Genomic DNA, 42,183 nt, shown 5'->3' with positions numbered 1-42,183 from the left:
GTATAAAATTTTAGTTAGCGTTCATTAATAAGTAGAATTGGAACATAAAAAAGTGCTTTTTTGAATTACTTGGGACAAATGGACGCTGGAGTCGCCCCTACAAAAACGATTTTCTTGGTGGTTTGGCTGGACATAAATACTGACTATGCAACAGCCCTGTAGAGCATTACGCGGGGCTTGACTTGCGCTGAGAAACAGGCATATAATTGTGACGAAAACAACAAGTGAATATCATGTTGCGCCCTGACCTTCAGGGTATGGTGAGGCTGGTTTGTAACCTGCCAATTCCTAATCGGCGGTATAGCCCGCGAGCCGGTAGCGCATAAGCGTGAAAGCATGAACCGGAGAGACTCCGGTGCCGACGGTATAGTCCGGATGAAAGAAGGTTCGGCGCCTGACATGCCTGCAATTGACTTACGGGTTTGTGCCTTTTTATATTTTGGCGCAACTTCTTAGGACTATTTTTGGGGCGTGAAGGCTTGCCAACCTTCACGTCCTTTTTATTTTGGTGAAAAATTCGATGAATTATAACTTTACCGAAGTTGACATAACACATATGAAGCATGCCCTCGAACTGGGGCGAATGGGGCGGGGGCGCACTTCTCCCAATCCGGCGGTTGGCGCAGTTATAGTGGATGAAGCCGGAAACAGGGTTGGTGAAGGTTTTACAATGCCACCGGGACAGGCACACGCCGAAGTTGTGGCTTTGGGTAGGGCGGGCGAACGGGCGCGGGGCGGTACGCTCTATGTGACTTTAGAGCCGTGTGCATCCTACGGGCGAACTCCCCCTTGTACGAAGGCGATAATCGAAGCTGGTATTCGGCGCGTCTTTTACGCGGCAGCCGACCCAAACCCTAAGATGCAAGGTGGGGCGGACGTGCTGCATAATGCCGGAATAGAGTCACATTTTGGTTTGCTTCAGGAAGAAGCTATTGAGGCGCATGCCCCTTTCTTCCACTGGCTCAAAACGCGCCGTCCTTATGTCATCGCTAAGTATGCCATGACGCTGGACGGCAAAATAGCCACTGTTACGGGGGATGGTCGTTGGGTATCGGGCGAAGCAGCACGGCTAGAAGTGCATCAATTGCGGAACGAGTGCGATTCTATCATGGTTGGAGCTAGAACCGTACTGATAGATGACCCCGAATTGACGGCGCGTCTGCCTGCTTCTTTCATCGTAGATAAGCTACCACATCAACCTGTTCCGGTGGCACTGGACAGTACCGGGCGCATTTCTGCTACCGCAAAAGTGGCGCGTCCCGGCGCAATTCTCGCCACTACTGCTCAAATCTCAATAGAATCGCGCAAGGCATTAGAGGCTAAAGGCATGGAAATTCTGCTGTTAGAGCGGGATAGCAGCGGAAGGGTTAGCCTTATGGCGTTACTCGAAGAATTGGGGCGTAGGGGTCATTTGCTTACATTGGTTGAGGGCGGCGCAGAATTGATGTCGAGTTTTTTCTTTGCCCAACCGCGCCCACTGGTAAACAAAGTGTGGGCATTTATTGCGCCGAAAATGGTTGGTGGGCTGGTTGCCCCCTGTCCTGTGGGTGGTTCAGGTATCAGCTTTATGAGTCAGGCTTTGCAATTTGAGAAAGTGGCTTATCGGCAATCAGGGGTTGATTTGCTGGTTGAAGCGTGGTTGCCACAGGAATAAGGAGGGGAATCTTGTTTACCGGAATTGTTGAAGAACTGGGCGAAGTTGTGGCGTTGGAAAAACGGGAGGGCGCAACTTGTTTTACTGTGGGTGGCAAATTGGCGTTGGAAGGTGTTGAAATCGGGCATAGCATCGCGGTAAACGGCGTGTGCCTGACGGTTATCAGTTTTGACCGCACCAGTTTTACGATTGAGGCTGTGCCGGAAACGCTGCGCCGTACCAATCTAGGCGATTTGGCGGTAGGTAGCCCGGTAAATCTGGAGCGTTCTGCTAGAGCGGGTGCGCCGGTGGGTGGTCACTATTTGCAAGGACATGTGGACGGTATCGCCACCGTAACCCGCATTGAACCGGAAGGCGAGGCTTTGAACTTTTACTTCAAGGCAGAGTCGGAGTTTATGCCCTATATCGTGCCAAAAGGTTTTGTGGCGCTGGACGGGGCGAGCCTGACGGTGGTAAAGGCAACACTGGATACATTTAGCCTAACCTTAATCCCCCATTCCCAAAAAATGTTGGTGATGGGAAATGCCCGTGTTGGCTACCGCGCTAACCTTGAAGTGGATGTGATGGGCAAATATCTTGAAAATATTGCGGGGGCGCGTATTGCTGCGCTGGAGGCGAGAATCGCCGAACTAGAACGCAAGTTAACATAACTATAATACCAGCCTTATAAGGTCTGACAATATACTTTTATTCACGGGAGAAAGCAGCATGACAAAACGTAATTGGAAAGCAGAAATTGAAACCGCGCTGGAAGAGTTTAAAGCCGGTAAAATGATAGTGGTGGTGGACGATTATGACCGCGAGAATGAAGGCGATTTGTGCCTTGCGGCGGAAATGGTCACGCCGGAAGCTATTAATTTTATGGCGCGTTTTGGGCGTGGCTTAATTTGCCTTTCCATGACCGGGAAACGGTTAGATGAGCTTGGTATTCCGCTCATGGTTGCGCCTGAAGCTAACGGCGCCTCGCATGCTACCGCTTTCACCGTCTCAATTGAAGCGCGTGATGGCGTAACCACCGGAATTTCGGCGACTGACCGCGCCATTACGATTAAAAAGGCAATTGACCCTGCCACAAAGCCACAAGAAATCGTGCGCCCCGGTCATATTTTCCCCTTACGCGCTCAAGAAGGTGGCGTACTGGCACGCAACGGGCATACCGAAGCGGTGGTGGATATGGCATTGCTGGCGGGCTTGACCCCTGCCGGAGTCATTTGCGAAATTATGAAGCCGGACGGTACTATGGCGCGTCTGCCTTATCTGAAGAGGTTCGCCCACCGTCATGGGTTGCGATTAATCAGTATCGCCGACTTGATAGCCTATCGCCTTGAAAAGGAAACGCGCCTTCATTTGGTGCAGGCGTTGAAAGCCTCGTCTGTCACCCAAGTAGCCGAAGCTAAGTTGCCCACTTCCGCCGGAGTGTTTCGCTCGGTGATTTATCGTGAGGAGAGCAGCGGGGCGCAAATTATGGCTCTTATCGGCGCAAAATTTGACCCACGTACTGGTAATCCGCTGGTACGAGTACACAGCGAATGCCTCACCGGGGATGTTTTCGGCAGTTTGCGCTGCGATTGCGGACCTCAACTGGAACGCTCTTTGCAACTGGTAGCGCAAGATGGCAACGGCTTGGTGCTGTACTTACCGCAAGAAGGGCGTGGGATTGGGCTTGCCAGTAAAATTGCCGCCTATGCCTTGCAGGAACAAGGGCTGGATACCATTGAGGCTAACCTAAAACTAGGCTTCTCTCCAGATATGCGTGATTATTCGGCGGCGGCGGCAATTCTGCGCGACCTCAACGCTCTTTCAATCCGGCTATTGACTAACAACCCCCACAAAATTAGCGAGTTACAGCAACACGGCATTTCTATTATTGAGCGCGTGCCATTGGAGATAGCGCCGACCCCCGAAAATCTGGTATATCTCCAGACCAAGCGCGAGAAGATGGGGCATGAGCTTGAATTACAACAACTGGCAGCCAGCATTGCAAATTAACATTATTAAAAGAGGATGGTAAATGGCGATTTACGAAGGTACTATGAATGGGCGCGACTTGCGCTTCGGGATAATTATTGCGCGTTTTAACTACGCCATCGGGCAAAATCTGTTGGAAGGCGCGAAGGATACGCTTAGGCGGCATGGCGTTGCCGAGAGCAATATTGATGTGGCTTACGTGCCGGGCGCATTTGAAATTCCGATGGTGGCAAAGAAAATGGCGGAAAGTGGGCGTTATGATGCCGTTATCGGTCTTGGTGCGGTGATAAAAGGCGCAACCCCTCATTTTGATTATGTGGCGGGCAATGTGGCGAGCGGTTTGGCGCAGGCTTCTTTGCAAACCGGAATACCCTGTATCTTTGGCGTGCTTACCACCAATACGATTGAACAAGCGGTGGAACGCGCTGGAACAAAAGCGGGTAATAAAGGTTGTGATGCAGCGGCTTCAGCTTTGGAGATGGCGAATTTGCTGCGGAGCATTGCACCGTTGGAAAACAAGCAGCTAATCGGCTGAAGCGCTGCGCCCCTCCACGAACCAAATCTAGTAAGAATCGCGCTTTCAAAGCCTGTTATGCTTACATCTAACTTTGCGTATAATTGGAACGCGAAAAACCGCCGCTTTCGACGGGCTGCGTGGCTAACCCTAAGTAGCCGAATAAACTGTATATATCGCTACAGCCCTCTTTTTTATTTATGCTAAAATAGGGGGGTTATAAGCAGTCAACAGAAAGGGAACTATGCGCCTCGATGCAAAGGGAGAATCAGAAAGCGTCCCAATAGAACGCAACCGGGCTGAACAGCGTCGCCCCTCCGGCATGCGGCTGGCAGGTTCGCCTTTGTACCGGAACTGGAAAAGACGCGCCGTTTTGATTACGGTCGGGTTAGTGGCGCTGGCGTTGGTTTTGTTGTGGTGCAGCACAATCGGCGCGGTGTCGGTCCAACTTGGGGACGCGCTTAGTATTATCTGGAATCACACGCTTGGCAAAATTTTCCCGCCTTTCTCCGAAACCTACACGCAAGGTCACGACTCTATTATTTGGGATGTGCGTGTGCCGAGAGTGTTGCTGGCGGGGGTAGTTGGGGCAAGCCTTGCTTCTGCCGGAGCGACCTATCAAGGGCTTTTCCGTAACCCGTTGGCAGAACCTTATCTAGTAGGGGTGGCGCAAGGGGCGGCAGTGGGCGCAGTGGTGGCGCTGGTGTTGCCGCTACCACTCTTTCTGTATAGTGTGGGGGCGGTACAGTGGCTGGCGTTTGCGGCGGCGGCTGTCACAGTTGCAGCAGTTTATGGGCTGGCGCGTGTGGGCGGGCGTGTTCCCACTACTACCTTATTATTGGCTGGTATAGCGGTTGGCTCGCTGGCAACGGCGTTCACCTCATTTCTTACCTATCTCAACGCTGACAAACTTGTAACGGTTTATAGCTGGCTGCTCGGTGGCTTCAACCTGTCTAGTTGGGATAAATTGCTGCAAACCCTGCCCTATATAATAGTAGGGCTTACCCTCGTGAATCTGTATGGGCGAAGGCTAAACGTGCTGCAACTTGGCGAGGAACAAGCATCCAATCTCGGCTTGAATGTCGAAGCGTTGAAACTGGTGTTGGTGCTGGCGGCAACCCTTATGACGGCGGCAGCGGTTTCGGTGAGCGGGATAATCGGTTTCGTTGGGTTGGTTGCGCCCCACACCGTGCGCCTTTTGACCGGGAACGACCATCGCTTGCTGTTGCCGCTATCGGCTATTTTCGGGGCAACCTTTATGGTACTGGCGGATATGCTGGCTCGTACCCTTACCCAGAGCGAAATCCCGGTGGGGATTATCACCGCTTTTGCTGGCGCACCCTTCTTTATCTATTTACTCAGGCGCAAGAAACGGATGGTTTTTTAATGCCGTTGTTGGAAATAGATTCCCTACGAGTGGGTTACGGTTCGCGAGTAGTAGTTAAGAATGTTTCGCTGGCAGTGGAAGCAGGCGAACTGGTGGGCATTATCGGACCCAACGGCTGCGGTAAATCTACTCTCATAAAAGCAGTTAGCGGTCTTCTCAAACCTGCTTCGGGCAAGGTGCGCTTGGCTGGGCATGCGCTTGCCACGCTAAAACATGCCGAACGCGCCCGTCTTGTAGGGGTTGTGCCTCAAAGCCCCAACCTGCCCGAAACCTTCACCGCCGTTGAGGTGGTAATGTTTGGGCGCACTCCCCATCAGCATTTACTCCAAAACGAATCGCTGGAAGATTGGAAAGCGGTAGAAAAAGCGATGCGCTCTACCGATTGCTGGCAACTGGCGGAACGCTATGTGGGTGAATTGAGTGGAGGTGAAAGACAGCGCGTTTTGCTGGCGATGGCATTGGCGCAAGAGCCAAGCTTTTTGTTGCTGGATGAGCCGACTACTTTTCTCGACATCAATTACCAAATTGAAGTGATGGAAATTGTGATGGGCTGGAAAGCGGAAGACAAGGCAGGGCAAAAACGCGGAGTGCTGGCAGTTTTCCACGAATTGAATCTAGCAGCGCAATACTGTGACCGCCTCGCGCTTATGTCCAAAGGCGAAATGCTGGTGATGGGTACTCCTGCTGAGGTAATCACTGCCAATAATATCCTGCGTGCCTACGGAGCAAGTGTGATGGTTGCGCCGCATCCCGTTAACCAACAACCCACCACCTTTATCTTACCTACCCTTCACAAAAATTAGTCCTTTTTTTAATCATAATCCAAAAACGTGACAATGTTATTGCATCCTTTTTGCTATTGTCGCGTTCATATAATGGTAATAAAATAATGATATGAAAATTACTGGAACGACTTTATTACTAAAATCACTCTAAAGCCTTTCACTGCGGTGATTATGGAATATTCGTTAAAATTGTCTTCGGGTACACTCGAAGTTGCAGCCGGAAAACAACAAACGTTACGAATTTTGCTGACCAACAGCAGTGAAAAAGCGGCTTTTGTTATGCTTGAAGCGCGTGGTGTTGACCCTGCATGGTTTGGCTTTATTCCACCAGCCTTGAAATTGGGGTCGCGTTCTTCCGCAGTTGTAACCTCCACCATTAATCCGCCTAGTGGGGTAAGCGCGGAACGTTTGTTGCCCTCGATTGCGCTTGTATCGGTTGAAACCCGCGAGACACTGGCATCAGAAAATTTTATTCTATCGGTAATAGACCCCACCCCGCAAAAAAAAAGAAAGCGTCCTTTTCGCCTAATCCCCAGTATCAGCCTATTCAGCCTTCTAATGGCTCTTTCTTTGTCTATCTCTGGGGTGATACTTTTTAACGGCACAGTTCCCGGCACAATCAAGCAGGCAGATGCCGCTCCTAAAGTTTGCGCGGTACTGTCCGCCAAGTTGGTGAGCTTGTTCAGTGATGATAAAACTACTGCTATTAGGATAAGCAAGCCTGACCTTACCGAAATGCAGGTGCTACGCACTGAACCGGGAGAATGGCTACCCGGTCTTTTCGATTCGCTGCTCTCCCTTTCTTCGGACAGCAGCCGTCTTGCCTATGTGACGGCGCGTAACCAGCTAATGGATGATGCCCATATCTATTTTATAGATGTGAATAAACCCGCCGAACGTCAGGAATTGGTCTATATTCCCAAAGGCTTTTGGACGGTAAAGCCGGTATGGTCGCCCGATAAAAAACGGCTGGCTTACCTTAAACTTAACGAAGTTTTGGCAGCGCGTGGCGTTTCGCAACTTGAATTATGGGTAGTAGAAGTTGGCGGTATGCCCCGCAAGATTGCAACCCCGCCGGAGCTAAAACCCGATTTATTCTTTGGAAACCCTAACTTACCGCTTTGCTGGGGCGAGGATAACAGCACCCTTATTTTTGAGAATGCGCCCAATACGGGTGGCGGTGGCGCGGTGCAGACCGAGATAAATATTACTAATGGCGAGAGCAAGAGAGCGCCTCGTCCAGTACAGCCCCACTCAGCTTTACTACGGGAAGACCTGAACGCGCGTCAGGTTGCGGGCGGTTCAGCCTGTGGCGTTCCAATATTCAGCCAAAATGACCCCGCTTGGCGCAATGTGATAATGCAGGGTGCGGGCGAGCAAATCGGTGATTCGGGCTGTGCTTTGGCTTCCGCCACAATGCTACTCAATTATTATGGAATGAGTATTACGCCTGTTCAGCTAAACTCCTGTCTTGGTCCTTACGCTGACCCTCTCTATTGGTCACAAGTACCGCGTTGCACCAATGGCGTAATCTCCGGCGGTAATCGTCCTAATTTTAGCTGGGATAAACTGGATGAGGTATTGCGAGCAGGTGACCCGGCAATTGTGGGCATGGTGCGTGGGAAAACTGGCATGCATTTTGTGGTGGTAACTTCGGGCGGTGGGGCGAACGGCGCAAATTATGCCGTTACTGACCCGTGGGACGGAAGCACGAACAAAACCTTGCAATATTTTTTCAATGTGGGCTATAACCCCACTTGGCTTGTAACTTACAGCGGACCCGGTCACAATTGTAATCGTTTTGTAGCTTTTGAAGGTGAGTCGGTTTCGGTAACGGGCATCTCAGACGGCGCGGTTTATCGCAATCCGGTTACGTTGGGTGAAATAAAGGGCGCAAGTACCAGCCTTATAACCGCAGAAGTAGTAAATGTTGCGGCAGAATCCGGCGATTCCTACAATCCAAATCCTTACTCTCCGGGACTGTTACCGGGCGCAGTGACTCCGCCATGTTCTTCGCCTGTAGCAAGCTCATCGGGTGTAAGTAAAGGTGTCGCTACCCAACCTTATATTCAGGGTATGCGATTGGAAAAAGAGGGAATTTACTACATAAATATTAGCTTGCGTCTTTGGGATGATACGAGAGGTCCCGCTCCTTCTAATACCAATTTGGTGGGAGTGACGCGCTTCAAATTCACCATTGATCGTACCCCTCCGCGTGTGGTTGCGACTCTTTTGAGCGATACCAACATCGGAAACCTGATTCCGGGCGTTGGCGCGACCCAACCTTTGCCTTGCTCCGGTAATTCCGCTAATGCTCAAAATGTGCAAGGGCAAAACCAACCGCCTGAAATAAAGGGTATCGCCCGGATTCGTTTGACCGGCATTGACCTGCTGAGTGGCGTAACCAGCATGGAATATCAGCTAGACAGCGGCAAATGGGATCTTTACAGCACCGATACAAATTTTAATCGCGTGTTGGAAGTAAGCTCAATTGGCTATCATACTGTTACTTATCGTGCTACCGATGTGGCGGGAAATGTTTCGGCTGCTGAGAACTTTACTTTCAGGGTGTTGCCCACCGACCAGTCTTCCACTGCGCCACGACCCGCTTTTATCCCCACTCCTGCGGCTGTGGTTGTTGCCAACTCGACACCGAAACCCTTGCCTACCGCTACTTATACGCCCGTAACGCTAACCGCTACCCCAACGCTGAAGGCTACTATTACGCCTAAACCTTCGATTACTCCTACTTTGTCGCCGACAATGACCACTACCTCGGTAATTGCTGCTTCCACGCAAACACCGCTCATTACGGCTACTAGGACAACAACTGCGGCTATCACTCCGACTTTGCCAGCTACCGTTACGCCGAGTCTAACTGCCACTAATGTGGTGATTACTACTGCCAGCGTAACCACCACAATTCCTACTCAAACTTTGCAAACAAGCGCGTCTGTACTAAATTTTGCGCCCGATGCCAGCGACTTACCCTTAGTTATTAGCAATGGCGGAAATTCGGCTATAAATTGGAGTGGTGTATTTAGCGGTACTACACTGTTGGGTAGCGTTTCTCCTGCAAGTGGAATACTTAGCCCCGGACAGAGCATAACCCTTACGATAAATGTTGTCAGACCGTTGGTACTCGATGCGCCTACCAGCGCACGCTTGCTGCTAGATTCAAGTGTCGGTAAAGCGGAAGTCTCCCTGAACGTGCAGCCTATTCCCATCAACGCCACTTTTATTACACCTCCGAATGGGGCTGTTTTGAGCGGTACAGTCCCAATAAGTTTTTCTGTCAATGGAATGGTTGACCATATCAGCCTTTCTGCCAGTTATATTGCACCGATAACCACTACTACAACTCCGGTTACAGGTACAGTTACCCCTGCCACTACAATAATAAAATTAGGAAAGGCTAATGCGGCTTCCCACTGGCAATATCAGTTTGATACTACGGTTATTCCCCCCGTTGATAACCTCATTCTGTTGGCTAACGCATGCCGTAGCCCTGATGAATCGGTTTGTACCCTTGCGTTGGTTTCGCCTGTGAATTTATCCATTGCACATAGTGATAGCAGTTTGTCTGCTACAGCAACCGTTTCCGGCGGTTATGCCAGCCACATAAATGTAATTTTGACTCCCGCCAATTCAACCGCGCCGATTCTGTATCAGTTCAAAAAGGGCTATTTCAGCAGCGCGTCAAAAAGGTTAAAATAGCAAGAACAAGTTAACTATCGAGGTAAAGGAAAAGTTCTCTCAAAATGACAAAAGGTATAATTCGGGTTGGTATTGTCGTTCTTACATTAATAAGTCTGTCGCTGCTGCTGACAACGCTTAACCCCAGCGCAACCCCAGCGCAAGCAACCGATACCAACGCTCCGGTGCGAGTTTCCGGCACGCGCTTTATAAACGGTTCAGGGCAACCCATTTTTATGATGGGCGCAAATTATGTCGGTAACACCGACCGCGCATGGCTTATGTGGGATGACGGCAAATTCGATGCCGATATGATAGCGCGTAATTTCCAGACGGTAGCCGATGCGGGGTTGAATACGGTTCGCATATTTGTGATGAAACCGCTACGTGACGATATAAACGCGAATAACTTTTCTAAACTGGATAAGGTTTTTGAAATAGCTGCCGCCCGTAAGTTGCTGATTCTGCTCGCCTTTAATGATTATGATGAGCCTGATTTGGCAAAAGAAGCGCAATTGAACAAGCGAATCGCTGCCCGTTACCGCAATAACCCTGCCTTGTTCGGCTATGACTTGAAAAACGAGCCTCAATTTGGCGATGTAGTACCCGCCACCTATCCAGCCGGTACAAATGTACCGCTACAACGTGATGATTTTATCAAGGCTTACGGTGAGCGCATGACTCAGGCGCAAGTGGACGCATGGCGACTAACCGCCGATGGCAAAAGAGTAGTTCCGGCGCGTTTGGATGCCAAAGGCGGTTATTATTACGCTAACGCCTACAAGCTTTATACCGAATTTCTAGGTGATTCTTCCAAATGGGTACTATCTCAATCTGGCAAAAATACGCTTGATTACATAGATTCTGCCGACTCGAATAAATGGCGTGTTTATCTTGATGCGTTGAGCGGCACCTTGGAGGCATGGTTCACCACCCGCTTGCAACCCTTACGGGAAGCCGAACCGGACGCGCCCGTTACGGTGGGTTGGAGCAATATTGTTTTCGCCAAGTTACAAGCAAATGAACGCCTGAATTTTGTCTCGTTGCATCGCTTTGTCTCGGAAGGCTACAACAGTGTGGTAACTACAATGAACCTGTTGAGCAATTTACAAAGAACTTTCCCCCAACGTCCGATAACACTGGAAGAGTTTGGTTATTCCAATGCTCATACCGATGGTTCAACCGTACCGTTGAACGTCACCGCCTCACAGGAAACCGCCTTATGGCTATTTCTGGCATCACGCGGGTTCGCAGGTGGGCTGAAATGGATGCTGGTCAATTTCCCGTCCGGCTTTAATGCGGTTGAGAACAATTACGGCTTGTTGGATGACAACTCCCAACCCAAGCCCTCCTATCAGGCATTACGCGCTTTTGCTACTTTTATGCGTGGCGAAAATTTCTTGCCGACTCTTAATCTGTCCGATTTGAAGCCGGATGGTAGCAATATCTATTATCTTTACGAGGGAGCGCACGCCCTATTTACCAATGCTACAAACCGCCAGAGTGGGGTGATACGCTTTACTCAACCACAGGCATCGCCTTTCTCGGCATTCTGGCAAGGCGCGGATTTATGGCTGCTGGCAACGCAACCTGCCCCCGTAACGCTTGACCTTGACGCGCTTTTCCCCTTCCGTGACAAAAGCGGACAGATAACGATTACTACACTGGGTTTGCCCGATACAAATCTGACGGTTAGCAGCACAAGCCTTAATCTTAATGTCGAAGCGAATCGACTATATAATATTCACGTTCCGGCGCAACTTCCCGCTTTCAAGAAAGCAACCGCGCTTGGTAACGGCGCGTGGTATTTCCCCGAAACCGGGCATAACCTGAAAGGTAGTTTCCTAACTTATTGGCAAAATAACGGAGGTTTGGCGATGTATGGCTACCCTCTTAGCGAAGAATTAACCGAGAACGGCTTTACCGTACAGTATTTCCAAAGAAATCGTTTTGAATACCATCCTGAAAATAAGGGTACGCGCTACGAGGTATTGCTAGGCTTGTTAGGGCGCGATATAACTGCCGGACGAGCGCCGGAAGCCGCCTTCCAAAGTGTTGCTGCTTTTACCTCCAACGCCAATAGCCTGTATTTTAAGGAAACCGGGCATAGCCTGAGCTATGGTTTCCGTCTGTATTGGGAACGTAACGGCGGTTTGGCGCAATTCGGATTCCCCATCAGCGAGGAGTTCAGCGAATTAAACCCTGCTGACGGTAAAATATATACGGTACAATATTTCGAGCGGGCGCGTTTTGAATATCACCCGGAACTCAAAGGCACGCGCTACGAAACGCTACTTGGCTTGCTGGGGTGGCAAGTTGTAAAAGAGCGCGGTTGGCTATAGGTTAAAATCATGAAAGTTATGGAAGGAGTGGCGATAGGGCGCATCAAATATGTAAAAGCCGTATCGCCCCGAAACGCGCAAGGTTTGGTAGCAGAAGCCTATCGGCAAATGCAACGTGATTTTGTAGTCAGCCCACCTTTTACAATACATTCCTCTCATCCTGAAATACTGGCAGGGATTTGGATACTGGTGCGTGAGACCATGCTACACGGGCAGGTGCGGAGGGAAATCAAAGAGGCAATCGCCGCGACTGTATCAGAATCCAATGCTTGTCCCTATTGCCTCGAAGTGCATGGAATGCTAATGCGCTCTTATTCAGCAAAGAAAAATGACGCTGAGAAGAAAAGAGCGATACAATGGGCAACCGCCATACGAACGCCAGAAGAACCAAACCCGCCTTTTTCGGGCAATACTGCCCCTGAATACATCGGTACGGCTTTGATATTTCACTACATCAACCGTATGGTCAACATTTTTGTGGAAGGAGCATTAACTCCAGAAATGGGCGCATTGACGGGTTTGGTCAGAGGGGGGATATTTACGCCGGTACTGTGGTTAGTAGCTCATCAAAAAGTCAAGCCCGGTACATCTCTCGCTTTGTTACCGCCTGCCCCCTTGCCAGAGGAACTGGCTTGGGCAACCCCCAACAAAGCGCTTGCCGGAGCATTAGCCCGCTTTGCCTCCGTAATTGAGACTGCCGGACAAGCAACAATACCTGCGCCGGTACGTAGCCGGGTTCTAATTTCGCTGGATAATTGGCATGGGGAAGCGATGGGGATTAGCCGTATATGGGTTGAAGATGCTGTAGCGGATTTGGAAGAAGAGCATAAAGCGTTGGCGCGGTTATTATTATTGGTGGCGTTGGCAGCTTATCAGGTAGATGAGGAAACGATTGCTCAAGCGCGGGTTACTTTGGGTAAGGATGAATCGCTGATAGCTGCCAGCGCTTGGGCAGCGTTTCAAGCTGCCAAACGAATCACTAGTTGGTTGGTTTGATGTTTGTTATTATGAAGTTGGTAAGAGTAATCAAGAGCGATTGGTTCGAAGAATAGTCCAAGCTAAGTACAGACCCATCGCGCTGGCAAATAAGAAGCCCCCAACAATGAAAATTCCGGCGAACTGATCCAAACCTTGTGGGCGATACACGGTAGTCAGCACCGCTAAAGCGATTATGAAGGCTGCCGTAATTATGCTAATAACCACGCGGTTGGTAAGACGTTCGATGCGTTGCAAGCCTTTTTCAAGTTCAGCATGTTTTACGCTAAATTCAATATTTCCACGCTCTAATTCCGCCAGTATTCGGCGCATTTGACCGGGCAACTCTGCTCCCAATTGCGCGGTATCAAGCACAGTTCTATTATATTTTTTGACCCATGTTTTTGGTGAGTATTGTTGCACCATCAATTGCTTTGAATAGGGCATCACAATCTTAATCAGATGGAAACTAGGGCTTAAGGTGCGCCCCATGCCCTCTGCCATCATAAAGGTCTTGAATAACAATACCAGATTTGAGGGCAATTGCAGATTGTAGCGACGAATTATAACTAACGCTTCTTCCAACATTAGGTCAAGCGCAATGTCACCAAGCGAAAGGCTATAATAGGGCGCAATCAGATGGTCAAGGTCGCGCCGAAGCATTGTGCGGTCAACTCTGCTTCTGGTAACACCTAAAGAGATAAATACATCCACCAAACGTTCAATATCATGGCTGGCAATGGCTATAACAAACTGCACCATTAATTCTCTGGTGCGCTCATCCAGTGTGCCGACCATTCCAAAATCTATCAGCCCAATTTGCCCGTTTTCTTGGATAAAGAAATTTCCGGGATGCAAGTCGGCATGGAAAAAGCCATCATCATAGAACATTTTCATGATAGCGTTGGTGGCGTTCACCGCCAACTTATGGCGATTAATCCCGGCTTGGTCAATGGCTTCGAGGTCATTAATTTTGACTCCTCGAATCCGTTCCAGAGTAAGCACGCTAACGGTAGTATAATCCCAATAAACTTGGGGAATATGGATAAACTTACTATCGGTAAAATTTTTGGCAAGCCGTTCAGCATTCTTGCCTTCACGCAAGTAATCCATTTCTGCCCGAATAGTTTGGGCAAATTCTTGGCTTAAGCCTACTAAATCATAGTTCTCAGCCTGTTTCCAGTAGTGTTGCGCCCGAACCGCCAGATTTTGTAGAATCTCAAGGTCTTCTGAGACCCGTGTCACTACATTAGGACGGCGCACTTTTACTACCACCTCAGTACCATCATGCAGAACAGCTGCATGCGCTTGCCCAATAGAAGCCGCCGCCAGTGGGGTAGCATCGAAGCTGGCGAAAATTTCTGAGAGCGGGCGACCTAATTCGGTTTCTATGGCTTTTTCAATAAAAGTGAAGGGAACAGGTGGGGCTTGATCCTGTAACTTGGCAAGTTCCTCTACATACTCCGGCGGTAATAAGTCGGAACGAGTAGAAAGAAGCTGCCCCATCTTTATAAAGGTAGGTCCTAATTCTTCAAAAGCAAGCCTTATATGTTCGGGGCGGCTGGTAGATTTACCCCGGTTGAATAATTCTTTGCCGAAAGGAGCCATGCGATCCATACCCAGAATACTGAGCATAAAGCCCAAGCCATGACGTACAAGCACTTCGGCAATCTGGTAGTAACGCCCCAACCGAGCTTTCTTTTGTTGTTGACCCAGAAGTTTCAAATGAATCCTCGGTAAAAAAATTGAATTATTTGCACAATAAAATATGTAAAATAGCATTTTGATTATACCAGATATTTTTGGTGTAAAAATAAATGACCCGCTTATTTTAGAGGGAATGTCAGGATATTTCACCCAAACATAACGAATTAATCCTGTAGTCCCTCAGTTTCCCTTCGGGATTTAGGGTTTCTCTCTGCTAATATTTTTTATAACACGCAAGAACCGTCTTATTTAGTAGGGGATTTCAAGCAGGTCGGTAGCTTTGCTTTTAGCTTCCTCTCCACGCCTATCGTACCGGGCAGTGGTGGTGACACTGGCATGTCCCGCCAACTTCTGTACAGTGGCAATATCCGCTCCGGCATCCAGCAAATCCGAGATGAAGGTGCGCCGCAGGTCGTGGGGACTAAACGGTTGCAGGTCGGCTTGTAATCCTCGTTTCTTCAATATCTTCATTATAGACTGGTCGGTCATAAATTCCACTCTGACCTTGCCGCTCTTATGTACCGGGCAGAAGATAGCGCCTACTCCATCACCACGCCTTGCCAGCCAAATTGCCAGAGCTTTAGCCGCCCCGCCTTTGACATACACCAACCGGTCTTTACCACCTTTAGCTCCCCGGATAGTGAGTGCGCTGGTGGTGGGGTCATAGTCTTTCAATTCTAGCTTGACCACCTCTGAGCGGCGCAGTCCGGTGCCATACAGCAATCCGACCAACGCCGCATCGCGTATCCCACCTGAGCTTTTCTCCTCTTGGCAAGTTTTTATCAGGGCGATAAGCTCCTTTTTACGCAAGGCACGCCCACGGGGTAGAGTTTCATTTCGCTGGTTCTTGACATCACGGGCGCGTTGATAATCTTCGCTTTCCATTAGACCTAGTTTCCAAGCATGGTATAGGACGCTGCGTAGCCCGGACAAAGCCTGATTAACTGTGGCGGGACGGTAGCCACGCCCCACTAGAGCAGGAGCAAGGGCAGCAGTATGCTGGTAGCGCAATTTGTGCCAAGGAAGGGTCAAAGCGTTCTGTTTGCCGCCACTGGCGATTTCGGCGATAAGATTCAGGGCGCGTAACATTCCACGCCGACCAACCGGTCGTAGGGTGGCAAGATATACCGCTGCCGGGTTTTGGTCAAGCGATAGCATTCCAGAAGAATTTGTTTCTCCTTGATTTGCAGGGACTATTTCTCCTATTTGAGCTACCTTCTCTTCTGCCATATTTACTCCCTCGCTGAGGTTTTTAACCTAATCTATTGTAGCATATTTTTCCAAGTTCTGACAACTATGATTGTCGTTACTTAGAAATGTTTGGAAGTAATTATTTAGTAACAACTCAGTTCAAAAAGGGGGGGCTAGATTGCCGGAAACTAACAGGCAAAAAAAAAGACAAAAGACTAAGCCTCAACAGACGTAGCCCTTTTTCTTTTCTCCGGTGATTATAGGCTAGGCAAAAAAATCACTTTGCGATGCAAGCTTCGATTTGTTGCAAAATCCAATCCTTATCCAGATTTTGCCCAATGAACACACCGCGCATTAATGAAGGGCGATGACGCGGGAAGGGCAAAACACGCACATAGCCCGGCATTTGCTGAAATACATGGGGGCGTTCATCGCCTTCCACCCACATAAAGCCTTTAGCCCTATATACATTAGGCGGAAGGTTTTTAAGGAATTTCTCAAAAGCGTCCTTGTTTAGCTTCAAATCCATGTCAAAATCCAAAGTATGCAAGGACATATGTGCATCCGCCTCACCATGATGGTTATGAGAGTGGTCGTGCTGGTGATGCGTATGTTCTTTTTTTGCGGCGTTTCCCGCTCCAACGCTACGCGCCAAATCGAGTAAAGCCTCAATTCCAACTTCTGGTAAACCTTGCTGTGCGGGAAATATCTGAGCTTTAGGATTATAACCAACCAACTGCACTTTCAAAGCCAGCGCATCTGCCTCAGTTACCAAATCACATTTGTTCATTACCAGCACATCAGCATACTCTACCTGACGTTGGGCAAGGCGGGTTTTCTCGGCAAGGTCATCAAAGCGTAGCGCATCCACCACCGAAATAATGCCGCCCACCTCAACCGCTTCCCACAAAGCAGGGTCGGTTAGTTCATCTAGCATATCGGCAGGGTCAGCCAGACCGCTCGCCTCCAATATTATCAGATCCACTTTAGGATGAATAGACATTTGGATAAGGGCAGGTATCAAATCACCTTCGGCTGTGCAACAAATACATCCGTTGGAAAGCTCGGAAAGCATCATACCCTCCTGCCGCATCATTTCACCATCAATTGAAACCGCACCGAACTCATTTACAATCAAGCCGGGTGTCATTCCATTATCCAAACACCAGCCGATAAGTTTTCCTAACAGGGTGGTCTTGCCGCTTCCCAAAAAACCAACCAACACATAGGCAGGTTTGCGATTTAATTTGGTTTCTTTTACCTGCAAATCTATCATTAGCATTATCCTCGTTTTCTATTGTTGTTATGCCGTTTTAATTATAGCTTTTTGTTGAGACTTACTGCAAACGCACAATAAAAAAGAGGGGCTATTCTCCCCTCATTTCAAGTGTATTCTATTATAGTAACTTAGCTTTGCATGTTCCAATCATCACGAGGATCATAACGACCGCTCACAAAACCGTTTCGGCGCTTATCTGCGCCCCATTTCAACGCGGCGAAATCAAGAAACGCAAAAAGCGACACTATCAGTACAAATCCAATCATTATTTCCAACATTTTTATCCTCCAGCGCTATAAACGAGCCTGTGAAGTTTATCTATTTATCACAAATCTGTTAATTACAAATTTGGGTTTAGTTCTTGAATAAATCAACTGTGTATATCCTAAATTCCGATAACAACTTTGTTTCGGTTAATGCGCTCTTCTAAGCCTAAGAGTATGGCGGTGTTGCGTTTTATTATTAGTATTGTTAGTTTTTTCGTTTTTTGAGCGGGCTTCTAGCGCAGCAGCAACCTGACGATCATGATCGGCAGATTTTATATATTCGCGTACTCGCGAGGTTCCAATCTTTTCAAGGTCATAGTAAGTTAACGTCATTGTTTCCCTCACTTTTAATAATTTTTTGTGTTTGCTACATTTAATTCTTCCACAAGCTAATCATACTAACTGAATGAGGTTTATGTAACAGTAAAATAACCAAGTTTAAAGGCTTGTTTTGTACTACAAAATTGCAATTGTCTAGGCTAAACGGCTTAGTAACCTTATACGCCTATCTAAATTCTTTTTTCGAATATTAGCTGTTATAATAGGCTAAACAATAGGAAAAGCTGAGCAAATTCGCTTTCGTAACAAAGATATAGAACAGGATTCTGGAAAATGCCAAAAATTAACCGGAACTCAGCGGTAGCACCTCAACCGGAAGACAAGCCGCAAGAACCTACACTTTTAAATTGGACGCAAAGCCAAATACTCCGCACCGAAAAATTAGGGCGATTAGCGCTAGTGATGGTAATTATCCTTCTTACTTTCACCCTTTTCTCCATTGCTTGGGGTATATTTGCTACCTTCTCTGGGCTTATCTTATTATTTGTTAGCGCATGGCTTTTAGCTTTGTTGTTGACCCCAATTACACGCCTTCTTATTAACATGGGTAGCCCAAAGTTGGTATCAGTCGTCGGTAGTTATCTTACTGTGCTGGCATTGTTGGCTATTTTTATGGTGCTGGTTGTACCCGGTTTGATAACCCAAACACAAGACCTTATAAGTAGTCTTGGCACAATCTCCAACGAAATCCAAAAATCCCTCAATGATTGGCTTAAAGGACTGGGGTTAAGCAGTATTAGCATTAACGATTTCGTTGGAGCATTGCAAACCTTTGGCACCGATGTGTTGAAAAATGCCCTAAACACCATTACCGGAATAGCCGGTTTTATAATCCAATTATTATTGGTATTTATTATTTCTTTTAGCTTGCTGGCAGGGCGCAGGTATTCAGATTCAGACACTTATTATAGTGCTAACAATAATCGTTCTAGACTCTGGAGGAAATTCCCCCCAAGTTGGTACGAATTTTACAAACGCTTGCAACAAAGCCTTGAAAGCAACTTTGGCGTTTTTCTAGGCGGTCAGCTTACAGTTGCAGTTATTTATGGCATAACTGTTGGTATATTAATGTCGGTTACAGGCTTTAAATATTCTGTTACCACCGCCTGCGTTTGCGGCTTATTAATGATAATACCTTTCTTCGGAGGACCACTTTCATTATTGCCACCTTTGCTGGTAAGTTTTGGTAGCAAAGAAGATAGACCAATAATTATTGTGCTGATTATCCTATTTATAATTCAAACTGCCTTGTTAAATGTAATTCTTCCAAAACTGGTGGGAGGCAAAGTAGGAATCGGACCGCTTACCACGCTATTCGTGTTATTGGCAGGTTCACAGGTGGGTGGCATATTTGGAGTCGTGCTTGCGGTACCGCTGGCAGGGGTTATTAAAAATATGACCGAATACTTGCTGATAAAAATTGAAGAAGATGCCGATAAAGTGAATCCCGCTCCTCCTACCGTTACCAACGCTTCAAAAGCACAGACAAAAACAGAGCAAACAAAAGCAATAGAGCAGGGCAGTAAATTAACACCTCCTGCTGAACCTCATAGTCAGGTTGATATAGCCATCGAAGCACTTATCAAAAGTGCCGATTCCTAAAAATTGATTTTGATGATAATATCGTACTATACTCTCCATAAACGGTATGCTATAATAAAAAATGATTGCTAATTGTCCGAAACATTTAACCATTCCGGGGGAATCAAGAGCCTCATTTGGGTATAGATTTTTTTGAAACAGGGAGCGAAAAAGGATTTGAGAGATTTATTCAGGAGAAACCCTAAGCAACCAGATGTTGCTGATAACAAAACCGACAGCGAAACCACAAAAGATAATGCACCTATGTTTAGCTGGAACCGACAGCAACCTTCTAACAAAGCGGTTCCGGAACAGCATAATATCCCCGATGACCTGTGGATTAAATGCACTAAATGCCATGAACTGATTTATACCAAAGAATTTGAAATTAATAAAAAAGTCTGTACCAAGTGTAATTACCATACGCGCCTGAGCGCACGTGAAAGAGTAACTTTGCTGGCAGATGATAACAGCTTTGAAGAAATGGATGCGGGATTAATCAGCGCCGACCCGCTTGGTTTCGTCAGCATAGCAGAGCCACCTTATCTCCAGAAAATGGCGCAGACCCGAAAGAAAACCGGGGAGAATGAAGCATTAGTAACCGGATTGTGTACTATTAACGGGAAACCAATCGCACTGGCAATTTGTAATTTTGCTTTCCAAGGCGGAAGCATGGGAAGTGTTTTTGGCGAAAAAATGGCGCGAGTAGTGGAGAAAGCCATTGAGAAACGAATACCGATGGTGACCATTTCTGCCAGTGGTGGCGCACGTATGCACGAAGGTTTGTTTTCACTTATGCAACTAGGAAAAATCTCGGTTGCATTTGCGCGTTTGGGTCAGTTGCGTTTACCCCATTTCTCAGTTTTTACAGACCCTACTCTGGGTGGCGTTACTGCCAGTTATGCCTCGGTAGCTGACGTGATGATTGCCGAACCCGGCGCTTTAATCGGTTTTGCCGGACCTCGCGTAATTGAACAGACTACTAAGCAAAAACTCCCACCCGGTTTTCAGACCGCAGAATTTATGCTGGAACACGGTATGGTTGACCTGATAGTACCTCGCCGTGAATTAAAAGATAGTATTGCCAATCTCGTCAATCTTTATATGCTCGCTCATAACCGAAGTTATTCCCATGAGGTGGCTTATGCCGGGTAAAGAAAAAAAAGATAACCCGATTAATAATGCTGCTTGGGAAAAAGTATTACTAGCGCGTCATGCTAGGCGTCCTCATGCACTCGATTTTATGAACAGTATTTGCAAAGATTTCGTAGAATTGCATGGGGATCGTCGGTTTGGGGATGATAGCGCGTTGGTAGCTGGAATCGCCAAATTCAACAAACGTTCAGTTATTATTATGGGGCAGCAAAAAGGGCGCGATACAAAAGAAAACATTGCCCGTAATTTCGGCTCACCTCGTGCGGAAGGCTACCGTAAAGCCTTGCGCTTATTTCAGCAAGCTGAAAAATTTGGCATGCCTATTATAACTTTAATAGATACAGGTGGGGCGTATCCGGGAAAAGATAGTGAAGAGCGCGGGGTTGGTCTTGCGATTGCAGAAAATCTAATGGAGTTGTGCCGTATAAAAGTGCCAACTATCGCGGTAGTAACCGGTGAAGGTGGCAGTGGCGGCGCATTGGCAATAGGCATTGCTGACCGCTTACTTATGCTCGAAAACGCCATCTACAGTGTGGCAAGCCCTGAAGCTGCCGCTTCTATTCTTTGGAAGGATGCAGCACAAGCCCCCGCAGCAGCGTTAGCTATGAAAATTACCGCAGAAGAATTAAAATTTTTCGGAATTATTGATGAAATTGTGCCTGAACCAGCAGGAGGCGCACATAATGACCCTCCTGCTTTAATGATTACCCTAGCTGAAACTCTAGAACGCCATCTCTCGGAACTCGAACAATCGTTTGTAACCAAAGGAGAGGCAGGAATCCAAGCCATGTTAGAAACGCGCTATAACAAATATCGGGTGATTGGGCATTGGGGCGAAGTTAATGTATTAGCCGGAGCGCGTGAATAACTAGTAAATTACAAAGGTAAAGTGTTATGGCACAACAAAATCAATCTGGAAAAGACACTTCAACAGTTACTCCTAGCTCTTCTCGGAATAATAGAAATTCCAAAGAGGCTAGTTCCAAAAAAGAGGCAATACGACAACGCCAGCTAAAGCGGCGGCGAAATCAAATTATTCTGGTGGGTATCGGGGTAGTGGTAGTGGCTATTATCGGTATATTCACTGTAGTTACCCTGTCAACTCCTACTTCCTTTAATAACATACCAGCCAGCCCTACTCAGGATACGGACTATTTAACAATTGGCTCTGCCAATGCACAAGTTGCTTTGATTGAATATGCCGATGTGCGTTGCCCCGCTTGCAAGTCATATTTCGATCAGGCTGAATCATCTATTAGAGATACTTTCGTCAAAACCGGGCAAATCAAATATATTTTCAGAAATTATACGGTAGTGGACGATATTTTACGTGATACCGACTCGCAGCGCGGCGCTCAAGGAATTAGATGTGCGGCAGACCAAAAGCGTGGTTGGGATTTTCGAGATTCGATGTACACCAATTACCGAGGCGAATCAACTGGAGTAATAACGGATAAAGTCCTTAAGGATCTTGCCAAAGCGCTTGATTTGAATCAAGATCAGTTCAATTCATGCCTAGACACCAGTAAGTACAAACAGGCGGTGGCTGACGAAAAAACCGTTGCTAAGACAAAGGGTGTAAGCGGCACTCCCACCTTTTTCTTGAGCATCAACGGGAATGAACAAGAAATAAAGTACACTAACTACGAAGATATTAAGTCTAAAATCGCTGCTGCTGTGCAACAAAATCCCCCGATTACTAAGAAGTAATTCAAGAACCGAGAGGGGGTTAACCCCCTCTTTTACTTTACATGGAATAAAATAGATGTCTATCAATACAAATACTGTGCAAGAAAAGAAAAATTCAGGCTATCTTTATGATTTGCTGATTATTATATTGTGTTTAGCCGGGGTTGGTGTTGCCGGATACCTTAGTTATACTCGTCTTTTTGCACAAGCTATTATTTGTGTGGAAGGAGGAGGTTGCGAGACAGTCAATAACAGCCAGTATGCTTTATTACTAGGCATTCCGGTATCTTTTCTCGGACTTGCAACATACATTGTCCTGACTGGCTTGGTAATAACACGTTGGCTGATAGCCCGCCAAAATAATATTCCGTTGACTTATAAATTAGATTGGACTTTATTTGTACTTAGTTTAGGTAGCCTTGTATTTAGCAGTTATCTTATGGCTATGTCTTTATTCGTTATAAAAGCCACCTGTATTTGGTGCTTGTCCAGCGCAGCGATAATAACAGTTCTCTTTATTCTTCTGGCAATTCGGCTTTGGCATTCGGTTGAAGAAATATAAACTTAATTGCCTAAAAAATAAAACAAGGGGCTTTTGCCCCTTGCCTGACACGACTATTAGATGAAAAAATCAGGCGCAAGTGTCGTGCCGGGAGAAACCGCATATTGCTCAAAATCGGTTACTCCGGCAGCAGCCAGCACTTCCTCATCTATACAGAAATTTCCGGTAAATTCGCGACTGGGTTTGGTAAGAATGATATAGGCGGCATCCGACATAATTTCAGGCGTGCGCGAATGCTTCATCATCTCATCTCCACCCACAATATTTTTGATAGCAGCAGTGGCAATTGTAGTACGGGGCCATAGAGCGTTTACAGCTATACCCTCCGTTTTAAATTCTTCCGCCATTCCCAAAACGCACATGCTCATCCCGAATTTTGCCATAGTATAAGCAACATGCGGAGCAAACCACCGCCCTTCCATATTTAGCGGCGGGGAAAGATTTAGAATATGAGGGTTTTGCGCCTGTTTTAGATGTGGGATGCAGGCTTGAGAAACCGCAAAAGTCCCGCGAGTATTGATTTGGTGCATCAAATCAAACCGTTTCATAGGAGTTTCGAGCGTGCCGGTAAGCTGGATTGCACTGGCATTGTTAATGCAAATATCTATACCTCCAAAAATTTGGATGGTTTTATTTACCGCTTCCTGAATTTGTTCCTCATAGCGTATATCACACAAAACCGCTAGGGCTTTACCACCCGCCGCTTCTATTTCGGCAGCCGCAGTATGGATTGTGCCGGGTAACTTGGGATTTGGCTGGTCGGTTTTGGCTGCAATTACGATATTTGCGCCATCTTTGGCAGCACGCAAAGCAATTGCCAACCCGATACCACGACTAGCGCCCGATACAAAAAGTGTTTTACCCTTCAGACTCGCCATTGTGTCTTCTCCGTAATTACTTTGCATAATAATTATAAAAGCATACCAGCATCAACCGTAATAACCTGCCCGGTCATACTATCGTTTTTTGCCAGCATAATATAAGTTGAGGCTGTGTCGGGAATACCGGGAATCTTTTTCAGCGGGGAAGCTTGCTCAAATTTAGCAATCTGTTCCGGGCTATATTTCAAACCCCACCGAGTAAGCAATAGACCCGGCGCAACCGCGTTCACCCGAATGTTGTCTGGGGCGAGCGCAAGAGCAAGACAGCGCGTCAGGTGTATCATGCCAGCTTTGGAGGTACAATAAGCGATGCTACTACCCCTTGTGCCAAGTCCTGCTACCGAAGCAGTATTAATGATAACACCGCTACCATTTTGCCTCATTATAGAAGCAGCGGTACGTGCTAGGAAAAAAGGAGCTTTGGTATTAATATTCAGAATATCATCCCAATCCTCCTCTGAAAGACCGTCAAGGTCTTTAAAAGGCACAAAACGAGTTGTCCCGGCATTATTTATCAGGATGTCCAATCTCCCAAAACTTTCGGCGGTAGTGTTTATCATGCGCTTTACATCATCTAGCTTGCCTACATCCGCCTGTATCGCCTGAGCCTTTACACCGAGCGCAAGTAATTCACCAACCGTTTCTTCTGCTTCCTGCTTTGATTTTGAGTAGTTAATAGCGACATTAACGCCCTCTTGCGCCATTTGCAAAGCTATTTCCTTGCCTAAACCAGTCCCGCCTCCGGTAATCAGCGCGACTTTACCCCTTAATTCCATCCCCTTCCTCCTGAAATCGCTGGTATTTTGGTATGAATTGAAAATTTCGTCTAAGTGGTGATTTGCTAGGCTCATTATATAGTACCTTCCAAAATATGTCTTTTTTCAGGGATGTGATTAATTTTCTTCGTTTTAAAGAGTTGAAAAATTGTGAAAGCTTGAGCCATTGGGTATAATCGCAGAGATAATGACGGGTTATGGTTACGTAAGCAAAGAGGAGCTAAATGGAGCTTATTTCTAGTATAACTGAGATGGCACGTATTACCGCAAACTGGCGGAATGCCGATTTGCAGGTTGGCTTAGCGCCGACAATGGGATACCTACATGAAGGGCATCTCTCTCTGACAAATCGTGCCAAAATGGAAAATGATAAGGTAGTTGCCAGTATATTTGTTAACCCGCTGCAATTTGGTCCAAAAGAAGATTTCAGCCGTTACCCTCGTGACCTCGAAAAAGATTTAATGCTTCTTGAAAGCGCAGGGGTAGATGCGGTTTTTCATCCAACTTCGCAAGAAATGTACCCAGAAAACTTTAACGCCTCGGTTGAAGTGTTAGGCATTACTGATGTGTTGGAAGGAGCGCAACGCCCCGGTCATTTCAAAGGTGTAACCACCGTGGTAGCTAAACTCTTTAATATAGTATCCCCGCATAGGGCTTATTTCGGGCAGAAAGACGCGCAACAGGTAGCGGTAATTAAAAAGATGGTACGGGATTTAAACTTTCCACTTGAAATTATAATTTGCCCCACCCTTCGGGAAGCGGACGGTTTGGCGATGAGTAGCCGTAATGTATATCTTAACGCGGATGAACGCAAAGCGGCAACAGTTTTGTATCACGCCTTAGCAACGGCAAAAGCTGCCTTTGAAAACGGTAGCAGACAGGGCAATGCTTTACGCAAGATAATGGATGCGGTGATTAGCTCTGAACCGCTGGCAAAGACGGATTATGTGAGTGCGGCGAATCCCGAAAACCTACGCGAATATGACGGGTTAATACCCACCGGATACGGCGTTTTGCTTTCAATGGCGGTACGTTTCGGTTCAACCCGGCTAATTGATAACTTCCAACTGTAGTGGGCTGCTAATTAATAGCGTCGTGCTGCGTAATGTATCGCATTAACCAATTCTTCGCCGCTAAAGGGTTTTACCAAGAAAGAAGAAGCACCAGATTGCAGGGCGCGATTATGATAACTTTCTTCATCCTGTACCGACATAATTATTACCGCAATCGAGGGGAGGCGGGTTCTAATCTGGCGGGTGGCAGTTAGACCATCCAACTCCGGTAGATTAATGTCCATCAAAATTACATCGGGTTTAAGTTGGAAAGCAAGGTCAACAGCTTGCTTTCCGGTTCCGGCAGAGCCAACAACCGCGATGTCATCCTCAAAGCCCAACAGGTTTATCAAGTTATGCCGAGTACCTTTAGAATCCTCAGCCACAATAATCTTGATTTTGTTACCTAAGTTAGAAGTATTAAGCGGACCTGACATGTTATTTACGGCGAACTTGCCGCTTCCTCCTTCTCAAATAAAATCTGAAACAACCTGTAAAGAGTATAGCAAAATTCTGGATTAATTTCAGCAGTTATTAAGCCTGAAGTTAGAAGCTATGGAAAATAGCCGAAGAAGGGGCAAGCCGTAAAAATCCCATCAATGCGACGGCATAAGGTCAATTTTTGGTCACTTGCTGGTCTCAGGTGATTTTACCGCCTCTGACACTTGTAAACTGTAACAATTGACTGTATAATACGCGCGATTTTTAAGGTGGGAGTTAGGGGTTTTCTCCACTGTTATTTATAGAAGAAAGATTTAATGAAGCAGTATCATATACATACTATTGGTTGCCAAATGAACGTTGCCGACTCTATCCGTATTGGTAGCGCATTGGAACAAACCGGCTACACTTTTACAGATGAAATTGGTGATGCAGATGTTGTAGTTGTCAACACTTGCAGCGTGCGCCAAAGAGCGGAAGATAGCGCGGCAGGTAAACTTGGACAACTGGTGTCGTTTAAACGCCAAAATCACAACCTAGTGGTAGCAATGACCGGCTGTATGGTGCCGCGAGAAGAAGCGGGTAAAGCAGCCCTATATAAACGTTTCCCGGTGATTGACCTGTTGTTTGATACGCTTGATCCACAGCGGTTGGTAGAGCTTTTGCCGGAGCATACCGAACAGCCCCAAGTCGGAGCAAGTATCAAGAACAAAATCGGAATTACCGCTTTCGTTTCGGTGATTTACGGCTGCAATTATACCTGTAGCTATTGTATTGTACCGCTGCGGCGCGGACAGGAGCAGAGCCGCCCGGTTGAAGAAATCGTTGAAGAAATTAAAGGCTATGTGAGGCGCGGTGTACGCGAAGTCACCTTACTAGGGCAAACAGTAGATGCCTACGGTCACGATTTGCCTACTCGCCCAGACCTTGCCGATCTTTTACAAGCGGTAAACGACATTGAAGGGCTATGGCGTATTCGTTTTCTGACCAGTCATCCTAAGATGATGAGCTACAAAATAATTAAAGCGGTGGCGGACTTGCCCAAAGTATGTGAATACTTCAGCTTGCCTATCCAACACGGGGACGACCAGGTTCTAAAAGCGATGAAACGTCCTTATACCGTAGCCTTTTATGAAAAACTCGCTGATACTATTCGCAAAACCGTTCCAAATTTATCGCTCTCCACTGATATAATTGTAGGGTTTCCGGGCGAAACCGAACAGCAGTTTTTAGATACTTATCGGCTTTTGGAACGAATGAAATTTAATGAAGTGCATGTAGCAGCGTATTCTCCACGTCCCGGTACGGTTTCAGCCGAGCAGATAGAAGATAATGTTCCAATGGAGGTAAAACGGGAGAGATTACAAGCAGTAGAGCAGTTACAAGAAAAAATAGCATGGGAATATTCTCGTGCGCTGGTCGGCACAACTCAAGAAATTCTGGTAGAGCGGATGGAGAAAGGACGCTGGCATGGTCGTACTCGCAACAACAAGCCGGTCTTCTTCGATAACCCGCCCTTGCCCGAATACGAGGGCTTCGATTGGCATGGAAAGCTGGTAGATGTGGTTATTGAAAAGGCAGGCGCCTGGTCATTGGTCGGGCATATAGTAGGTACACCAACCATCACCACGCAAGCTCAAGTAGAAACAGAAGCTTGTGAGGTGGAATCGGTCGCAGGTAAACGCTTGATTCCGCTGACATTGGCGCATAATTAATAGACAGGGGAACAGAATTGACCCAGTACCAACCTGAAGATAAACACCGAATTAAACGGCAAAAAACCGAACTATCTATTCGCCTTGCCCGTGAGGGGAAATGGGAAGAGGCAGTAAATGTTAACCAAGAACTGTTGAGTATATTCCCCGATGACTCGGAAGCGTTGAATCGTCTTGGCAAAGCTTGCCTTGAATTGAGGCGCTTCAGCGAAGCTAAAGAAGCTTACGAAAAAGCCTTGAAAAATGATCCCGGTAACAGCATCGCCCAGAAAAATCTACAAAGGTTAGCGCAAGCAATTGCGGAAAATGCGGCACTTTCCAAGAGCGGCAAAACTCCCGCACCGGCGCATAATAGTGGGCGTTCTGCCGCCGACCCCAGCAGCTTTATTGAAGAAACCGGGAAAACCGGATTGACTACCCTACGCGAACCGGGAAAACCGGTTGTACTTGCCAAATTGACCGCCGGAGATTTGGTCTATCTTGAAGTAGATTCAAAAAATCAGGCGCTCTACGTTAAAAATGCCGAAGGAGAAATGCTTGGGCAGGTCGAACCTAAATTAGCATTGCGCTTGGTACGCTTCATTGAAGGCGGCAATCGTTATTCTGCTGCTGTCACTAGTGTAACCGATAAGCAATTAACTATTATTATCCGCGAAGTCTTCCAGCATCCCAATCAGCGTGGGCGGCTAAGCTTCCCTGCACGTCATGGGGGCGTGGGTTATCGGGCTTACATCAAGGACTCGGTACTTCGCTACGGCTTCGAAGATGAAGACGAAATGCTTGATGATAACGATAGGGACGACGGCGATGCTGAGGACAACGAAGAAGAAATAGATATGAGCGAGGAATACCTAGAAGAACCAGAATCAGACGAACTCTAACCCACGAGGTTTAATTTCTCGGCGCGTGTCAACCGTTTGATAGCAAACTCACGGCGGCGCGCGCTTTTTTCATCCTCACATTCCTCATAGTAAACCAGCGTAACCGGCAAGCGAGCGCGGGTATATTTCGCGCCTTTACCAATATTGTGACGTGCAACACGTACAGCAAGGTTTATCGTCCAGCCTGTGTAAAGCGTATTATCGGCACAGCGCAAAATATAAACGTAAAAATGATTCTCTTTTTTTATCCTTTTATCACCATATTCCAACCCATTTACACTTAATTTTAACTTGCCATCTACCATTATTAACCGCCCTTTTAACTCGATAAAGGTAAACTTTTACAAAGTTAGTCATTAGTATGGGATATTTTATCATGGAGCACAGGGCGATGTATAATAAGATACTTGTCCCGTTAGACGGGTCAGCCCTTGCGGAAAAATCGCTGCCGGTTGCGCTCAGGCTCGCATCAATTTGTAAAGCCGGCATAGTGTTACTCCGGGTTGCTAAACCCCAAGATGTAGCACAGGTTGAACCGTATCTAAATCAAGTCGCTGATCTAATAAGAAAATATTACCCTGAAATTGGGGCAATTGAAGTATGCGTGGGAATGGGCGAAGCTTACCAACAGATTCTTCATTCTGCACGCGAACATCAGGCTGATATTATTACAATGACAACCCATGGACGGAGTAGCCTATCTCGCCTGTTGCTTGGAAGCGTTGCAGCGCGGGTAGTCAAAACTTCTCCGATTCCGGTTGTACTATTGCATCCTAATAAAGCAGACGAAGCATTGGGGTTAGAAGAAGCAGTGGCAAAGTCGGTGGCATATCGCCTTCCAAAGCCGCGTATCGCCATTACGCTAGATGGCTCCCCAGAATCTGAGGCAGTTCTTGACCCTACACTCGTCTTGGCACGGAAAATCAATGCCAGCGTTTATCTAATCCGAATTGTGTTGCCAGTAGTTTACAATGAATTTAGCGGTTCATGGTATCTGTACGACCTAGAAGAGCAGGCGCGTATCCGGCGCGAAGATGCCTATGATTACCTAGGTAAAATTCAAGAAAAGGTAGTTGCAAGCGGGCTAGATTGTATAAAAGTAGTACGGGTAGGCACCCCCAACGAAGAAATCGTCAGCTATATAAGCCAAACTAATCCTATGCTATTGGCAATGGCAACCCATGCCAGAGGCACGATGGGCGAGATAGTATTCGGAAGTGTGGTGTCAGGAATTATACATCAAGCTAGTGTGCCAGTATTCACTGTTCATAGCAGCACAGCAGCCGATTTACTGGAAATGGATAATACCAGTTTCCATATGCCCACGCTTTAGCGCTCACATTTCGCTATCAAAAATTGTCATACCCGGCGCAACGTAGAATTTGATTGCTACTCGTTGCGCTTTTTTAATGCTTAGAATTCTTTTTTTGGCAGTAATTTTTGACGAAGGGCAGTATAAATTATATGATAGACTAAAATTGGGCGGTAAAATGTGGCATTCCAATATTCATTAATACCAGCAAAAAATACAGCCCCTATAATTTAAGATGCTTATACGAGGAGTCTAATTTTTATGGGTGAACTCCATCTATCAATAGTCATACCAGTATTTAACGAAGAACAACGTATAAAACCTTCGCTTGTTAAAATTCTAGATTATTTTCAAAACAAGCCATTTAAATGGGAAATACTTCTCGTAGATGACGGGAGCAAAGATAAGGGTATTAGCCTCGCAAAAGAAATACTCAAGAATAAAGAAGAATTTCGGGTAATCAGCTATGGCGAAAACAGGGGAAAGGGTTACGCCTTGAAACAGGGCGTGCTGGCAAGTCACGGCAAATACATACTCTTCACCGATGCAGACCTAGCAACCCCAATTGATGAACTGGACAAAATGTTGCCTTGGTTCGAGCCAAACTCTGAGAACAACGGCTATGACATTGTGCAGGGTTCTCGCAAAATGATTGGAGCTACAATCGAACAGCATCAACCTTGGCTACGTGAATCGTTGGGGAAAGTTTTTACGTGGTTAAGCAATAAAGTGGCAAACTCGCATGTGAGTGATGTAACCTGTGGATTCAAATGTTATCGGCGTGAAATCGGTCATCAGATTTATGCTTTCCAACATTTGTATGACTGGAGCTTTGATTCTGAAATCATCTTTATTGCCCGTAAATACGGCTACAAAATCAAGGAAGTTCCGGTACACTGGCATGATGTTCGCGGTACGAAGGTTAGGTTAATTAAGGATGTGACACGTTCTCTGAAGGGGTTACTCCTGATTCGCATCAACAATTGGCGTGGCAATTATTCTTCGCGCGAAGGTGCAATAGCCAATTTTGAATCGGTTGTGACCGAATACCCTGAGAGTAAGTAGCAAAAGTGGCTAGATAAACAGATGCAGTTAGTAGGAATGACACTCCCACCAGTCTAGCCAATTCTAACTTTTTCAAGTTTAAAAACTATAGTAGGCTTAATTTAATCACGCTACCCAGTAACCGGAGCAAAAACGCGCTACCAGCAAACCTAGCAACGGTAGGGACGCAGCAAAATAGCCCTGTTTCAGCAGCGGGAATCGCTTTGAAGCTAACGCCAGAAAGAGAAAGGCAGGAAAGATTATCAGCATAAAGCGGGACATCGAGTACAGCCCCACATCGGTGGCAGGCGCAAAAAGCGGCTGTAGAAGGCAAAACAGGAAATAGACAAAATACATTTCCCGCATACGTCCTTTCCATACCATCCAGCCACAGCCAATCAACAGCAGCAGGAACAGGTAAGTGAGCGGTACGTTAATGAAGGACATATCGGTTTGGAGTTGGGCGGGCGGATACCAAATTTGGCGATCAAAAAGCTTGTTCCAAAAATTTCCGGTAACAGTTGCCAGCGTTTCCCACGGCATGCTAAATTCTCGTTTCCAGAAACGCTGGCTATCGCTGAGAAAGGCGAGCGGGTTCCCATAATTAGCCCAGTTGTAAGCCGCCCAACCACCAAATGCCAAACCGGGCAAAGCAAAATAAAGCAGCTTGAAATCGAGTTTGCGCCAGCGCCATTCATGCTGCTGCCCGTACTCTACCAGTAGAGCCACAGCCACAAAAGCACCCTGGTTTTTGGTAAGGGTTGCCAATGCTGCCAGCGTTAGACTTATCAGCCAGCGTTGTTGTCGTGCTGCTAGAAACGCCCCTAACGCCAGCGCGAGGAACAGGCTCTCAGAATAGACCGCAACCATATAATACGAGGTTGGGAAAGCCAGTAGGAACGCTACACTAAGCCAAGCGGTTTCGCGCTCGTGGTCGTGCGCCACCAAACGATAGAACAGGGCGCAAGCAAATAACGCTGCTACGCTGGCAAGCAATAATCCTGCCCACTTGTAGGCGGTTTCAATTGGGCTGCCCACCCCTAGCACAAAGCCTAGCCAGCGCACTACATGGGGGAAAAACGGATAAAAAGCGTTTGAACCTTCGCGAGTATAGCCTTTTTCGGCAATGGTGATATACCACCCACCATCCCACCCCGTCCAATTCCATATCAGATGCGCGAACCAACCCTCAGAGACTTTGGCAGGTAACGCGGCGGGAACTTCGGCAGGCGGTATCAGCGCCCCCACCAGCACAGGAAATATAAAGAGCAATACCCGCCACAATAGCCATGTCTTAAGAACAGGCGTAGGGAAAATTGCGAGTATAGAAAAACCGACTCTGTGGAGTATAGCGGCATTTTTTGGTTGTGCGTTTTCAATCATCAGCGCGATTGTAGAGTCTGGATTGCTTATCTGTCAAATCAGGCATAGAAAAATCCCCGCTCCGGCGTTCAACCAGAGAAGGGATTATGCTACCGCCAAACTTGTTAGCAAATGACAAGTTGTATTCTAGCCGTTAGTGCCGGTTCCCGGTGTTCCTTGTTCAGTTTTTCGTTCATAAGCCTTGCCTGATGGAATAGCATCGTTGTGCGTATAAGTTAACAACTTGATGCTTTCTTCCTCCTGAAATTCCTGAATTACCTGCTCAAAAAGCGCATCCATCTCATCTCCGCTGATAACCTCTTTTTCGAGTACCAAATTAGAGAGGGCTACCAGATGTCTGCGGTAGGTGGACAGTATGGCGCGAGCGCGGTTCAACGCCGCGTTTATCATCGCGGTTACTTCGCGGTCAATTTCAAAAGCAACTGTGTTGCTGTAATTGGCAACACGCTGACGACCACCCATATTTTCGCCGTAAGCCACCGGTCCGAGTCTGCTCATGCCATATTCCGTTACCATAGCCCTTGCCATTTGGGTGACACGCTCGATGTCATTGCTAGGACCGGTGCTGGCTTCGCCAAACATCAACTCCTCGGCAGCATGCCCGCCCAAAGCAAAAGTCATAAAGCCTTCAAGTTGGGTTTTGGTCATTAGGCTGCGGTCTTCATTGGCAGCAACACGGGTGTAACCGCCCATCCGCCCCCGCGAGATGATGGAAATTTTCTGCACAGGGTCAACCCCGCCCGCCAATTTAGCGCATAGGGCATGCCCTACTTCGTGGTAGGCAGTAACAATTTTTTCGTGTTCGCTGATGACTCGGCTTTTGCGTTCTGGTCCGGCTACTACCCGATCAATTGATTCTTCCAGTTCATCCATTCCAATCTGGCGTTTGTTGCGACGCGCGGTAAGAATAGCAGCCTCGTTGACCAAGTTTGCCAAATCAGCGCCGCTAAACCCGGCGGTTTGGCGAGCAATACGATTGTAATCCACTTCTGGAGAAAGCGGTTTACCTTTGCTATGTACCTGTAGAATGGCGACCCGTCCAAGATAATCCGGGTTATCCACCTGTATTTGACGGTCAAAGCGACCGGGTCTAAGGAAAGCCGGGTCAAGGATGTCGGCTCGGTTGGTGGCAGCTATTATTATGATATTGGTGGCGCTATCAAAGCCGTCCATTTCAACCAGAATCTGATTCAAGGTTTGTTCACGCTCTTCAGTGCCGCCACCCACTCGCGCCCCGCGTTTGCGAGCAAGGGCATCTACCTCATCAATGAAAATAATGCAAGGAGACATCTTTTTAGCCCTAGCGAACAAATCACGCACCCGCGCTGCGCCTACACCCACGAACATTTCTACAAATTCGCTACCGCTAACGCTCATAAAGGGAACGTTGGCTTCTCCCGCTACCGCTTTTGCCAGCAAGGTTTTACCGGTGCCGGGCGGTCCGACTAACAATACGCCTTTCGGGATACGCGCTCCTAATTGAGTAAAGCGGGTATGATCTTTGAGAAATTCAACTACTTCTTCTAACTCCTGCTTGGCTTCTTCATTGCCAGCAACATCAGAGAAGGTGACACCTACTTTTTGAGGGGTGACAGTTTTCGCGTTACTACGCCCAAAGCTAAACTGGGAATCCATCCCTCCACCTGCCCCGGCAGAGCGGCGACTCATTAGGAACCAAAAACCGAAGATGATAATGAGCGGCAACAGCATCAGCAACACGCTGCGTACTCCGCTAATCCACGCACTATTATCGGTTTTCAGCAAAGGGTACTTATCCAGTGGTACACCGTAATTGAGTAATACATCATCTATTCGGGTAAGACCGCCCGGCATAGTAGTGGTATAGCTTTTATCAGGCTCGCTTATAATGGTAAAACCGATGGTATGGCTGTTTGGGTTAGTGGTTATAGTGCTAACTTGCCCATTTACCGCTTTTTTTAGGAAATCATTGTAGTTTACCGTTGTACCGGTTGTACCAGAGGTGAATAATATAAGAAAAAAGGCAACGATTGCTGTTAGTATAACCGCGCCAGTTATTAATTTTCTTTTGCTCATAAGTATATTTTACTTTCTAGTGGAGATTGGAGATGGAAAGACTCTATTTTATTAATTCCAGAAAATTATAAAGTAAATATGAAGATAAGACTACCCATAAAGAGGGAGTATTTATTATATTATTCGGGAAGAATCGGTTTATAGATCCTGTTTTTGTTCTTGATGGTTGGATTTGCGGTTACGGGGGCGATAATAAACGCTGTACAAGATAATAGGTAGCAGCAGGATTACCAGCACTACCAGCGCAAGGAACTTTATCCATGGCTCTTGCGTGATTGGCATTATACCTACCAACCCGAAGATGATGGTCAAGGCGTAAAAAAATAGTACAATCTGACGCTGGCTGTAGCCCATTTCGAGCAAGCGGTGGTGTATATGGCTTTTATCGGCTTTCCCGGCGTTACGGCGGTTGTAGAGGCGATACAACACAACCCAGATAGCATCCATAACAGGCAAGCCTACCACCAACAATACAGTTGCCAGTTTTGCCCCATCAATGATAGAAAGAACGCCCAACGCAAACCCCAGAAACATTGCGCCGCTATCGCCCATAAAAATACTGGCGGGATGCCAGTTAAAGGGCAGGAATCCGGCGACTGATGCTGCTAGTACCACCGCAATCAGGGCACTGGTAAATTGCCATTGGTACCCATGCTCGGCGGTGCGTCCTCCAAGAAGGTTTTCGAGGAATAACATTATCGCTGCAATGAGGACGATACCACCCGAAAGCCCGTCCAACCCGTCTATCCAGTTGATGGTATTCATCATGCCCACAATCCAGACGAGGGTGATGATGAGGGCAAGAAGCGGAATATCCCCTAGACGAATGATTCCACCAAAAGGACTATTTATTATGTCTATTAGTACGCCCGGTCTTCCGGTAGGATAGATTACTTGCGGCACAACAATTATTGCAGCACCCAGAAAGTGGCTTAACAGGCGAGGCAAAGGGGAAAGTTCTCGGATGTCGTCAATGGCGCTGATTAACGCAATCGGTACCGAACCAAGCAACAGCAAGATAATACGCCACAGGTCGTCACCAAGCCAGAACTGCCCCTTAAACAATCCGGTGGCAATAAGCAGAAAGCTAATAGTGATACCCGCTAGGGTGGCAAATACAAAGCTGAGATAGATGGCAAGCCCACCGATTCGGGGAGTAGGGTTAGTATGTACCCGGCGCGGAGACGGCGGTACAACCCAACCACGTGCCACCGCCCAATTTCTCAGAAGGGGAGTGAGCCAAATTGAAACGCCAAACGCAACTATGCCGGAGACGCAAAGAATTATAGTATCAGCCCATGATTTATCAACGCTCATAGGCTGTATTTTAGCATAACTAAGGTAATATTGCCGTGAAGTCTAAAAATCTATCCAGACTTCTACCAACCCTTCCTCCAGAGAATATCGGCGTTTGAAACCGACTCGTTCGCAGACTCGCTGCATATCCATGTTCTCTGGGTGGATATAGCCTACAATTTTGTCAAGCTTTTCATCGCGTCCTATCTGTATCAGGCGCAATAGCAGTTCTTTGCCATAGCCACGCCCCTGTTGGTTGTCGCTGATTAAAATGGCAAATTCCGCCTCATTTGTGCCATACACTTTGCTCAAACGTCCGATTCCAAGTATTTGATGTTCCTTAGTTTCAGGGTCTTCATACTCAATTACTAGCGCAATTTCGCGGTCATAATCAATGAAGCAGATTTTAGTTAAACGATCATGTTCAATTCTCTGATTCAGGCTGACCATATGCAGGTATCTAAAATAGACGCTACGCTCGGAGAGGGTTTCGTGATATTTGACGACCAGCGGTTCATCTTCCGGGCGAATTGGGCGTATGATAACAGGCGTTTTATCTTTGGCAAACCATTGTCCGAGATAATGGGTAGGATAAGGTCGGATGGCGAGTGGCGGCAGGCTTTCTTCGGTTACAGAAGTTTCGTGCAGTACCATACGGGCGTGCAAAGCTACCAACCCTTCGGGAGAAGCCAGCACCGGGTTAATATCTATTTCCTTAATCCAGCGTTGTTCAACTACCAAACGGCTAAACCTGACCAAAAGCCGTTCCAATTCCTCAAGGTCAACTCCACCACAATTCTTATTGCTGGAGAGAGCGCCAAAAATTCGAGTGCGCTCTACCATACGCCGCGCTAGGGTGGTATTCAAGGGCGGGAGGGTGATAGTGCGGTCATTATAGCTTTCCACCAATCTGCCGCCAGAGCCAAACATGATGATTGGACCGAATTGGGGGTCAACGCTGCTGCCAATAATTAATTCAATCCCCTCCCAAAAAGTGGAAGGTTGTACGGTGACACCCAGAAAATTTTCCTTGCCTACCTGCTTGGTGATTGACTCGGTAATATCAAGATAAGCTGTCTGTAGCGTCCGTTCATCCAGCAAGTTAATTTTTTCTCCGCAATAATCTGAACTACGAATATTGCCTCGAATGTGCGCCATAATAGAAACCGGATAGCTGATTTCTTCGGCACATTGCAACGCTTCTTCCAGAGTTACGGCAAGTTGCGCTGGAACAGTTGGGATATGGTAGGCTTCCAGAACATGCTTTGACTCAATCTCGGAAAGAGTGGTGCGATTCTCATTACGGGCGGCGGCGATAATCGCTTCTACCTCGGCACGCCCTGCCACCTCATCCTTGATTGTATCGGGGATAGAAACGGGAGTTTCATAAAGGTTGTGCAGATTTTCGTTGTAGCGCCACATATAGCAGAACATACGGGCGGCAGTATCGGGATAAGGGAAAGTTGGCACACCAAAATGGTTTAGGTTAGCAGTACCTTCCGCCACATCCGAACGACCCATCCAACTTGCCAGCACTGGGACGTGGGCATTTTTTACCACTCCTTTGAGGGCTTCGGCAGTTTCGGTAGGTGATGTTTCGGGATGAGGAGCAAGGATTACCATTGCCCCATCGCTTTCCGGGTTTTTAAGGGCAATTTCAAGGGTTTTGGCATAACGCTCTGGGCTGGCTTCTCCCATAATATCAATCGGATTTGACTTGCTCCAGTGAGAAGGCAAGCTTTCGTTCAATTGTTGCATGATAGCTTCGGGCAAGGGTGCAAGTTCGCCTTTGAGAGCGGTAAGGGCATCGATAGCCAATATTCCGGCTGCCCCGGTATTGGTAATGATGGTCAGGCGGCGACCTCTGGGGCGAGGTTGTTTTGCAAGGACCTCCGCTAGATTGAACAGTTCTGATATGCGATTGACTCTTAATACGCCGCAGCGCCGGAAAGCCGCTTCAAAAACATCGTCTCTGCCAGTTAAAGTCCCGGTATGCGAAATGGCGGAGTGCATACTATTGTGTGTGCCAGCTTTCAGTACAATTACTGGCTTGTTTAAGGAAACTTCCCGCGCAGCCGACAAGAAAGAACGTACATCGTTCAGGGTTTCCATATAAACCACGATACTTTTGGTCTGTTGGTCGTTACCAAAATAGCTAATGAGTTCGCCCCAACCGACATCTAGCATCGAGCCAACTGCCACCACCGCGCTAAAACCTACATTTTCGCTCAAACTCCAATCCAACACGGTGCTTGCCACGGCGGCACTTTGGCTGATGAAAGCCACATTACCCGGTTGGGCGGTATGGCGGGCGCAGGAAGCGTTTAAGCCACTGGGCGGACACATTACACCGAGGCTGTTCGGTCCGATCAGGCGCATTTTTCCGCGCCGCGCTTCTTCTAGGATGCGTTTTTCCAGCCGTGCGCCTTCTTCGCCCCTATCCTTGAAGCCTGCGGATATAATAATGGCATTTTTAATGCCCACTTCAACGCACTCTCGCACCAAATCAGGTACTCCCGGAGCAGGAGTCGCGATAATTGCCAGATCGAGTTTCTCCGGTATATCCTTAACTTTGTGGTAAGCTTTGATACCTAACACACTATGGCGCTTGAGATTGACCGGGAATACGGTACCACCAAAGGGGCTGCTAATAAGGTTCCATAGTACTGTACGCCCAATACTGCTGGCTGTATCGGTTGCACCTATCACCGCTACATTGCGGGGCGCAAAAAAAGAGTCTAGGGGATGTCTTTGATGATAAAGTACATTGCCTGCTTGTCCACCGGGCATCGGCAGGATCCTTTCAATATTTCATTTCTATATCCAACCTCTATGAACACACTAGCATGAAGTGTAGCATAATTGTGAAATTAGAAACAGTCTTTAAACAACAAAAGCAGCCCTGATACTGTTGGCGAACTAGGGTTCATGAGGCGGCAGGTTTAAGAGCAGCAAAGCGACTGACCCTGGTTGTGGCTCTGGGTACGTCTTCAAGCCAGTCATTCAGCCGAACTAACCGGTACTTCGGCAGCGCCAGTAGCAGCTCTAAGCAAAGTTACAGGGGTGAAATCGGAAGATGGTGGAGGGAGCAGTTGTGCAATCGCGTCCGTTAATCCACAAGCGCATAGTTTAGCAAAAGGGCAAGATATAGTGGTTTACTTTATGGCTTTATGGTGGTAAAGTATCCACATAACTTGCTGCCAGTGTTTGAAGCGGCATGTGCAGGGTTCAAGACATAAATTCCCGCAAAGACGTTACATTACTGAGTAAAGTGGAATTTTAATAGGGGGGCATCAAACCGGCTAAGTAAGGTCGGTTGTGCCATAGAGTAAGCAGAAGCGGTGGAAGTTTTAGGCTTGTTTTGTGTTGCCCGTTCTAATATTTCCGTCTGGTTGCGGCGTTACCCTATAACGGGTTGTGTCACAAAATTTCCCTGAAATTGGTGTCGAACTTTGTTGTGCCAGCGGGAATATCCTTATAGAAGATGAGCCACTTCATAATCGAATAGGCTAGAACTGAGAAAGAGAAAGAATGTCCACCAACAACGGTGAAATTGAGAAGAAACTGTGGGATGCTGCCGACCAGCTACGCGCCAATTCCAAGCTGAAAGCCTCTGAATATTCGGTGCCAGTGCTAGGGCTAATCTTCCTGCGCTTTGCCGATTACAAATTCCAGTTGGCAGACGCGGAGCTAAAGCAAAACCTCCCAGCTAACAGCCGCCGCACTATTGGCAAAACCGATTATCAGGCGAAGGGTGTGATGTTCCTGCCGGAAGTGTCGCGCTATGCTTTCTTGCTGAAATTGCCGGAGGGTCAGGACGTAGGCAAAGCCCTCAATGAGGCGATGAAGGCGATTGAGGAAGAAAACCCCGAACTAAAGGATGTGCTGCCTAAAACCTATAATCGGCTCGACAAGGATGTGTTGCTGTCTATCCTGAAAACCTTCTCGACTATTCCCAATATGGAAGGGGACGCTTTCGGGAAAATCTACGAATACTTTTTGGGCAACTTCGCGATGTCGGAGGGGCAGAAGGGCGGCGAGTTCTTCACCCCTACCGCGTTGGTAAAGCTGATTGTGGAAGTGATAGAACCATATCAAGGGCGTATCCTTGACCCGGCTTGTGGTTCGGGCGGTATGTTTGTACAGAGCGCGGGTTTCGTGGAGCGGCACAAGAAGAAAGCGGTCAGCGAAATCTCGATTTTCGGGCAGGAGAAAACCGCCGAGACGGTGCGGCTGTGCCGTATGAACCTAGCGGTACACGGGCTGAGCGGGGATGTGCGACACATCCCTATACGAGCAGAAATGCGCCGATGTTTACCAGCACATCTATGAGTCTTACTACGGGGCAGGTCGCAGCATCTATAGCGAAGCCGCCTGACATCAAATACCGCATGGGCGAGGGAGAGGGGGATTCTGCTGTCATTCGGCAAAAAGTAGCTGAGCGCGGTTTGTCTGCCGCTACCAAAAGCGATGTGAACAAAACGCTCTACGCCAACCAGAACCTGTTCAGGATTGACCACAGCGAGGGCGCAAAGCCAATCTGGAAACTGAACGATAGGGATGAGCGAGACTGTGGAAAGTAAGCTTATTGTGGATAACGTCAAAATAAAAGGAACTATATGGAACTAGGATTTCTCGGTCTGGGCAGGATGGGCTTCAATATGTCTCGGCGGTTGCTTCTGGGTGGTCATTCTGTGGTAGCGCATGATTCTGATGAAATCAGGACTCAGGAAATAATGGAGCAGGGGGCTATCGGCACTAGTTCACATCAGGACATGGTGAGCAAGCTCAAACAATCGCCAAAGTGTGTTTGGTTGATGGTGCCAAGCGGTCAAGTGACGGAAAACCTCGTAAATAAAGTTGCGAATTTGCTCAGTCCCGGCGATATTATAATTGACGGCGGCAACTCTAATTATCACGATACAATCCGCCGCCATACTGTGCTAAAAGAAAAAGGACTTCATTTCGTAGATGCTGGCACCAGCGGCGGTATCTGGGGCTTGCAGAACGGATACGCTCTGATGGTCGGAGGTGACCCAGAACCGGTGAAGTTTTTAGAGCCGCTCTTTAAGACCCTTGCGCCTGAAAACGGCTACCTACACTGCGGAGCAAGCGGGGCAGGACATTTCGTTAAGATGATTCACAACGGCATAGAATATGGAATGCTGGCGGCTTACGGGGAGGGTTATGAAATCTTAGAAAAGAGCCGGTATCAGCTTGATTTGCTGGCAATTAGCAAGATGTGGCAAAATGGAAGCGTTGTGCGGAGTTGGTTGCTCGATTTGGCAGTGTTGGCTTTTGAACAGGAGGGCAACAAGCTTGATGGTATCCGAGGCTATATCGAGGATAGTGGAGAAGGTCGTTGGACAGTACAGGAGGCGCTTGAGCAATCCACCCCTGCGCCGGTACTTACCCTAGCCTTGCTACAGCGCTTTAGCAGTCGTCAGTCTGAAAGCTTTAGCGCAAAAGTGGTGGCGGGGCTTCGTCTCAATTATTAATCTAACACCAATATCTTCTCGCCCTTTTTATACCCAAACAAAAACCTCCCTCTTCCAAGCCTTCAAAGCAAGGAAAAGGGAGGCGTTTGTTTAGAATTGTTTAGCTCGCCGTAACCGTCAGAATGTTTACCACTTGCATCTCCGAGCGGTTGCCGTAGCCTACGACGGCGTAATCTCCTGCCGCAACTCCGGCGGTATTTACCACGATGGTAACAACTCCATCCGCGTTGGCGCGTTGCGTGCCAAGACTCACGGTTGTGCCACTAGGGGCGGTGTACCACAGCGCGACAAGTTCGTTCGCCAAGTAACCCGTCTGGGTAATGCTGACGCTCTCGCCTGATTTCGCGCTAACGTTTGCCCCGCGTTGGATTGCCCCCACGCTCTCATCGCTATTCGCTGAACCGAAGACGAAGCTTTGGCTGTTGCTGAAAAGGTTCTTGCCGTCTCTGGTAGCGTCATCGAACTTGAGTGAATAGTGCGCCTCAACTTGAGTACCCGCAACCGCGCTGCCGTTCGGACGAAATAGCAGCGTGTCGCTTGCTTCCTGATTCTCCTCAAGTTTTGGCAGCGCAAGCGTCACGGTGGCAGTGGTCACTTGCGTAACCCACACCCCTGAAGTTGCGCCATCCGCCAAGTAGCCCACGTCCAGACCTTGCGGGATGGGCATCGAAAGAATGATTCTTTCTGCGCCACCCTTCCCGATATTCTTCACCTTGAAGCTGAACGAAACGAGATTCTCAGGGTTGGTACTTACCACTC

The 42,183-nt window shown here is 47.5% G+C and carries 38 protein-coding genes and 1 riboswitch; of the genes, 23 read left to right on the top strand and 15 right to left on the bottom strand.

From position 1 onward, the window contains the following. The first annotated feature begins 242 nt into the window (after nt 1-242). Nucleotides 243-391, top strand: a riboswitch (FMN riboswitch). Nucleotides 392-520: 129 nt separating this feature from the next. The 9 genes from ribD (at nt 521) to WCK19_RS13955 (ending at nt 13,342) form a co-directional block, all read left to right on the top strand. After that, complete coding sequence (gene ribD, locus WCK19_RS13995; protein WP_342398009.1) at nt 521-1,654, top strand: bifunctional diaminohydroxyphosphoribosylaminopyrimidine deaminase/5-amino-6-(5-phosphoribosylamino)uracil reductase RibD; 1,134 nt, start codon at nt 521-523, stop codon at nt 1,652-1,654. Between the two features lie 11 nt (nt 1,655-1,665). Continuing rightward, nucleotides 1,666-2,304: a riboflavin synthase gene (locus WCK19_RS13990; protein ID WP_342398008.1), complete on the top strand. Its 639-nt coding sequence runs from the start codon at nt 1,666-1,668 to the stop codon at nt 2,302-2,304. A 58-nt stretch (nt 2,305-2,362) separates the two neighbouring features. Beyond that, complete coding sequence (ribB, locus tag WCK19_RS13985; RefSeq protein WP_342398007.1) at nt 2,363-3,643, top strand: 3,4-dihydroxy-2-butanone-4-phosphate synthase; 1,281 nt, start codon at nt 2,363-2,365, stop codon at nt 3,641-3,643. Nucleotides 3,644-3,665: 22 nt separating this feature from the next. Next, nucleotides 3,666-4,157, top strand: a complete 492-nt coding sequence (ribE, locus tag WCK19_RS13980; protein ID WP_342398006.1) for a 6,7-dimethyl-8-ribityllumazine synthase — start codon at nt 3,666-3,668, stop codon at nt 4,155-4,157. Between the two features lie 223 nt (nt 4,158-4,380). Further along, nucleotides 4,381-5,523: an iron ABC transporter permease gene (locus WCK19_RS13975; RefSeq protein ID WP_342398005.1), complete on the top strand. Its 1,143-nt coding sequence runs from the start codon at nt 4,381-4,383 to the stop codon at nt 5,521-5,523. Continuing rightward, a complete protein-coding gene (locus WCK19_RS13970) occupies nt 5,523-6,326 on the top strand; it encodes an ABC transporter ATP-binding protein (protein WP_342398004.1) in 804 nt (267 codons plus the stop codon). Before WCK19_RS13975 ends, WCK19_RS13970 begins: the two co-directional genes overlap by 1 nt. A 171-nt stretch (nt 6,327-6,497) precedes the next feature. Next, on the top strand, nt 6,498-10,025 hold the full coding sequence (locus WCK19_RS13965) for a C39 family peptidase (RefSeq protein WP_342398003.1): 3,528 nt from the start codon (nt 6,498-6,500) through the stop codon (nt 10,023-10,025). Between the two features lie 44 nt (nt 10,026-10,069). Continuing rightward, nucleotides 10,070-12,346 (top strand): cellulase family glycosylhydrolase, encoded by a 2,277-nt coding sequence (locus WCK19_RS13960; protein WP_342398002.1) that lies wholly within the window; start codon nt 10,070-10,072, stop codon nt 12,344-12,346. Between the two features lie 9 nt (nt 12,347-12,355). After that, on the top strand, nt 12,356-13,342 hold the full coding sequence (locus WCK19_RS13955; protein ID WP_342398001.1) for a hypothetical protein: 987 nt from the start codon (nt 12,356-12,358) through the stop codon (nt 13,340-13,342). 30 nt (nt 13,343-13,372) lie between these two features. Here the strand turns inward: WCK19_RS13955 and WCK19_RS13950 are convergent, their stop codons facing one another. The 5 genes from WCK19_RS13950 to WCK19_RS13930 form a co-directional block, all read right to left on the bottom strand. Next, nucleotides 13,373-15,046 (bottom strand): AarF/ABC1/UbiB kinase family protein, encoded by a 1,674-nt coding sequence (locus WCK19_RS13950; RefSeq protein ID WP_342398000.1) that lies wholly within the window; start codon nt 15,044-15,046, stop codon nt 13,373-13,375. Nucleotides 15,047-15,277: 231 nt separating this feature from the next. Then, a complete protein-coding gene (locus WCK19_RS13945) occupies nt 15,278-16,258 on the bottom strand; it encodes a tyrosine-type recombinase/integrase (RefSeq protein ID WP_342397999.1) in 981 nt (326 codons plus the stop codon). Between the two features lie 238 nt (nt 16,259-16,496). Continuing rightward, nucleotides 16,497-17,495: a GTP-binding protein gene (locus WCK19_RS13940; RefSeq protein WP_342397998.1), complete on the bottom strand. Its 999-nt coding sequence runs from the start codon at nt 17,493-17,495 to the stop codon at nt 16,497-16,499. Nucleotides 17,496-17,626: 131 nt separating this feature from the next. Beyond that, nucleotides 17,627-17,776: a hypothetical protein gene (locus tag WCK19_RS13935; protein ID WP_342397997.1), complete on the bottom strand. Its 150-nt coding sequence runs from the start codon at nt 17,774-17,776 to the stop codon at nt 17,627-17,629. A 135-nt stretch (nt 17,777-17,911) separates the two neighbouring features. Next, nucleotides 17,912-18,097, bottom strand: coding sequence for a hypothetical protein (locus WCK19_RS13930; RefSeq protein ID WP_342397996.1), 186 nt, complete (start codon nt 18,095-18,097; stop codon nt 17,912-17,914). Between the two features lie 279 nt (nt 18,098-18,376). Here WCK19_RS13930 and WCK19_RS13925 point away from each other — a divergent pair, with 279 nt between their 5' ends. The 5 genes from WCK19_RS13925 to WCK19_RS13905 all read left to right on the top strand — a co-directional run bounded on the left by WCK19_RS13925 (nt 18,377) and on the right by WCK19_RS13905 (nt 23,090). Further along, nucleotides 18,377-19,705 carry an AI-2E family transporter gene (locus WCK19_RS13925; RefSeq protein ID WP_342397995.1) on the top strand — a complete coding sequence of 443 codons (1,329 nt, stop codon included), beginning with the start codon at nt 18,377-18,379 and terminating at the stop codon, nt 19,703-19,705. A 156-nt stretch (nt 19,706-19,861) separates the two neighbouring features. Next, nucleotides 19,862-20,839, top strand: a complete 978-nt coding sequence (gene accD, locus WCK19_RS13920) for an acetyl-CoA carboxylase, carboxyltransferase subunit beta (protein WP_342397994.1) — start codon at nt 19,862-19,864, stop codon at nt 20,837-20,839. After that, nucleotides 20,829-21,707, top strand: coding sequence for an acetyl-CoA carboxylase carboxyltransferase subunit alpha (locus WCK19_RS13915; RefSeq protein WP_342397993.1), 879 nt, complete (start codon nt 20,829-20,831; stop codon nt 21,705-21,707). Before accD ends, WCK19_RS13915 begins: the two co-directional genes overlap by 11 nt. Before the next feature lie 26 nt (nt 21,708-21,733). After that, the gene (locus tag WCK19_RS13910; protein ID WP_342397992.1) at nt 21,734-22,549 is read left to right on the top strand and encodes a DsbA family protein; all 816 of its coding nucleotides are present in this window, start codon (nt 21,734-21,736) and stop codon (nt 22,547-22,549) included. A 55-nt stretch (nt 22,550-22,604) separates the two neighbouring features. Further along, on the top strand, nt 22,605-23,090 hold the full coding sequence (locus WCK19_RS13905; protein ID WP_342397991.1) for a vitamin K epoxide reductase family protein: 486 nt from the start codon (nt 22,605-22,607) through the stop codon (nt 23,088-23,090). Between the two features lie 56 nt (nt 23,091-23,146). Here the strand turns inward: WCK19_RS13905 and WCK19_RS13900 are convergent, their stop codons facing one another. Both WCK19_RS13900 and WCK19_RS13895 read right to left on the bottom strand, forming a co-directional pair. Beyond that, complete coding sequence (locus WCK19_RS13900) at nt 23,147-23,968, bottom strand: NAD(P)-dependent oxidoreductase (RefSeq protein WP_342397990.1); 822 nt, start codon at nt 23,966-23,968, stop codon at nt 23,147-23,149. A gap of 32 nt (nt 23,969-24,000) precedes the next feature. Continuing rightward, nucleotides 24,001-24,747, bottom strand: a complete 747-nt coding sequence (locus WCK19_RS13895) for an SDR family NAD(P)-dependent oxidoreductase (RefSeq protein ID WP_342397989.1) — start codon at nt 24,745-24,747, stop codon at nt 24,001-24,003. Nucleotides 24,748-24,971: 224 nt separating this feature from the next. Between WCK19_RS13895 and panC the strand changes: the two genes are divergently transcribed. Further along, nucleotides 24,972-25,820 (top strand): pantoate--beta-alanine ligase, encoded by an 849-nt coding sequence (gene panC / locus WCK19_RS13890; protein ID WP_342397988.1) that lies wholly within the window; start codon nt 24,972-24,974, stop codon nt 25,818-25,820. A gap of 11 nt (nt 25,821-25,831) precedes the next feature. Here the strand turns inward: panC and WCK19_RS13885 are convergent, their stop codons facing one another. Then, nucleotides 25,832-26,236, bottom strand: a complete 405-nt coding sequence (locus tag WCK19_RS13885) for a response regulator transcription factor (protein WP_342397987.1) — start codon at nt 26,234-26,236, stop codon at nt 25,832-25,834. Between the two features lie 321 nt (nt 26,237-26,557). On the opposite strand from WCK19_RS13885, the gene miaB reads away from it, so the two are divergent. Beyond that, entirely contained in the window at nt 26,558-27,955 is a 1,398-nt protein-coding gene (gene miaB / locus WCK19_RS13880; RefSeq protein WP_342397986.1) for a tRNA (N6-isopentenyl adenosine(37)-C2)-methylthiotransferase MiaB, read from the top strand. A 17-nt stretch (nt 27,956-27,972) separates the two neighbouring features. Next, on the top strand, nt 27,973-28,836 hold the full coding sequence (locus tag WCK19_RS13875) for a tetratricopeptide repeat protein (RefSeq protein ID WP_342397985.1): 864 nt from the start codon (nt 27,973-27,975) through the stop codon (nt 28,834-28,836). On the opposite strand, the gene WCK19_RS13870 is transcribed toward WCK19_RS13875, so the two are convergent. After that, nucleotides 28,833-29,141, bottom strand: a complete 309-nt coding sequence (locus tag WCK19_RS13870) for a GIY-YIG nuclease family protein (RefSeq protein ID WP_342397984.1) — start codon at nt 29,139-29,141, stop codon at nt 28,833-28,835. The two genes, WCK19_RS13875 and WCK19_RS13870, sit on opposite strands and share 4 nt — an antisense overlap. Nucleotides 29,142-29,227: 86 nt before the next feature. Here WCK19_RS13870 and WCK19_RS13865 point away from each other — a divergent pair, with 86 nt between their 5' ends. Together WCK19_RS13865 and WCK19_RS13860 are read left to right on the top strand one after the other, a co-directional pair. After that, nucleotides 29,228-30,169, top strand: coding sequence for a universal stress protein (locus tag WCK19_RS13865; protein WP_342397983.1), 942 nt, complete (start codon nt 29,228-29,230; stop codon nt 30,167-30,169). A gap of 240 nt (nt 30,170-30,409) precedes the next feature. Further along, a complete protein-coding gene (locus WCK19_RS13860; RefSeq protein ID WP_342397982.1) occupies nt 30,410-31,213 on the top strand; it encodes a dolichyl-phosphate beta-glucosyltransferase in 804 nt (267 codons plus the stop codon). Nucleotides 31,214-31,318: 105 nt separating this feature from the next. On the opposite strand, the gene WCK19_RS13855 is transcribed toward WCK19_RS13860, so the two are convergent. From WCK19_RS13855 to WCK19_RS13835, 5 genes are all read right to left on the bottom strand, one after another. After that, entirely contained in the window at nt 31,319-32,575 is a 1,257-nt protein-coding gene (locus WCK19_RS13855; RefSeq protein ID WP_342397981.1) for a mannosyltransferase family protein, read from the bottom strand. Continuing rightward, a complete protein-coding gene (locus WCK19_RS13850) occupies nt 32,568-32,693 on the bottom strand; it encodes a hypothetical protein (protein ID WP_342397980.1) in 126 nt (41 codons plus the stop codon). Before WCK19_RS13850 ends, WCK19_RS13855 begins: the two co-directional genes overlap by 8 nt. A gap of 8 nt (nt 32,694-32,701) precedes the next feature. After that, nucleotides 32,702-34,630 (bottom strand): ATP-dependent zinc metalloprotease FtsH, encoded by a 1,929-nt coding sequence (gene ftsH / locus WCK19_RS13845; protein WP_342397979.1) that lies wholly within the window; start codon nt 34,628-34,630, stop codon nt 32,702-32,704. A 138-nt stretch (nt 34,631-34,768) separates the two neighbouring features. After that, nucleotides 34,769-35,947, bottom strand: coding sequence for an MraY family glycosyltransferase (locus WCK19_RS13840; protein ID WP_342397978.1), 1,179 nt, complete (start codon nt 35,945-35,947; stop codon nt 34,769-34,771). Nucleotides 35,948-35,989: 42 nt separating this feature from the next. After that, nucleotides 35,990-38,716: a bifunctional acetate--CoA ligase family protein/GNAT family N-acetyltransferase gene (locus tag WCK19_RS13835; protein ID WP_342397977.1), complete on the bottom strand. Its 2,727-nt coding sequence runs from the start codon at nt 38,714-38,716 to the stop codon at nt 35,990-35,992. A 180-nt stretch (nt 38,717-38,896) separates the two neighbouring features. Between WCK19_RS13835 and WCK19_RS13830 the strand changes: the two genes are divergently transcribed. From WCK19_RS13830 to gnd, 4 genes are all read left to right on the top strand, one after another. Further along, on the top strand, nt 38,897-39,106 hold the full coding sequence (locus WCK19_RS13830) for a hypothetical protein (RefSeq protein WP_342397976.1): 210 nt from the start codon (nt 38,897-38,899) through the stop codon (nt 39,104-39,106). 351 nt (nt 39,107-39,457) lie between these two features. Next, nucleotides 39,458-40,258: a class I SAM-dependent DNA methyltransferase gene (locus tag WCK19_RS13825; RefSeq protein WP_342397975.1), complete on the top strand. Its 801-nt coding sequence runs from the start codon at nt 39,458-39,460 to the stop codon at nt 40,256-40,258. Next, entirely contained in the window at nt 40,237-40,509 is a 273-nt protein-coding gene (locus tag WCK19_RS13820; protein WP_342397974.1) for a hypothetical protein, read from the top strand. The genes WCK19_RS13825 and WCK19_RS13820 overlap by 22 nt, the downstream gene beginning before the upstream one ends. Nucleotides 40,510-40,545: 36 nt before the next feature. Continuing rightward, nucleotides 40,546-41,424 carry a phosphogluconate dehydrogenase (NAD(+)-dependent, decarboxylating) gene (gnd, locus tag WCK19_RS13815; RefSeq protein ID WP_342397973.1) on the top strand — a complete coding sequence of 293 codons (879 nt, stop codon included), beginning with the start codon at nt 40,546-40,548 and terminating at the stop codon, nt 41,422-41,424. Nucleotides 41,425-41,524: 100 nt separating this feature from the next. On the opposite strand, the gene WCK19_RS13810 is transcribed toward gnd, so the two are convergent. After that, the coding region (locus tag WCK19_RS13810) for a hypothetical protein (RefSeq protein WP_342397972.1) at nt 41,525-42,183 on the bottom strand (659 nt) is incomplete at its 5' end.

The sequence above is a fragment of the Candidatus Chlorohelix sp. genome (assembly GCF_037138995.1).
GTDB lineage: Bacteria > Chloroflexota > Chloroflexia > Chloroheliales > Chloroheliaceae > Chlorohelix.
The sequence above is the reverse complement of the archived record's forward strand: the minus strand, read 5'-3'. Positions and strand labels throughout refer to the sequence as shown.

Excerpts from the sequence above, each read along its gene's own strand:
- WCK19_RS13935 (WP_342397997.1), bottom strand. The coding sequence starts at position 17,776 with ATGTTGGAAATAATGATTGGATTTGTACTGATAGTGTCGCTTTTTGCG.
- WCK19_RS13960 (WP_342398002.1), top strand. The coding sequence starts at position 10,070 with ATGACAAAAGGTATAATTCGGGTTGGTATTGTCGTTCTTACATTAATA.
- WCK19_RS13855 (WP_342397981.1), bottom strand. The coding sequence starts at position 32,575 with ATGATTGAAAACGCACAACCAAAAAATGCCGCTATACTCCACAGAGTC.
- WCK19_RS13940 (WP_342397998.1), bottom strand. The coding sequence starts at position 17,495 with ATGATAGATTTGCAGGTAAAAGAAACCAAATTAAATCGCAAACCTGCC.
- ribB (WP_342398007.1), top strand. The coding sequence starts at position 2,363 with ATGACAAAACGTAATTGGAAAGCAGAAATTGAAACCGCGCTGGAAGAG.
- WCK19_RS13820 (WP_342397974.1), top strand. The coding sequence starts at position 40,237 with ATGTTTACCAGCACATCTATGAGTCTTACTACGGGGCAGGTCGCAGCA.
- WCK19_RS13900 (WP_342397990.1), bottom strand. The coding sequence starts at position 23,968 with ATGGCGAGTCTGAAGGGTAAAACACTTTTTGTATCGGGCGCTAGTCGT.
- panC (WP_342397988.1), top strand. The coding sequence starts at position 24,972 with ATGGAGCTTATTTCTAGTATAACTGAGATGGCACGTATTACCGCAAAC.
- WCK19_RS13915 (WP_342397993.1), top strand. The coding sequence starts at position 20,829 with ATGCCGGGTAAAGAAAAAAAAGATAACCCGATTAATAATGCTGCTTGG.
- ftsH (WP_342397979.1), bottom strand. The coding sequence starts at position 34,630 with ATGAGCAAAAGAAAATTAATAACTGGCGCGGTTATACTAACAGCAATC.
- WCK19_RS13860 (WP_342397982.1), top strand. The coding sequence starts at position 30,410 with ATGGGTGAACTCCATCTATCAATAGTCATACCAGTATTTAACGAAGAA.
- WCK19_RS13905 (WP_342397991.1), top strand. The coding sequence starts at position 22,605 with ATGTCTATCAATACAAATACTGTGCAAGAAAAGAAAAATTCAGGCTAT.
- WCK19_RS13975 (WP_342398005.1), top strand. The coding sequence starts at position 4,381 with ATGCGCCTCGATGCAAAGGGAGAATCAGAAAGCGTCCCAATAGAACGC.
- WCK19_RS13910 (WP_342397992.1), top strand. The coding sequence starts at position 21,734 with ATGGCACAACAAAATCAATCTGGAAAAGACACTTCAACAGTTACTCCT.
- WCK19_RS13885 (WP_342397987.1), bottom strand. The coding sequence starts at position 26,236 with ATGTCAGGTCCGCTTAATACTTCTAACTTAGGTAACAAAATCAAGATT.
- ribD (WP_342398009.1), top strand. The coding sequence starts at position 521 with ATGAATTATAACTTTACCGAAGTTGACATAACACATATGAAGCATGCC.
- WCK19_RS13970 (WP_342398004.1), top strand. The coding sequence starts at position 5,523 with ATGCCGTTGTTGGAAATAGATTCCCTACGAGTGGGTTACGGTTCGCGA.
- WCK19_RS13955 (WP_342398001.1), top strand. The coding sequence starts at position 12,356 with ATGAAAGTTATGGAAGGAGTGGCGATAGGGCGCATCAAATATGTAAAA.
- WCK19_RS13840 (WP_342397978.1), bottom strand. The coding sequence starts at position 35,947 with ATGAGCGTTGATAAATCATGGGCTGATACTATAATTCTTTGCGTCTCC.
- WCK19_RS13925 (WP_342397995.1), top strand. The coding sequence starts at position 18,377 with ATGCCAAAAATTAACCGGAACTCAGCGGTAGCACCTCAACCGGAAGAC.
- WCK19_RS13870 (WP_342397984.1), bottom strand. The coding sequence starts at position 29,141 with ATGGTAGATGGCAAGTTAAAATTAAGTGTAAATGGGTTGGAATATGGT.
- WCK19_RS13945 (WP_342397999.1), bottom strand. The coding sequence starts at position 16,258 with ATGGCAGAAGAGAAGGTAGCTCAAATAGGAGAAATAGTCCCTGCAAAT.
- WCK19_RS13835 (WP_342397977.1), bottom strand. The coding sequence starts at position 38,716 with ATGCCCGGTGGACAAGCAGGCAATGTACTTTATCATCAAAGACATCCC.
- WCK19_RS13825 (WP_342397975.1), top strand. The coding sequence starts at position 39,458 with ATGTCCACCAACAACGGTGAAATTGAGAAGAAACTGTGGGATGCTGCC.
- ribE (WP_342398006.1), top strand. The coding sequence starts at position 3,666 with ATGGCGATTTACGAAGGTACTATGAATGGGCGCGACTTGCGCTTCGGG.
- WCK19_RS13865 (WP_342397983.1), top strand. The coding sequence starts at position 29,228 with ATGTATAATAAGATACTTGTCCCGTTAGACGGGTCAGCCCTTGCGGAA.
- WCK19_RS13895 (WP_342397989.1), bottom strand. The coding sequence starts at position 24,747 with ATGGAATTAAGGGGTAAAGTCGCGCTGATTACCGGAGGCGGGACTGGT.
- miaB (WP_342397986.1), top strand. The coding sequence starts at position 26,558 with ATGAAGCAGTATCATATACATACTATTGGTTGCCAAATGAACGTTGCC.
- WCK19_RS13930 (WP_342397996.1), bottom strand. The coding sequence starts at position 18,097 with ATGACGTTAACTTACTATGACCTTGAAAAGATTGGAACCTCGCGAGTA.
- gnd (WP_342397973.1), top strand. The coding sequence starts at position 40,546 with ATGGAACTAGGATTTCTCGGTCTGGGCAGGATGGGCTTCAATATGTCT.